55 protein-coding genes are annotated in these 54,755 nt (G+C 71.7%); 32 read left to right on the plus strand and 23 right to left on the minus strand.

Annotated features, from left to right (window positions below; translation table 11 throughout):
- Positions 1 to 159: 159 nt before the first annotated feature.
- The 3 genes from ACFVDP_RS41205 to ACFVDP_RS41215 form a co-directional block, all read right to left on the minus strand.
- The gene (locus ACFVDP_RS41205; RefSeq protein ID WP_383502112.1) at positions 160 to 381 is read right to left on the minus strand and encodes a hypothetical protein; all 222 of its coding nucleotides are present in this window, start codon (positions 379 to 381) and stop codon (positions 160 to 162) included.
- Positions 382 to 396: 15 nt separating this feature from the next.
- On the minus strand, positions 397 to 1,671 hold the full coding sequence (locus ACFVDP_RS41210) for an anion permease (protein ID WP_383502115.1): 1,275 nt from the start codon (positions 1,669 to 1,671) through the stop codon (positions 397 to 399).
- Positions 1,672 to 1,885: 214 nt separating this feature from the next.
- Entirely contained in the window at positions 1,886 to 2,629 is a 744-nt protein-coding gene (locus tag ACFVDP_RS41215) for a lysozyme (RefSeq protein ID WP_383502118.1), read from the minus strand.
- A gap of 179 nt (positions 2,630 to 2,808) precedes the next feature.
- On the opposite strand from ACFVDP_RS41215, the gene ACFVDP_RS41220 reads away from it, so the two are divergent.
- The 3 genes from ACFVDP_RS41220 to ACFVDP_RS41230 all read left to right on the plus strand — a co-directional run bounded on the left by ACFVDP_RS41220 (position 2,809) and on the right by ACFVDP_RS41230 (position 6,313).
- On the plus strand, positions 2,809 to 3,486 hold the full coding sequence (locus ACFVDP_RS41220) for a class II aldolase/adducin family protein (protein ID WP_383502121.1): 678 nt from the start codon (positions 2,809 to 2,811) through the stop codon (positions 3,484 to 3,486).
- 189 nt (positions 3,487 to 3,675) lie between these two features.
- A complete protein-coding gene (locus tag ACFVDP_RS41225; RefSeq protein ID WP_383502124.1) occupies positions 3,676 to 4,803 on the plus strand; it encodes an alpha/beta hydrolase in 1,128 nt (375 codons plus the stop codon).
- 124 nt (positions 4,804 to 4,927) lie between these two features.
- Positions 4,928 to 6,313, plus strand: a complete 1,386-nt coding sequence (locus ACFVDP_RS41230; RefSeq protein WP_383502127.1) for a hypothetical protein — start codon at positions 4,928 to 4,930, stop codon at positions 6,311 to 6,313.
- A gap of 4 nt (positions 6,314 to 6,317) precedes the next feature.
- Here ACFVDP_RS41230 and ACFVDP_RS41235 read toward each other — a convergent pair whose 3' ends face one another.
- Positions 6,318 to 7,205 (minus strand): neutral zinc metallopeptidase, encoded by an 888-nt coding sequence (locus tag ACFVDP_RS41235; protein ID WP_383502130.1) that lies wholly within the window; start codon positions 7,203 to 7,205, stop codon positions 6,318 to 6,320.
- Between the two features lie 202 nt (positions 7,206 to 7,407).
- Here ACFVDP_RS41235 and ACFVDP_RS41240 point away from each other — a divergent pair, with 202 nt between their 5' ends.
- The 4 genes from ACFVDP_RS41240 to ACFVDP_RS41255 all read left to right on the plus strand — a co-directional run bounded on the left by ACFVDP_RS41240 (position 7,408) and on the right by ACFVDP_RS41255 (position 11,441).
- On the plus strand, positions 7,408 to 8,160 hold the full coding sequence (locus ACFVDP_RS41240) for a hypothetical protein (protein WP_383502132.1): 753 nt from the start codon (positions 7,408 to 7,410) through the stop codon (positions 8,158 to 8,160).
- A gap of 142 nt (positions 8,161 to 8,302) precedes the next feature.
- A complete protein-coding gene (locus tag ACFVDP_RS41245; protein WP_383502135.1) occupies positions 8,303 to 9,901 on the plus strand; it encodes an ABC-F family ATP-binding cassette domain-containing protein in 1,599 nt (532 codons plus the stop codon).
- Between the two features lie 374 nt (positions 9,902 to 10,275).
- Positions 10,276 to 10,497, plus strand: coding sequence for a helix-turn-helix domain-containing protein (locus tag ACFVDP_RS41250; protein WP_018533414.1), 222 nt, complete (start codon positions 10,276 to 10,278; stop codon positions 10,495 to 10,497).
- Between the two features lie 152 nt (positions 10,498 to 10,649).
- The gene (locus ACFVDP_RS41255) at positions 10,650 to 11,441 is read left to right on the plus strand and encodes an enoyl-CoA hydratase/isomerase family protein (protein ID WP_383502139.1); all 792 of its coding nucleotides are present in this window, start codon (positions 10,650 to 10,652) and stop codon (positions 11,439 to 11,441) included.
- Positions 11,442 to 11,471: 30 nt separating this feature from the next.
- On the opposite strand, the gene ACFVDP_RS41260 is transcribed toward ACFVDP_RS41255, so the two are convergent.
- Positions 11,472 to 12,200, minus strand: a complete 729-nt coding sequence (locus tag ACFVDP_RS41260; protein WP_383502142.1) for a nucleopolyhedrovirus P10 family protein — start codon at positions 12,198 to 12,200, stop codon at positions 11,472 to 11,474.
- Between the two features lie 111 nt (positions 12,201 to 12,311).
- Between ACFVDP_RS41260 and ACFVDP_RS41265 the strand changes: the two genes are divergently transcribed.
- From ACFVDP_RS41265 to amaP, 5 genes are read left to right on the plus strand one after another with little or no spacing between them, the layout of a single operon-like run.
- On the plus strand, positions 12,312 to 12,788 hold the full coding sequence (locus ACFVDP_RS41265) for an Asp23/Gls24 family envelope stress response protein (protein ID WP_383502145.1): 477 nt from the start codon (positions 12,312 to 12,314) through the stop codon (positions 12,786 to 12,788).
- A gap of 49 nt (positions 12,789 to 12,837) precedes the next feature.
- A complete protein-coding gene (locus tag ACFVDP_RS41270) occupies positions 12,838 to 13,023 on the plus strand; it encodes a hypothetical protein (RefSeq protein ID WP_338695133.1) in 186 nt (61 codons plus the stop codon).
- Positions 13,024 to 13,026: 3 nt separating this feature from the next.
- On the plus strand, positions 13,027 to 13,362 hold the full coding sequence (locus ACFVDP_RS41275; RefSeq protein WP_383502148.1) for a hypothetical protein: 336 nt from the start codon (positions 13,027 to 13,029) through the stop codon (positions 13,360 to 13,362).
- On the plus strand, positions 13,359 to 14,021 hold the full coding sequence (locus tag ACFVDP_RS41280; RefSeq protein WP_383502151.1) for a DUF6286 domain-containing protein: 663 nt from the start codon (positions 13,359 to 13,361) through the stop codon (positions 14,019 to 14,021). The genes ACFVDP_RS41275 and ACFVDP_RS41280 overlap by 4 nt, the downstream gene beginning before the upstream one ends.
- The gene (gene amaP, locus ACFVDP_RS41285) at positions 14,018 to 14,605 is read left to right on the plus strand and encodes an alkaline shock response membrane anchor protein AmaP (RefSeq protein WP_383502154.1); all 588 of its coding nucleotides are present in this window, start codon (positions 14,018 to 14,020) and stop codon (positions 14,603 to 14,605) included. Before ACFVDP_RS41280 ends, amaP begins: the two co-directional genes overlap by 4 nt.
- Before the next feature lie 158 nt (positions 14,606 to 14,763).
- Here amaP and ACFVDP_RS41290 read toward each other — a convergent pair whose 3' ends face one another.
- The 6 genes from ACFVDP_RS41290 to ACFVDP_RS41315 all read right to left on the minus strand — a co-directional run bounded on the left by ACFVDP_RS41290 (position 14,764) and on the right by ACFVDP_RS41315 (position 20,329).
- Positions 14,764 to 15,519, minus strand: a complete 756-nt coding sequence (locus tag ACFVDP_RS41290; protein ID WP_383502157.1) for an SDR family oxidoreductase — start codon at positions 15,517 to 15,519, stop codon at positions 14,764 to 14,766.
- Positions 15,520 to 15,523: 4 nt separating this feature from the next.
- Positions 15,524 to 17,320 carry a glycoside hydrolase family 15 protein gene (locus tag ACFVDP_RS41295; RefSeq protein WP_383502160.1) on the minus strand — a complete coding sequence of 599 codons (1,797 nt, stop codon included), beginning with the start codon at positions 17,318 to 17,320 and terminating at the stop codon, positions 15,524 to 15,526.
- Between the two features lie 116 nt (positions 17,321 to 17,436).
- Positions 17,437 to 18,234, minus strand: a complete 798-nt coding sequence (locus tag ACFVDP_RS41300) for an SURF1 family protein (protein WP_383502163.1) — start codon at positions 18,232 to 18,234, stop codon at positions 17,437 to 17,439.
- Positions 18,235 to 18,322: 88 nt separating this feature from the next.
- Positions 18,323 to 18,556, minus strand: a complete 234-nt coding sequence (locus tag ACFVDP_RS41305) for a hypothetical protein (protein ID WP_111667090.1) — start codon at positions 18,554 to 18,556, stop codon at positions 18,323 to 18,325.
- 63 nt (positions 18,557 to 18,619) lie between these two features.
- Positions 18,620 to 19,606, minus strand: coding sequence for a DEDDh family exonuclease (locus ACFVDP_RS41310; protein ID WP_383502166.1), 987 nt, complete (start codon positions 19,604 to 19,606; stop codon positions 18,620 to 18,622).
- 90 nt (positions 19,607 to 19,696) lie between these two features.
- Complete coding sequence (locus tag ACFVDP_RS41315) at positions 19,697 to 20,329, minus strand: TetR/AcrR family transcriptional regulator (RefSeq protein WP_383502169.1); 633 nt, start codon at positions 20,327 to 20,329, stop codon at positions 19,697 to 19,699.
- A 123-nt stretch (positions 20,330 to 20,452) separates the two neighbouring features.
- Here ACFVDP_RS41315 and ACFVDP_RS41320 point away from each other — a divergent pair, with 123 nt between their 5' ends.
- The 8 genes from ACFVDP_RS41320 to ACFVDP_RS41355 all read left to right on the plus strand — a co-directional run bounded on the left by ACFVDP_RS41320 (position 20,453) and on the right by ACFVDP_RS41355 (position 28,118).
- On the plus strand, positions 20,453 to 21,250 hold the full coding sequence (locus ACFVDP_RS41320) for an acetoacetate decarboxylase family protein (RefSeq protein WP_383502172.1): 798 nt from the start codon (positions 20,453 to 20,455) through the stop codon (positions 21,248 to 21,250).
- Position 21,251: 1 nt separating this feature from the next.
- Positions 21,252 to 22,136 (plus strand): SDR family NAD(P)-dependent oxidoreductase, encoded by an 885-nt coding sequence (locus tag ACFVDP_RS41325; protein WP_383502175.1) that lies wholly within the window; start codon positions 21,252 to 21,254, stop codon positions 22,134 to 22,136.
- Between the two features lie 22 nt (positions 22,137 to 22,158).
- A complete protein-coding gene (locus ACFVDP_RS41330) occupies positions 22,159 to 23,442 on the plus strand; it encodes an amidohydrolase family protein (RefSeq protein WP_383502178.1) in 1,284 nt (427 codons plus the stop codon).
- Positions 23,439 to 24,683: an amidohydrolase family protein gene (locus tag ACFVDP_RS41335; protein WP_383502181.1), complete on the plus strand. Its 1,245-nt coding sequence runs from the start codon at positions 23,439 to 23,441 to the stop codon at positions 24,681 to 24,683. Before ACFVDP_RS41330 ends, ACFVDP_RS41335 begins: the two co-directional genes overlap by 4 nt.
- 25 nt (positions 24,684 to 24,708) lie before the next feature.
- Complete coding sequence (locus tag ACFVDP_RS41340) at positions 24,709 to 25,422, plus strand: VIT family protein (RefSeq protein ID WP_383502184.1); 714 nt, start codon at positions 24,709 to 24,711, stop codon at positions 25,420 to 25,422.
- 73 nt (positions 25,423 to 25,495) lie between these two features.
- Positions 25,496 to 26,380, plus strand: a complete 885-nt coding sequence (locus ACFVDP_RS41345) for a sterol desaturase family protein (protein ID WP_383502187.1) — start codon at positions 25,496 to 25,498, stop codon at positions 26,378 to 26,380.
- Positions 26,377 to 27,051: a lysoplasmalogenase gene (locus ACFVDP_RS41350; RefSeq protein WP_383502190.1), complete on the plus strand. Its 675-nt coding sequence runs from the start codon at positions 26,377 to 26,379 to the stop codon at positions 27,049 to 27,051. Before ACFVDP_RS41345 ends, ACFVDP_RS41350 begins: the two co-directional genes overlap by 4 nt.
- A gap of 23 nt (positions 27,052 to 27,074) precedes the next feature.
- Positions 27,075 to 28,118 carry a zinc-dependent alcohol dehydrogenase family protein gene (locus tag ACFVDP_RS41355; protein ID WP_383502192.1) on the plus strand — a complete coding sequence of 348 codons (1,044 nt, stop codon included), beginning with the start codon at positions 27,075 to 27,077 and terminating at the stop codon, positions 28,116 to 28,118.
- A 17-nt stretch (positions 28,119 to 28,135) separates the two neighbouring features.
- On the opposite strand, the gene ACFVDP_RS41360 is transcribed toward ACFVDP_RS41355, so the two are convergent.
- The 4 genes from ACFVDP_RS41360 to ACFVDP_RS41375 form a co-directional block, all read right to left on the minus strand.
- A complete protein-coding gene (locus ACFVDP_RS41360; protein ID WP_383502195.1) occupies positions 28,136 to 29,143 on the minus strand; it encodes a CopD family protein in 1,008 nt (335 codons plus the stop codon).
- A gap of 130 nt (positions 29,144 to 29,273) precedes the next feature.
- Positions 29,274 to 30,668 (minus strand): CoA transferase, encoded by a 1,395-nt coding sequence (locus ACFVDP_RS41365; protein ID WP_383502198.1) that lies wholly within the window; start codon positions 30,666 to 30,668, stop codon positions 29,274 to 29,276.
- Positions 30,669 to 30,738: 70 nt separating this feature from the next.
- Positions 30,739 to 32,292: a S8 family serine peptidase gene (locus ACFVDP_RS41370; protein ID WP_383502201.1), complete on the minus strand. Its 1,554-nt coding sequence runs from the start codon at positions 32,290 to 32,292 to the stop codon at positions 30,739 to 30,741.
- 72 nt (positions 32,293 to 32,364) lie between these two features.
- Positions 32,365 to 33,891, minus strand: coding sequence for a S8 family serine peptidase (locus ACFVDP_RS41375; protein WP_383502204.1), 1,527 nt, complete (start codon positions 33,889 to 33,891; stop codon positions 32,365 to 32,367).
- Between the two features lie 395 nt (positions 33,892 to 34,286).
- Here ACFVDP_RS41375 and ACFVDP_RS41380 point away from each other — a divergent pair, with 395 nt between their 5' ends.
- The 3 genes from ACFVDP_RS41380 (at position 34,287) to moaA (ending at position 37,438) form a co-directional block, all read left to right on the plus strand.
- Positions 34,287 to 34,655: a DUF485 domain-containing protein gene (locus ACFVDP_RS41380; protein WP_383502207.1), complete on the plus strand. Its 369-nt coding sequence runs from the start codon at positions 34,287 to 34,289 to the stop codon at positions 34,653 to 34,655.
- Positions 34,652 to 36,280 (plus strand): cation acetate symporter, encoded by a 1,629-nt coding sequence (locus ACFVDP_RS41385; protein ID WP_383502210.1) that lies wholly within the window; start codon positions 34,652 to 34,654, stop codon positions 36,278 to 36,280. Before ACFVDP_RS41380 ends, ACFVDP_RS41385 begins: the two co-directional genes overlap by 4 nt.
- A 159-nt stretch (positions 36,281 to 36,439) precedes the next feature.
- On the plus strand, positions 36,440 to 37,438 hold the full coding sequence (gene moaA / locus ACFVDP_RS41390; RefSeq protein WP_383502213.1) for a GTP 3',8-cyclase MoaA: 999 nt from the start codon (positions 36,440 to 36,442) through the stop codon (positions 37,436 to 37,438).
- Positions 37,439 to 37,460: 22 nt separating this feature from the next.
- Here moaA and ACFVDP_RS41395 read toward each other — a convergent pair whose 3' ends face one another.
- On the minus strand, positions 37,461 to 37,715 hold the full coding sequence (locus ACFVDP_RS41395; protein WP_383502216.1) for a hypothetical protein: 255 nt from the start codon (positions 37,713 to 37,715) through the stop codon (positions 37,461 to 37,463).
- A 268-nt stretch (positions 37,716 to 37,983) separates the two neighbouring features.
- Positions 37,984 to 38,334: a DUF3099 domain-containing protein gene (locus ACFVDP_RS41400; protein ID WP_383502219.1), complete on the minus strand. Its 351-nt coding sequence runs from the start codon at positions 38,332 to 38,334 to the stop codon at positions 37,984 to 37,986.
- 229 nt (positions 38,335 to 38,563) lie between these two features.
- On the opposite strand from ACFVDP_RS41400, the gene ACFVDP_RS41405 reads away from it, so the two are divergent.
- Positions 38,564 to 38,839 (plus strand): GlsB/YeaQ/YmgE family stress response membrane protein, encoded by a 276-nt coding sequence (locus ACFVDP_RS41405; protein WP_383502222.1) that lies wholly within the window; start codon positions 38,564 to 38,566, stop codon positions 38,837 to 38,839.
- A 90-nt stretch (positions 38,840 to 38,929) separates the two neighbouring features.
- Here the strand turns inward: ACFVDP_RS41405 and tyrS are convergent, their stop codons facing one another.
- From tyrS to ACFVDP_RS41420, 3 genes are all read right to left on the minus strand, one after another.
- Positions 38,930 to 40,204, minus strand: coding sequence for a tyrosine--tRNA ligase (gene tyrS, locus ACFVDP_RS41410; protein ID WP_383502225.1), 1,275 nt, complete (start codon positions 40,202 to 40,204; stop codon positions 38,930 to 38,932).
- A gap of 67 nt (positions 40,205 to 40,271) precedes the next feature.
- Positions 40,272 to 41,672, minus strand: coding sequence for a metallopeptidase TldD-related protein (locus ACFVDP_RS41415; protein ID WP_383502228.1), 1,401 nt, complete (start codon positions 41,670 to 41,672; stop codon positions 40,272 to 40,274).
- Positions 41,669 to 43,192: a TldD/PmbA family protein gene (locus tag ACFVDP_RS41420; RefSeq protein WP_383502231.1), complete on the minus strand. Its 1,524-nt coding sequence runs from the start codon at positions 43,190 to 43,192 to the stop codon at positions 41,669 to 41,671. Before ACFVDP_RS41420 ends, ACFVDP_RS41415 begins: the two co-directional genes overlap by 4 nt.
- 196 nt (positions 43,193 to 43,388) lie before the next feature.
- Here ACFVDP_RS41420 and fabG point away from each other — a divergent pair, with 196 nt between their 5' ends.
- From fabG to ACFVDP_RS41435, 3 genes are all read left to right on the plus strand, one after another.
- A complete protein-coding gene (gene fabG / locus ACFVDP_RS41425; protein WP_383502234.1) occupies positions 43,389 to 44,108 on the plus strand; it encodes a 3-oxoacyl-[acyl-carrier-protein] reductase in 720 nt (239 codons plus the stop codon).
- Between the two features lie 5 nt (positions 44,109 to 44,113).
- Positions 44,114 to 44,899: an enoyl-ACP reductase FabI gene (gene fabI, locus ACFVDP_RS41430; protein ID WP_383502237.1), complete on the plus strand. Its 786-nt coding sequence runs from the start codon at positions 44,114 to 44,116 to the stop codon at positions 44,897 to 44,899.
- Positions 44,900 to 44,995: 96 nt separating this feature from the next.
- Positions 44,996 to 45,340 (plus strand): hypothetical protein, encoded by a 345-nt coding sequence (locus ACFVDP_RS41435; RefSeq protein ID WP_383502240.1) that lies wholly within the window; start codon positions 44,996 to 44,998, stop codon positions 45,338 to 45,340.
- Here ACFVDP_RS41435 and ACFVDP_RS41440 read toward each other — a convergent pair.
- Complete coding sequence (locus ACFVDP_RS41440; RefSeq protein WP_383502243.1) at positions 45,315 to 46,010, minus strand: FadR/GntR family transcriptional regulator; 696 nt, start codon at positions 46,008 to 46,010, stop codon at positions 45,315 to 45,317. The genes ACFVDP_RS41435 and ACFVDP_RS41440 overlap by 26 nt on opposite strands.
- A 106-nt stretch (positions 46,011 to 46,116) precedes the next feature.
- On the opposite strand from ACFVDP_RS41440, the gene ACFVDP_RS41445 reads away from it, so the two are divergent.
- From ACFVDP_RS41445 to ACFVDP_RS41460, 4 genes are all read left to right on the plus strand, one after another.
- Positions 46,117 to 47,457 carry a CynX/NimT family MFS transporter gene (locus ACFVDP_RS41445; protein ID WP_383502246.1) on the plus strand — a complete coding sequence of 447 codons (1,341 nt, stop codon included), beginning with the start codon at positions 46,117 to 46,119 and terminating at the stop codon, positions 47,455 to 47,457.
- Positions 47,458 to 47,486: 29 nt separating this feature from the next.
- A complete protein-coding gene (locus ACFVDP_RS41450; RefSeq protein ID WP_383502249.1) occupies positions 47,487 to 47,606 on the plus strand; it encodes an SGM_5486 family transporter-associated protein in 120 nt (39 codons plus the stop codon).
- Positions 47,607 to 47,820: 214 nt separating this feature from the next.
- Entirely contained in the window at positions 47,821 to 48,027 is a 207-nt protein-coding gene (locus ACFVDP_RS41455; protein WP_383502252.1) for a hypothetical protein, read from the plus strand.
- An 85-nt stretch (positions 48,028 to 48,112) separates the two neighbouring features.
- A complete protein-coding gene (locus ACFVDP_RS41460) occupies positions 48,113 to 48,631 on the plus strand; it encodes a SixA phosphatase family protein (protein ID WP_383502255.1) in 519 nt (172 codons plus the stop codon).
- A gap of 75 nt (positions 48,632 to 48,706) precedes the next feature.
- On the opposite strand, the gene serB is transcribed toward ACFVDP_RS41460, so the two are convergent.
- Together serB and ACFVDP_RS41470 are read right to left on the minus strand one after the other, a co-directional pair.
- Positions 48,707 to 49,954 (minus strand): phosphoserine phosphatase SerB, encoded by a 1,248-nt coding sequence (serB, locus tag ACFVDP_RS41465; RefSeq protein WP_383502258.1) that lies wholly within the window; start codon positions 49,952 to 49,954, stop codon positions 48,707 to 48,709.
- Between the two features lie 78 nt (positions 49,955 to 50,032).
- A complete protein-coding gene (locus ACFVDP_RS41470; RefSeq protein ID WP_383502261.1) occupies positions 50,033 to 51,745 on the minus strand; it encodes a streptophobe family protein in 1,713 nt (570 codons plus the stop codon).
- A gap of 247 nt (positions 51,746 to 51,992) precedes the next feature.
- Between ACFVDP_RS41470 and ACFVDP_RS41475 the strand changes: the two genes are divergently transcribed.
- The gene (locus ACFVDP_RS41475) at positions 51,993 to 54,602 is read left to right on the plus strand and encodes an FHA domain-containing protein (protein ID WP_383502264.1); all 2,610 of its coding nucleotides are present in this window, start codon (positions 51,993 to 51,995) and stop codon (positions 54,600 to 54,602) included.
- The last annotated feature ends 153 nt before the right edge of the window (positions 54,603 to 54,755 follow it).

Here is a 54,755-nt window from a genome sequence, read left to right on the forward strand (position 1 = left end):
CGCCCCTGGGTGGGCGAGCGGAGCTCGCTTCAGGGGCGCGGGGAACTGCGCGACCAGCCACGAAGAAAGCGGCACCCGACACGCGACAGGCCGCGGCACACACAGAAACGGCGGGCCCGGACCACAGAGGTCCGGGCCCGCCGAAAGGGCTGTCGCGGATCACGCCACGATCAGAAAGATCCCGTACGCCACAGCCGCCGCACACGCCGCGAAGCACGCGTACGCGCCGGACACGACGAGCGTCGCCGAGTCGCCCCGCTGCGCCGCCGACTCCTTCTTGGAGAGTCCGACGATGCCCAGGGTGAACAGGCCCACCAGGGCCACGGTGATCACGAGGCTGACTCCGAACACGGAGCCGAGGGCCGCCCAGTCGATCTTCATAGCTGGTCCTGCTCCTTACAGCGTGGCGCCGGCGGGGCGCGCGGGGTCGGCCGGCGCGGGGGCCGGAATGGTCGCCTTCACGGCCGCGATCTCCTCGGCCTCCCCGGTGACCAGGGTGCCGACGGGCGGCGGGGTGACCGCGGCGATGGCCGTGGTCACGACACCCGCGGGCTCGGCGACGACGTCGACCTCGTCGGCGGTGACGTTCGTGTGGTCGATGGAGTCGCGGCGCGAGAGCTTCCAGATGACGCCCGCGCCGGCCACGAGCAGCGCGGCGGTGAGGCCGACGCCCCACGGGCCCTGCTTGGTCAGGAACTCGGCGCCCGCGCCGACCAGACCGGCGGCCGGCAGGGTCAGACCCCACGCGACGAACATCCGGGTCGCGGTCGACCAGCGGACGACACCGCCCTTGCGGCCGAGGCCGGAGCCCATGACGGCGCCGGAGCAGACCTGGGTCGTGGAGAGCGAGAAGCCGATGTGCGAGGAGGCGAGGATCGCCGTCGCGGCGGACGTCTGCGCGGCGAAGCCCTGCTGCGGGGCGAGGTCGGTGAGGCCCTTGCCCATGGTGCGGATGATCCGCCAGCCGCCCAGGTACGTGCCGAGCGCGATGGCGGTGCCGGCCGAGACGATGACCCACAGCGGCGGGTCGGCGTCGGGCGCGATGACTCCGCCGGTGATCAGGGCCAGGGTGATGATGCCCATCGTCTTCTGCGCGTCGTTCGTGCCGTGCGCGAGGGAGACGAGTCCGGCCGAGGCGATCTGTCCGGTGCGGTAGCCCTTGGCGGTGGCCTTCGCGTCGGTCTTGGCGCTGATCCGGTAGGTCAGGCGCGTGGCCAGCATCGCGGCGAGGCCGGCGACGATCGGCGCGGCGACCGCGGGGAGCAGGATCTTGGTGACGACGGTGCCGCCGTTGACCGAGGACCAGCCCATCGACATGACCGCGGCGCCGATGAGGCCGCCGAACAGGGCGTGCGAGGAGCTGGACGGCAGACCGAGCAGCCAGGTCAGCAGATTCCAGAGGATGGCGCCCACGAGCGCCGCGAAGATGACCTCTGTCTTGAGGCCGTCCTCATTGATGATGCCGCCGGAGATGGTCTTGGCGACCTCGACCGAGAGGAACGCTCCGACGAGGTTCAGCACGGCGGACATGGCCACCGCCGTCTTCGGCTTCAGGGCGCCGGTCGAGATGGTCGTCGCCATCGCGTTGGCGGTGTCGTGGAAACCGTTGGTGAAGTCAAAAACCAGTGCGGTAACGATCACGATCGCAAGGAGCAGCGTGATGTGTTCCATTTACCCAGGCTTCGGTTGGACGTCAGTGGCGCTTCGAACGTAAGCACGTCGGGTGAACGGAAGATGAACTGGGTCGGGCGTCCTGGTGACCCGATCCGGAGCGCTGCCACTCCGCTTGGCGCGTGGCGGTGGCACCGACTCCGGATCGGCCCGGAAGGCGACCCCTCGGAGGCCCGGAATCACGGGTTCCGTGGGACTTTGGTCCCGGTTCCGGCTAGCCCCGGGCGAACCTCTTCAGCTGGGCCATGGACCCGTTGAAGAGATTCTGGTCACCCGGCAGCCCGCCGCTGTTGTCGTACTGCCAGAACGTCCAGTACGACCATCCCCTGGGCAGCGACCCCGCGCTCGCGTCGTAGCGTGCGAGCCACAGGGCGTGGTTGGCGGCGAAGGCCCCGCTGTTGCCCGTGCAGGTCTTCCACCAGTGGTAGTTCGTGTAGATCACCGGGCGCCGGCCGGTCAGCCGCCGCACCTCGGCGCTGAACGAGCCGATCCACGACACCAGGCTGCCCTTGCTCATGCCGTAGCACTTGTGCTTGTCGTACGGGTTGAACTCGATGTCGAGCGCGGGTGGCAGCGTCCAGCCGTCCCCCTGCCACCACCCGCCGTTGCGCACGAAGTACGCGGCCTGGGTCCTGCCCGACGACTGGTCGGGCACCGCGAAGTGGTAGGCGCCCCGGATGATGCCGGCCTTGCGGGCGCCTTCGTACTGCTGTGAGAAGTAGGGATTCTTGTAGGTCGTGGACTCGGTCGCCTTCACGTAGGTGAACCGGGCCCCTTTGTTTTTCGCCTTCGACCAGTTGACATTCTTCTGGTGCGACGAGACGTCGTGTCCCCACGGCCGCGCCGCCGCCTGGGCCGGCAGCGCGGCGAGGGCCGTCGCCCCCATGGTCAGTGCGGTGACGGAAGCCGCCGCGAGCAGGCGCGCACGACGACGGGACGGTTTGCTATCACGAGCCATATTTCCCCCCGGATGGCGACGTGCATGACAAATCTCCCAGAGATTACCGGAAGATCCCGACTTGCCCGTCGAAGCCCAGCCAATTGCCCTCAGTGGGGGGATACCTGCCCATAGGGGAGCATCCGGACTCCTTGCCTCCGTACCCGGTCGGGTGCTTCCGCGGCTGGCAGGATGCCGCCATGACGGATCCGACAGATCACGGGCAGGCCTGGGAAGAACTGGTGGCGACAGCCCGCAGAACGGTCTCCGACGGACTCGTCGTCGGTACCTCCGGCAACGCCTCGGTACGCGTCGGCGACGGCGGTGACGACGACCTGATCCTCGTCACCCCGAGCGGAGTCCCGTACGACCGGCTCGGCCCGGACGATCTCGTCGCCGTCGGCCTCGACGGCACCCGGCGCGCGGGCCTCCTCGCCCCGACCAGTGAGCTGCCCATGCACCTCGCGGTCTACCGCAACACCACCGCGCGGGCCGTCGTCCACACCCACGCCGTGCACGCCACGGCCGTCTCCACGCTCGTCCGTGAACTCCCGGCCATCCACTACATGGCGGCCTCCATGGGCGGCACCGTCCGTGTCGCCCCCTACGCGACGTACGGCACGGAGGAGTTGGCCGAGAACATGCTCGCCGCGCTGGCCGGGCGCACCGCTTGTCTCCTGCGCAACCACGGCACCGTCACATACGGAGACTCCCTCTCCCAGGCCTACGACCGCACCGCCCAGCTGGAATGGATGTGCCGCCTCTGGCTCACGGCCCACTCCGTCCCCGGGCTGCGCCCCGCACTGCTGAGCGACGCACAGATGGCGGAGGCGGCACGCCGGCTCGACGGATACGGGCAGCAGCCCTCGCCGCGCTGACCCGGCCGGGCCCCTCCGCCCCGCGGGAATGCGTACGAAGCGCCCGGCGGAGCACTCGTAGGGGACCCAGCGAAGCGAGGAGGCCCGGTGAGAAGAACCCGTACGCACTTTCCGCCCAGCCCGGCACGCCCGTCACTCGCATCCTCCGTCCCGCTGGCCCGGCCGCGCCCGGGCCCCGACACTGGACGAGTGCGCACCGCCAAAGCGACGGCCGCTGCCGTCACCGCCGTCATCGGGGCCTCGGCCGCCGCCATCGCCGTCGGCCGCCTGGCCAGCGACGCCGCGCTCAAGGCGCCCGCAGGACGCCCCCTGCCCACCGAGCCACGACTCACCGTCCACGCCATCGCCGCGGGACACATCACCCTCACCCGGGACCTGGCCTCCCAGTACCCCGGCACCTACGGACTCGCGGGCGACGGCTTCCACGCCGTCGTCGGCCCGGTCGTCGACTCGGCCCCGCACCCCGCGGACACCGTCGTACGCCGCCTGGAGCGGGTCACCCACGGCACCCTCGAACCCGGCGCCAGGGCCTGGCTCACGCCCCAGGTGCACATCGGCGACCCCAAGTCCGCGCTCGGCCTCGACCACGCCGACATCGACATCCCGGGCGAACTCGGCCCGCTGCCCGCCTGGTTCGTGCCCGGCGCCCGCGACACCTGGATCGTCACGGCGCACGGCCTCGGCACCACCCGAGAACACCCCATGAACCTCATGGACTTCCTGCACCGGCAGCGGTTCCCGATCCTCGACCTCGCCTACCGCGGCGACCTCGGCGCGCCCCGCCCCCCGGACGGCCTGAACCACCTCGGCGAGTCCGAGTGGCGCGACCTGGACGCCGCGCTGCGCTACGCCGTGCGCTACGGCGCCCGCCGCGTCATCGTCATCGGCTTCTCCACCGGCGCCGCGATGGCCCTGCACGCCGCCGCCCACTCCGCGCTGCGCGACCGCATCGCCGGCCTGGTCCTGGACAGCCCGGTGCTGTCCTGGGAGGCGACCCTGCGCGCCCTGGCCGCCGCCCGCCGCACCCCGGGCGCGCTGCTGCCGCTCGCGGTGCGCGCCGCCCAGGGCCGCACCGGTCTGACCGGTGACCGGCTCGCGGACGCCGCGGACCCGCGCCTGCTCAAGGTCCCCACGCTGCTGGTGCACGGCCCCGACGACGAGGTCGCCCCCTGGGCGCTCTCCCGCCAACTGGCCGCCCGCCGCCCGGACCTGGTCTCCCTGCACACGGTCGACGAAGCCCCGCACAACGCCATGTGGAACGCGGACCCGACCACGTACGAGGAGACCCTGCGACGCTTCCTGACGCCGCTGATGTGAACACGGGTGCGGGGCCCCGACAGCGGGCCCCGCACCGCCCCCGGGCCGACCCCGCACCCCGGGGCGAGCGCCGAACACAGGGCCGCGTTTGGGAATTAGCGGGGTCACCCTGGAGACTGCTCCAGTGACGTCCCGTACCCCGCGCGACTCCAGGCTCCGACTAGTCCGCCCTCGCCGCCAGCCGCTGGCCCCCGCTGCCCCGCGCCGAGTGGCCCGTCCCGCCCCGCGCCCCCCGGAGGGCACCCCGCCCCCCGCCGAACTCGCCCGCACCGCGCGCGAGGGCCTGGCCGCCGCCGTCCGCGTGGCGCGCTGGGCGGACGCCACGCTCAGCCCCGGCAACCACACCGCCGCCGGGGACGGCAAGGGCACCCTCTCCGACGCCACCGCGCGCCGCGCCGCCGACGACCTCGGCCTCAGCGTGCGGCAGATCCGCGCCGACTGGGACACCGCACGCCTCGCCGGCCTCGTCGAGGTGCACGGCGACAGCGCCCGCCCCGGCTGGCGGCTGCGCGCCTGGGACCGCGACGACACCGCCGTGCTGCGCGGCTGGGTCGCCCTGTTCGACGCCTGGTCGCTGGTCCACCCGGCACCGGACGCCCTGGAGCCCGCCGCGGTCGCCGAAGTCGTCGAGGCCGTCCCGCAGTTGCTGTCCTTCCTCCAGCTGATGGCGGGCCCCGTCGCGGCGGCCCAGCTCCTGGACCTCCTCGACCAGCGGGTCGCCGAACTGCGCACCGAGCGCTGCGAGATCCCCTTCGGACCGCAGCCGGAGCCGACCCCGCCGGAGAACACCCCGCTGCGGCCGCTGCTCGACTGGACCCTGCACGGCCTCGCCTCCGTCGGCGCGCTCATCTACGCCGACGCGCAGGCCACCCTCACCCCGCTCGGCAGCTGGGCGGTCTGGGTCAAGCTGGAGCAGATCTGCGTCGCCGCCCAGTCCCCGGCGGGCAACATCGAGGTCAGCGCCGAGGACATGCTGCGCGGCTGCGCCCGCCTGCGGCCCAACGCGGCACGCGCCGAGTACCGCGCCTGGCTCGCCGCCCGCGACACCGGCACCGCCGTCATCGAGCTGATCGAGGCCGCCCGCGGCGAGGACGCCCTGCTGCGCGGCCTCGCCTTCGAGGCGCTGCGCGTCGTCGGCGGCCCCGCCGAACCCGAGGTGCGGCGCGCCGCCGACGAGCCGGGCCTGCGCCCCTACGCTCTCCTCTGGCTCGCCGAGGCGGAGGGCGCCGACCCCGAGGACGTGCACACGGTCCTCACCCGCGAGGAGGCCACCTGGCTGTGGGTCGACACCGCGGCGGCCGTCGCCGACCACGGTGAAGCCCCGCTCCTCGTGCGGCACTTGGAGTCCGCGGTGCAGCCGACCGTGCCCGCGCTGATCGCGGAGGTCCGCGCCGTCGGCCACCCCCGCACCGTGCAGGTGCTGGTCGCCCTCGCCGCCGCCCACCCCGACCCGGCCCTCGCCAAGGCGGTCCGCCGTGCGGCCTTCCAGGTCCACACCGGCGGGGCCTGACGGCCTACTTGAAGGTGTTGCACTGAGCCATGTCGCCGGTCCTGTAGCCCTGGTAGAACCACTGCTGGCGCTGCTGGGCCGAACCGTGCGTCCATGACTCTGGTGTCACCCGGCCCTGGTAGCGCTCCTGGATCCGGTCGTCGCCGACCGCGGCGGCCGCGTCCAGACCGTCCCGGATGTCGGCGTCGGTCAGGCTCGTGATCAGCGGCCGCCCGGTCGACTCGTCGGGTGTGCGCGTCGCGTTGCGGGCCCATACGCCCGCGTAGCAGTCGGCCTGGAGTTCCACCTTCACGGCGTTGCTGTTCTGCCCCGTGCGGCCGTCCTGCGAGCGCGAGAGGGTGCCCATCAGGTTCTGCACGTGATGCCCGTACTCGTGCGCCACGACGTACGCCTGCGCGAACGGGCCGCCGCTCGAACCGAACTTCGTGCGCAGCTCGTCGAAGAAGCCGAGGTCGAGATAGACCTTGCGGTCCCCGGGGCAGTAGAACGGGCCCACCGCCGACGTCGCCGCCCCGCACGCCGTGCTCACGCGGTTGGTGAAGAACACCGTGGAGGCGCCGCTGTAGCGGGCGTTGCGGCGCGCGAACTCCTGCTGCCAGAAGTCCTGCACGCTGTTGACGACCGCGACGATCCGGCAGTCGTCCTTGGTGTTCGCGTCCGAGCCCGTACGGCACTGCTGCTGCACCTGCGCCGCGCTCGACACGCTCGTCGCGGGAGTGCCGCCGCCGTCCGAGGACAGCCCGAACTCGTTCGTGCCGAAGAACAGGCCGAGCACCAGCGCCAGCAGACCGGCGAGACCGCCGCCGATCGTCGCCTTCCCGCCGGGCACCCGGCTGCCCCGCTGGTCCTGGACCTCCGACGTGTCCAGGTTGGCGTCGTCGTCGAACTGCATGCCCGTACCGCCCTCTCGCCGGAACCCACCCTGCTCATCCTCTGCCGTGGCGTGCCCCCGGGCCCGGATCCGGCGGCCGAACGGGGGACGCGTGCGCCCGCGCACGCCGTGTCGCCGCCGCCCGCCACCCCGCTCACCCGCCCCACGGCTACGCTCTGCGCCTGATTCGTGGCCCGTGGTGAGGAATGAGGGGGAGCGTGCGATGGCGGTGCTGCCGCTCGACGTGACGGCAGGGCGGGGCCCCGCACAGCCGGTGTCACGCCCCGCACGCCGACCGCCCCGCCGGCCCCGCGCCGGACTCCTCCGGCCGGTGCTCGCCGCCCTCCTCGCGCTGCCGCTGATCGCGGCGGCCCACGGCACGCGCCCGCACCCGTTCGGCGACCACATCGCGCGCGTGCCCGCGCACAGCGGCGCGCCCGCCCCCGCCCTGCGCGTCAGCGACGGGGCCGTCGAGGCGTACGACGCCGGGGGAACCCGCTGGCGCCACGCGCGCGAGGGGCGGCGTGCACGCGCCGTGCTGCCCGCCGCCGGGCACGCCTTCGCGCTGTGGAGCGACGGCCTGGTCACCGACATCGAGCGCCGCACCGCGGCCGCCGTCCGCTGGCACCGCGCGGTCCCGGACGCCGCATCCTGGCTGCGCACCCCGGGAGCGCAAGGCGGCGCCGGTGTCCTCCAGCCGCTGGGCCCGGGGGCCCGGATGCTCGCCGTCGTCACCCCGCAGCGCATCGCCGCCTACCGCACGGCCGACGGCGACCTGCGCTGGGTCCTGCCCGCACGCGCGGGCTGCGCGTTCGCCCCGGCCGCCGCCGCCCGGCGCGGGACGGCGCTGCTCGTCGCCCAGCCCTGCACCGGCCACGACGCTGCCTGGACCGACCAGATCGTCGCCGTCGACGACCTCGGCAGGATCGCCCCCGGCCGGACCCCCCTCGGCAACGAGCTGCCGGGGGAGCGGTAGGGCCCCCTCCGGGACGCGTGGGAAAAGCCCTTGCATCCCACCGGTAAGCTGGGCTGTATGACGTTTCTTCTCTGGGTGCATTAGCGGCACAGACCGGCCCCCGACCCGTCAATCAGCCGTTCACTGCCCTGGAGACCCACCCGTGCTCACCGCATCCGGTATCGAACTGCGCGCAGGCGCCCGCATCCTCATCGAGAACGCCAGCTTCCGTATCGCCAAGGGCGACCGCATCGGTCTCGTCGGGCGCAACGGCGCGGGCAAGACCACCCTCACCAAGTGCCTGGCCGGTGAGGGCGTCCCGGCCGGCGGCACCATCTCCCGCTCCGGCGAGGTCGGCTATCTGCCGCAGGACCCGCGCACCGGCGACCTCGACGTGCTGGCCCGCGACCGCATCCTCTCGGCCCGCGGCCTCGACACCCTGATGCGCAAGATGCGCGAGAACGAGCAGCGCATCGCGACCGGCTCGGGCGCCACCCAGGCCAAGGCCCTCAAGCAGTACGAGCGCCAGGAGACGGAGTTCCTCACCAAGGGCGGGTACGCCGCCGAGGCCGAGGCCGCCACCATCGCCGCCGCGCTCAACCTCCCCGACCGCGTGCTGGGCCAGCCCCTGCACACGCTCTCCGGCGGTCAGCGGCGCCGTGTCGAGCTGGCCCGCATCCTCTTCTCGGACGCGGACACCCTGCTCCTCGACGAGCCCACGAACCACCTGGACGCGGACTCGATCGTCTGGCTGCGCGACTACCTGAAGACGTACAGCGGCGGCTTCATCGTGATCTCCCACGACGTCGACCTGGTCGAGACGGTCGTCAACAAGGTCTTCTACCTGGACGCCAACCGCTCCCAGATCGACGTCTACAACATGGGCTGGAAGCTCTACCAGCAGCAGCGCGAGGCCGACGAGAAGCGCCGCAAGCGCGAGCGTCAGAACGCCGAGAAGAAGGCCGCCACGCTGAACGCGCAGGCGGACAAGATGCGCGCCAAGGCCACCAAGACGGTCGCCGCGCAGAACATGGCGAAGCGCGCCGACAAGCTGCTCGCTGGCCTGGAGGAGGTGCGCCAGAGCGACAAGGTCGCCAAGCTGCGCTTCCCCGACCCCTCGCCGTGCGGCAAGACGCCGCTGATGGCCGAGGGCCTGTCGAAGTCGTACGGCTCGCTGGAGATCTTCACCGACGTCGACCTGGCCATCGACAAGGGGTCAAGGGTCGTCATCCTCGGTCTCAACGGCGCGGGCAAGACGACCCTGCTCAAGCTCCTCGGCGGCGCCGAGAAGCCCGACACCGGGCAGGTCATCGAGGGCCACGGCCTCAAGCTCGGCTACTACGCGCAGGAGCACGAGACCCTCGACCCCGAGCGCACGGTCCTGGAGAACATGCGCTCCGCCGCCCCCGACCTGGACCTGATCCAGGTGCGCAAGACGCTCGGTTCCTTCCTGTTCTCCGGTGACGACGTCGACAAGCCGGCGGGGGTCCTCTCCGGCGGTGAGAAGACCCGGCTCGCCCTGGCGACCCTGGTGGTCTCGTCGGCGAACGTCCTGCTCCTCGACGAGCCCACGAACAACCTGGACCCCGCCAGCCGCGAGGAGATCCTCGGCGCGCTGCGCACCTACAAGGGCGCGGTCGTCCTGGTCACCCACGACGAGGGCGCCGTCGAGGCGCTCCAGCCGGAGCGGATCATCCTGCTCCCGGACGGCGTCGAGGACCTGTGGGGCCAGACCTACGCGGATCTGGTCGCACTCGCCTGACCGGCTCGGGGCCGCTCCGGAGGCGTCAGCACGGCTTGATCGAATAGTTGATCCACTCGGTATGGATCATTCGGCCGATCCGTGATCCTTCATCTGAGTGAGATCGCCTCGTACCGAGGTGTGTCCTACACGGATTTTGCCCCCGCCTCGGGCCTGAAGCCCTTGGGGCGCCTGGGCAGTCGCTGACCTGGCGGTTTTTTCGAGCGGGTGGTTCCGGGTGGTGGGAAAAGCCTCCGGAATCACGAATTCCACTCGTGTGGATCCCCTGCGGAGCGGGAATTCCCGGCCCACGGACCTTGCCGAATGGGTGGCCAGGAACGCCACGAGGGGTGATCATGGGAAATCCAGAGCGCACTTCCCATGAGGAGGCACGGGTGGCCGAGACTCTGAAGAAGGGCAGCCGGGTAACCGGCGCCGCGCGCGACAAGCTCGCGGCAGACCTGAAGAAGAAGTACGACTCCGGTGCGAGCATCCGGGCACTGGCCGAGGAGACCGGCCGCTCGTATGGCTTCGTCCACCGGATGCTCAGTGAGTCCGGGGTCACGCTGCGCGGTCGCGGCGGGGCCACGCGAGGCAAGAAGGCCGCGGCAAGCTGACGCGGCCGGCCCGTCCGCCCCCTGGCGGCGGGCCGTACCGGCTCCCGCGGTGACCACCCGGTCGGTTCTCCGATCGGCCGGGTGGTTACTGTGCAGTCACTTAGGTCGTTCACGTCGTTCGTGGACACGACTGCGCAGACTCGGAGGCCCAGATGGCTACGCTCGTACCCCTGATCGAAAAGGACGGGGTCCGGCTCACCGTCGACGATGCCATCGCCACGGTGACCCTGACCAACCCGGACAAGCGCAACGCTCAGTCTCCCGCTCTGTGGCGGGCGTTGACGGAAGCCGGGCGGTCACTGCCGGGCTCCGTGCGCGTCGTCGTGGTGCGCGGTGAGGGCAAGTCCTTCTCCGCGGGCCTCGACCGTCAGGCGTTCACGCCCGAGGGTTTCGACGGCGAGCCGTCCTTCATCGACCTGGCACGCGGCGGCGACGATCTCCTGGACACCACGATCGCCGAGTACCAGGACGCTTTCACCTGGCTGCGGCGCAGCGACATCCTGTCCGTCGCCGCGGTCCAGGGGCATGCGATCGGAGCGGGCTTCCAGCTCGCCCTCTCCTGTGACCTGCGCGTCGTCGCCGACGACGTGCAGTTCTCCATGCGCGAGACCAGCCTCGGACTCGTACCGGACCTGACCGGCACGCACCCGCTCGTCTCGCTCGTCGGATACGCGCGCGCCCTGGAGATCTGCGTCACCGGGCGCTACGTGCACGCCGACGAGGCCGTGGCCAGTGGCCTGGCCAACGTCGCCGTGCCCGCGGACGCTCTGGACGCGGCCGCCTCCGACCTGGTCGGCGCACTCCTCGCCGCGCCGCGCGACGCCGTCATCGAGACCAAGGCCCTGCTCCAGGGCGCGTCCCGCCGGACCCTCGACGAGCAGCGGACCGCCGAGCGGGAGGCTCAGGGCCGCCGGCTGCGGGATCTGGCGGGCATCGCCGACTGAGCCGACGGACGCACCGGCCCGTCACGCTGCTCAGGGCGTCACTTCGGTGACCAGCACCGCGACGCTCGGGCCGTCGGTGAAGGCCGCGGACACGGCCTCGCGGACGGCCCGCGCCACGTCCAGGGCCCGGTGCGACGACGCCACCGCCAGCTCCACGCGGACGTGCCGGTGCGCCAGCGCGGCCGGGGCCGGGGTCTCCTCGATGTGGACCGCCCGGCCCAGGCCGCCCAGCGCACCCGTCAGCCGCGCCACCCCGGCGACCGTCAGCGCGGCCCGCGCCGCCCGGCCCTCGTCACCGTCCGGGCCGGACTTCTCGTCCGCGGCGTCGGCGGGCTCCTCCTTCTCCGCCCCCTCCGCCGGATCGCTGTCCAGCAGCGCCGTCACCTGGAGATCCACCTCGGCCACCACCAGGCCGAGCCCGTCCCGTGCCGCCTGCGAGAGCGCCTCCCGCAGCCGGGCCGCGGCCTGCGGCAAGGGCTCGTCGGCCGTCGTCGCGCACTCCGCGTCGATCCGCAGCGGCCCCGGCGGCAGCGCGCTCGGCGGGGCCGGCACCACGGACGTGTACGAGCCGTTTTCCTCGGCCAGGGCGAGCCGCAGGGACCCCAGCCGCACCCCGCGCACCGTGGTCACGGCTCGGCGCAGCGCCTTTTCAGCCGCGCTCTCCGTGATCCACGCGCCGTCACCCGGTCCGCCCAGTGGCAGCAGCCTGCCGAATCCGAGCTGTTGCCGCACTGCCTGTGCCCATCGGTCCGCTGTCATCCACCCAGGCTGCCTCATCCCGGGCGCGGGGTCGGGTAACCGCACTTAGTGTGGGCAAAAGAAGGCAGGATCCCGCAGGGAGACCGCACCTCACAAGAGGGGACACCCCCGATGAGCGACACCGCACAGAAGCCGGGCGACACACCCGCCTCCGCGCCCACCGGCCGGACCAACGTCACCAAGAAGGGCGGTGGCGACCCCGCGGGCCGCGGCCGCACCACCATCGCCGACGGCGTCGTCGAGAAGATCGCCGGACTCGCCGCACGCGACGTACTCGGCGTGCACGCGATGGGCAGCGGCCTCTCGCGCACCTTCGGCGCCGTCCGCGACCGGGTGCCCGGCGGGTCCGACAAGTCCGTGTCCCGCGGTGTGAAGGCCGAGGTCGGTGAGGTACAGACGGCGCTCGATCTGGAGATCGTCGTCGAGTACGGAGTGTCGATCGCGGACACCGCACGCGCCGTGCGGGAGAACGTGATCGCGGCCGTCGAGCGGATGACGGGTCTCGAGGTCGTCGAGGTGAACATCGCCGTCAGCGATGTGAAGCTGCCGGACGAGGAAGACGAAGAGCCGGAGTCACGGCTCCAGTGACGGCTACGTGTAGCGGGCTTGGCAGAAGGCCCCGGAGAAGGAGCGCACGATGAATCTGGCCGTGATCGGCATGATCGCCGGCATGGCTCTCGGGTTCGCCGGATACTTCGGTGGCTTCGGGGCCTTCCTACTGGTGGCGGCGCTCGGCGCCATCGGCTTCGTCGCGGGCCGGTTCCTCGAAGGGGACCTGGAACCCGGCGAGTTCTTCCGCTCGCGCGGCGACCGGCGGCGGTGACCGATGGCGGCACAGGTCGCGCCGGCCGAGCGCGGCGCGACCCGGATCGCCGACCGGGTCGTCGCGAAGATCGCCGCACACGCGGCGCGTGAGGCGCTGGACACGATTCCCGAGGACGGCGCGCCACCGCACGCCGCGGTCACCGTGCACCAGGACACCGCCCGCGTCCGCATCAGCCTGGAACTCGGCTTCCCCACCGACATCGGCGCCCAGTGCGGCGCCGTGCGTCGTCAAGTGGCCGAGCGGGTAAGGACATTGGCGGGAATGGAGGTGCCGGAGGTGGCCGTCCTGGTGGAGCGGCTGCACTCGGCGCACACCGAGCGGGGGAGGATCCGATGAGCGAACCCACCCGGCCGATGCCCGTCGTTGAGCGCGGCCCGGACACCGCCGACGGCCTCGACCAGTCGGCGTCCGCGGCCTCCTACGTGCCGCGCCCCACCCTGGAGGGCGAGGAGAAGCCCTCCAGGTTCTGGTCGGCCCGGCGGGTCCCCGCCGCGATCGTGGCCCTGGTGCTGCTCGGCGGCGTGGGCGTGCTGCTCTACGACATCGCCGCCGTGCGGGCCGGACGCGACGCCATGCAGTGGCGCCGCACCCTCGCCGACGACCTCGCGACCCGCCCGCTCCACGACACCGCCGTGCTGATCGGCGCGGGCGTCGCCGTCGCGATCGGCCTGTGGCTGATCGTCCTCGCGCTGACGCCGGGGCTGCGCGCGGTCCTCGCGATGCGCCGGACCCACCCCGACATCCGGGCGGGCCTGCACCGGGACGCCGCCGCGATGGCGCTGCGCGACCGGGCCATGGAGGTCGCGGGCGTGCAGTCCGTACGCGTCCGCATGAAGCGGTCCAAGGTGGAGGTGCGGGCGATCTCGCACTTCCGTGAACTCGACGACGTACGAGCCGACTTGGACACCGCGCTGAGCGACGGCATCACAGGTCTCGGGCTCGGTTCCGCGCCCGGTCTCTCGGTCCGCGTGGCGCGGCCCGGACGGAAGGGATGAACGGCGTGCTCAGGACGGTGAACCGGATCGTGCTCGGCCTGGTCGGCCTGCTCCTCGTCCTCGGCGGCGGCTCGGTGCTCGCCGTGGGGCTCGGGGTGAAGCCGCCGTCCTGGTGGATCCACGACGGCAAGAACGACGTCCTGCTGAGCGCCGCGGACCGGCAGCGCTGGCGCGCCGACGGCTGGTGGTGGCCGGTGGTGATCGCCGTGCTCGCCGTCGTCGTCCTGCTCGCGCTGTGGTGGCTGGTCGCCCAGTTCCGCCGGCGCCGGCTCACCGAGGTGCTGGTCGACACCGGCGACGGCGAGGGCGCGCTGCTGCGCGGCCGCGCCCTGGAGAGCGTCCTGGTCAGCGGCGCCGAGGCGCTGGACGGAGTGGAACGCGCCGGCGCCGTCCTGACCGGCCGCCGCTCCACGCCGCAGGCGAGGGTGGCCCTCACCCTCGCCCCGCACGCCGCCCCCGGCGAAACCCTGGACCGCCTCAGCGAGGAGGCCCTGACCCAGGCGAAGGACTCGGCGGGCCTGGCCTCCCTCCCCGCGGAGGTCCGCCTCAAGGCGGTCAAGCACCGCGCGGAACGGGTGAGCTGAGGGCCCTTCCCCTCAAAGAAGCCCGAGCCTGGCCATCTCAAGCCCGTCCGGCGTTTGAGGACGAGCCCGGTACTTCAAGCCGGTCCGGCGTTTGAGGACGAGCCCGAAGGGCGACAGACGGGGCGCAGCCCCGTGCCCCCACCCCCCGGGCGGACCCCCTAAAACCCGTGCCGAAACCCACCGTCGACCGGCAACATGACCCCGGTCAAATAAGACGCGGCCGGCGACAAGAAGAACGCCGCGGCCCGCCCGAACTCCTCCGGCGCCCCGTACCGCCGCAACGGAATCCGCGACTCATTGGCGGCCCGGGTGGCCACCGGGTCCGCCGAATACCCGTCCAGCTCGCGCACGCGATCGGTGTCGATCCGGGCCGGCAGCAGCCCCACGACCCGGATGCCGCGCGGCCCCAGCTCGTCCGCGAGGGACTTGGCGAACCCGGCGAGCCCGGGCCGCAGCCCGTTGGAGATGGTCAGCCCCGGGATCGGCTCGTGCACGGAGCCGGAGAGCACGAACCCGATGACGCCGCCCTCACCGAGCTCGGCCGCCGCCGTCCTGGCGATCCGCACCGCGCCCATGAACACCGACTCGAACGCCGACGCCCACTGCTCGTCCGTGTTGTCCGCGACGAACCCGGGCGCGGGCCCGCCCACGCTGACGAGAATCCCGTCGAACCGGCCGAACTGCTCGCGCGCGACGCCGATCACCCGCTCGGCGACGGCCGGATCGGCGTTGTCGGCGGCGAACCCGAAGGCGTTCGGGCCCAGCTCGGCCGCGGCGTCCTTGACCTTCTGCTCGTCGCGCCCGGTGATGACCACCTTCGCGCCGTCGCCGACGAGCTGGCGCGCGGCGGCGTTGCCGAGGCCGCGGGTGGCGCCGGTGACTACGTAGACACGGTCCTTCAGTCCAAGATCCATGGCTCTATCCTGCCTCTCCGTCCCCGTCCTCGGCGAACAGGGTCATCGCGGTGGTCACGAGGCCGATGTGGCTGAACGCCTGCGGGAAGTTGCCCAGCTGGCAGCCGGCCACGGGGTCGTACTCCTCGGCGAGCAGCCCCACGTCGTTGCGCAGCGCCACGAGCCGTTCGAACAGCTCCCGCGCCTCCTTCGTCCGTCCTGTCATGTGCAGCGCGTCGGCCAGCCAGAACGAGCAGACGAGGAAGGCGCCCTCACCGCCCGGCAGGCCGTCGACCTCCGACCCGGTCGTGCTGTACCGGCGCAACAGGCCGTTGTGCGACAGCTCGTCGCGTACCGCGTCGACCGTACCGACGATCCGCGGGTCGTCCGCCGGCAGGAACCCCACGCGGGGCAGGAGCAGCAGCGCCGCGTCGAGTTCCCGCGATCCGTAGGACTGCGTGAACGTGCCGCGCTCGGCGTCGTACCCGTGCTCGCACACGTCGCGGTGGATGGTGTCGCGCAGTTTGCGCAGCCGTTCGAGGTCGCCCGGCAGCTGCGGGTCCTCCTCCATCGCCCGCACGGTGCGGTCCACCGCGACCCACGTCATCACCTTGGAGTGGACGAAGTGGCGGCGTGATCCGCGCACCTCCCACAGCCCTTCGTCCGGTTCGGACCACGCGTCCTGGAGGAAGTCGAGCAGCGCCAGTTGCAGCCGCCAGGCGTGCGGCCCGGCCTCCAGACCCGAACGCCGGGCGAGCGCCAGGGAGTCGACCACCTCGCCGTACACATCGAGCTGCAACTGCCGTACCGCTTCGTTCCCGGTCCGTACGGGACGGGAGGCGCGGAAGCCGTCCAGCCAGTGCAGCTCCTGCTCGGGCAGCCGCCGCTCGCCCGCGAGCCCGTACATGATCTGCAGGTCGGCGGGGTTGCCCGCGGCGGCCCGCAGCAGCCAGTCGCGCCAGGCCTTGGCCTCGTCCAGATAGCCCGCCGACAGGAGCGCGCCGAGGGTGAGGGTGGAGTCGCGCAGCCAGCAGTAGCGGTAGTCCCAGTTGCGTACGCCGCCGATCTCCTCCGGCAGCGAGGTGGTGGGCGCGGCCACGATGCCGCCGGTCGGCGCGAACGTCAGCGCCTTGAGCGTCAGCAGGGAGCGCAGCACGGCGTCCCGGTGCGGCCCGTCGTAGCGGCAGTGGTCGGCCCACGCCCGCCAGTCCTCCAGGCTGTGCTCCAGGGATTCGTACGGGTCGACCAGGGCGGGACGTTCCTCGTGCGAGGGGTGCCAGGTCAGCACGAAGGCGACGCGCTCGCCCTCCTCCACCGTGAACTCCGCGTGCGTGGCGAAGTCCTCGCCCCAGCTGTGCACCTCGGGCTCGCTGCGCAGCCACGTCGAGTCGGGTCCGGCGACGGCCACCCGGTGTCCGTCGACGCGGCGCACCCACGGCACGACGGAGCCGTAGTCGAAGCGCAGCCGCAGGGCGCTGTGGACGGTGACCCGGCCGCTCAGCCCCTCGACGATGCGGACGAGGTCGGGCGCCTGGTCGCGCTGCGGCATGAAGTCGGTGACCCGGATGCTGCCGTCGTCGGTGTCCCACTCGGTGTCGAGCACGAGGGAGCCGGGCCGGTAGGCGCGCCGGGCGCAGTCCCCGTCGGCGCCCTTCGGGGCGATCCGCCAGTGCCCGTTCTCCTCGTCGCCGAGCAGCGCGGAGAAGCAGGCGGGCGAGTCGAAGCGCGGCAGACACAGCCAGTCGACGGAGCCGCCCCGGGAGATCAGCGCGGCGGTCTGTTCGTCGCCGACGAGCGCGTAGTCCTCGATGGGTCGATGCATAGAGTTGCGGTTGCCCCGTCAAGGGCCCGAGGAACTGCTTCAGCGGTCACACACAACCGGTACGCGCGACGAGCGTCAACCAGGCAGCCGAGCGCGGGCCTGTCCGGCAGCCCGGTCTAGACGGCGGCCGGGGCCACCTCGTCCACGGGCTCGTCGTCCTCCTTGCGGCGCCGGTCGCGCAGCTCGCGCCGGAGCAGGACCACCCAGCCGATGGGCACCGCGGCGGCGAACAGCCACCACTGGTAGGCGTACGCGAGGTTCAGCGCGGCGTCCTCCTTGCCGGGCTGGCCGAGCTGCTCCGGGGTGTCGCCCTTGGGGGCGGGCCCGGTCTGCGCGATGTACCCGCCGAGCACCTGGGCGTCGCCGCCGAGGCGCTTCGCCTCCTGCTTGCTGTTGACCAGCATGACCTGGCGGTCGGGCAGGCCCTTGAGGTTCTTGATGCCGCTGGCCGCGGTCGTCTCGTCGGGCATCAGCCGGCCCTGGAGGGTGACCTGGCCGCCCGGCGGCGCGGGGACCTTGGGGAAGGCGGTCTGGCTGCCGCTGTCGGGGATCCAGCCCCGGTTCACCAGCAGGGTCTTGCCGTCCTTCAGGACGAACGGGGTCAGGACGTGATAGCCGACCTCGTCGTTGGAGTTGACGCGGCGGCGCACGACGACCTCGTCCTCGGTGTCGAAGCGGCCGGTGGCCGTGACGGTGCGGTAGCGCTCCTTGCTGGTGACGGTGTGCCCGACGGACGCCAGGTCCTCGACGGGGACCGGCTCCGCCTTCAGCGCGTCGGTGACCAGCTGATTGCGGGCGGCGCGCTCGTCGTGGCGGTGCATCTGCCAGATGCCCAGCCGGATCATCGTGGGGATGAGGACGAGGGCGACCAGCGTGAGGATCACCCACTGCCGAGTCAACAGGAAGCGGTACACCCCATGACGGTACCGCTCGGCCATGGGGTGTTTTCAGGGGGGTGCGCCCGGCTTGGGCGGTGGGGTGCTGTAGGGGTGTCGTGCGGGCTCAGACCTTGTCGACGATGCCCACCCGCCCCTCGGAGCGGGCGCAGTGCGCCCCGCAGTACCAGTGGCCCTCCACCTCGACGCCCTGCCCGATGATCCGCGAGCGGCAGTGCTCACAGATGGGCGCCATGCGGTGGATGGCGCAGGAGAAGCAGTCGAAGACGTGCACCGCGCCCTGCGCGTGCACCTCGAACGACATGCCGTAGTCGTTTCCGCATACCTCGCAACGTGCCATGCGCCACAGGGTGCGGGTGCGGGCCCCGGCGGGCGAGCGGGCGCGGGGCGAGTCGCCCCGCAATCACCCGTCCGCAGGGGTCACATGGGCCAGCAGTTGGCCGAACGCCGCCTCGTCCACGACCGGCGTGCCGAACTGCTTCGCCTTCACGGCCTTCGACGTGTACGAGTCCGGGTCATTGGTCACCAGCAGGCTGGTCAGCCGCGACAGGCTCGTCGCCACGTGCAGGCCCGCCTCGACCGCCCGGTCCTCCAGGAGCTCCCGGTCGACGGAGGTGTCCCCGGAGAACGCGATCCGCATGCCCTGTTTGAGTGGCTTGTCCGGTTCGTAGCGGCCCGGGTTCGGGTACGGGCACGCCGGCCGCTTGCGCGAGGGACGCCAGCCGGCCGTGGCGCCACCGCCGCCGCGGTACGAGGACTGCTGCTGACGCGGCACGGACTGCTCGGCCCACTCGGTGAGCGGGCGGCACTCCAGGAGCGGCAGCCGCATGTTCCTCGTGGCCGCCGCCGTCAGGCTCGGGCGGAACGCCTCCGCGAGCACGCGCGCGTCGTCCAGCGCGTGGTGCGCGTGCTCCTGGACGACACCGAAGTGCGCGGCCAGCGACTCCAGCTTGTGGTTGGGCAGCGGCAGTCCGAGCTCCTTCGACAGGGCGATGGTGCACAGCCGCTGCCGCACCGGCGCGGTGCGCTGCGCCCGCGCGTACTCGCGGGAGATCATCGACCAGTCGAACACCGCGTTGTGCGCGACCAGGACGCGGCCGTCGAGGCGCGCGGCGAACTCCTCGGCGATCTCCGGGAAGAGCGGCGCCCCCGCCAGCACGTCGTTCGTGAGGCCGTGGATCCAGACCGGGCCCGGGTCCCGCTCCGGGTTGACCAGCGTGTACCAGTGGTCCTCGACCTCGCCGCGGGCGTCCAGGCGGTAGACGGCAGCGGAGATTATCCGGTCGTCCCTGGAGAGACCGGTGGTCTCCACGTCGACGACCGCGTATCCCTGCGGATACGCGGCCGGCCAGGGGGCTGCGGACGCTGCGGTCGGGTGGTCTTCGAGCATGGTCCCTGAGGATACGGGCCCGCACTGACACTCCGGTCGCCGCCGTCCCCCCTCGCGTGCCTTCCGGACACCGGCCGGGCCGGCCCCGGGTCAAGTGGCCGGACCGAGCAGCGACTTCACCAGGGCGCGTACCGACGTCTCGAAGAGCCGCTCCGCGTCCACGGGGGCGGCGAGGGCGCGGGCGAGCGCCCGGTCGTCCTCGGCGGCGGCCGCCTTCTCCCCGGCCCACAGCTCGTCCTCGCCGGGCCGCTGCACCGGAGCGCGCTCCCTGTTGCGCTCCACCAGGACGTGCCCGACGACCTGGAAGAGCACCGCCCGCACGGCTTCGGCGGCGTCCGCCCCGCGCAGCCCCGCCGCGTGCACCTCGTGCACGAGGGCCCGCTGCACGGGGAGGAACATGTGCTCGGTCAGGCCGCGCTCGTGCACCATCGCCACCAGGTGGGGACGGTCCCGCAGCTGTCGGCGCAGGGTGCGGGCGATCGAGACGACCCGGGCCTGCGGGCTGCTCCCGCGCGGCCGGATCGTGCCGAGGTCGGCGACGGTGCGCCGCACGAGGGCGTCGAGCAGCGACTCGCGATTGCCGACGTGCCAGTAGATCGAGGTGACGGCCGTGCCGAGCTCGGCGGCGAGCTTGCGCATGGACAGTGCCTCGGGGCCGTGCTGCTTGACCAGGTCGCCCGCGACGGACAGCACCTCGTCCCGGGTGAGCGGCGTGCGTGCCATGGCCCCGGCCCCCTCAACTCCCGTCCGTGCACATGTCTTTACCCTTCATCGCCGCCGGTGTAACTGTGTTACAGGCGCCGAGCGAACGACCCCCGACACGTCACGGACGAAGGGCGGTACGACATGGCACGCGTACGGTACGGAGCGCGCACCGAGGCGGAGATCGCCGCAGCACGCACCGCGAGCAGCAAGCTCCCCGACATCTGGTCCACCGGCGTGGTCGCCGTGTGGGAGTCCGATCCGGACGCGGTGGCCGCGGTCCTGCCGCCGCCGCTCAAGCCCGCCGCGCGGCCCCTGGTGCGGGCCAACATCAGCAAGGTCGACCTGCCGGGCTACCCGCTGGGCGCGGGCTCGGTCGCCGTCTCCGCCGAGCACGGGGGAGTGGCGGGCTGGTATCCGCTCGTCATGCCGATGACCCACGAGCGGGCCCTCATCGGGGGCCGCGAGGTCTTCGGCGAACCCAAGAAGCTCGGCGAGGTCACCGTGGAGCGCGACGGGCTCGTGGTGCGCGCCGCGCTCGCCCGGCACGGCATCGCGTTCGTGGAGGTGCGCGGCGCAGTCAGCGGCAGCCTGCCGGTGCCGGAGCCGTCGCAGAAGACGGACTTCTACTTCAAGTTCCTGCCCGCGGTGGACGGTTCGGGCTTCGACGCGGACCCGGTGCTCGTGCACTGCCTGCGCAACGAGAAGGTCAGGAAGCTGGAGCGGATCACCGGCGACGTCGTCCTGCGCGAGTCCATGTACGACCCCATCGCCGACCTTCCCGTGCGCACCCTGGTCGAGATCACCATCGGCGAGAAGACCACCGACCAGAGGGGAAAGGTCGTCGAGCGGGTCAGCGCCCAGGCCCTGCTCCCGTACATCCACCAGCGCTACGACGACCCCCAGCAGATCCTCGACGGCCCGCCCGAGGGGAGCGTCTGACATGGAGCTGCGGGAGGGACAGGTCGCCGTCGTCACGGGCGCGGCGAGCGGCATCGGGCTCGCGATGGCACGGCGGTTCGCGGCGGACGGCCTGAAGGTGGTGCTCGCCGACGTCGAGAAGGGCGCCCTGGAAGCGGCGGCCGACGCACTGCGGGCGGACGGGACGAGCGTGCACGCGCGCGTGGTCGACGTAGGGGAGCGCGAGCAGGTCGTGGCCCTGGCCGAGGACACGTACGCCACGTTCGGCGGCTGCCATGTGCTGTGCAACAACGCGGGCGTCGGCTCGGGCGCCGAGGGCCGCATGTGGGAGCACGAACCCAACGACTGGAAGTGGGCGTTCAACGTCAACGTGTGGGGTGTCTTCCACGGCATCCAGGCGTTCCTGCCCCGCATGATCGCGGGCGGCGAGCCGGGCCACGTCGTCAACACGTCCTCCGGCGACGGCGGCATCGCGCCGCTGCCCACGGCCTCGGTCTACGCGGTCACGAAGGCCGCCGTCGTGACGATGACCGAGTCGCTGTACGCGCATCTGAAGGCGGAGCACGCGCGCGTGGGTGCCTCGGTGCTCTTCCCCGGCCCCCACATGCTGCGCACCGGGCTGTGGGAGTCGCACCGCAACCGGCCCGACCGGTTCGCCAAGGAGCGCCCCCGCAAGTCGCCGTACCGCAGCCTCGACCAGTGGGAGGCGGCGATGAAGGCGGCCGGCAAGGAGGTCGCGTTCACGCCCGTCGAGGAGGTGGCCGACCTCGTCGCCGAGGGCATCGCGGCGGACCGTTTCTGGCTGCTGCCCGAGAGCGAGCACAGCGACCGGCAGATCCGGGCGCGCTCGCAGTCGATGCTGGACCGGGCGAACCCGGCGTATCTGGAGAGCTTCATTCTCGACTGACACCTCCGAGGAGGCACGCACGATGAGCAACCAGGACCCGTACCTGATCATCTCCTCCGACTGCCACGCCGGACTGCCCACCGAGGAGTACCGGCCCTACCTGGACAGCCGGTTCCACCGCGCCTTCGACGACTTCCTCGGTGAGCGGGACAAGCGCCGCGAGGAGGCGACGCGGCTGGGCATCCGCAACGACGCGTTCGCCGCGAAGTGGTTCCAGGACAACGAGGAGGGCCTGCGCGGCGGCTGGGACGCCGCGCAGCGCCTGAAAGAGCTCGACGGAGACGGGGTGGCCGCCGAGGTCGTCTTCCCCGACGCGGACGCAGTGGACAGCCAGACAGCGGCCCCCTTCGGGGTCGGGCTCGGCCTCTCCGGCGACCAGGACCCCGAACTCGGCATGGCGGGCGCCCAGGCGCACAACCGGTGGCTCGCCGAGTTCGTCGGACAGAATCCCGAACGGCACTGCGGTGTCGCGCTGTTGCCCATCACGGCCGATCCCGACAAGGTCGTCGCCGAGGTGCACCGGGCCAAGGAGTCGGGGCTCGGCGCCCTGATGATCCCCTCCATGTGGGTCGACAAGGACCCCTACCACGCCCGCCGTTACGACCCCGTGTGGGCGGCGGCTGCCGAGTGCGGGATGCCCGTCGTGACGCACTCGGGGGCCGCGCCGCGCCACGAGTACGGCGATCACCTCGGCATCTACGTGAGCGAAGTGACCTGGTGGCCCGCGCGACCGCTCTGGTTCCTGCTCTGGTCCGGCGTCTTCGAGCGGCACCCCGGCCTCAAGTTCGGCGTCGCCGAGTCGGGCTGCTGGTGGCTGCCCAATCTGCTCTGGTTCATGGACCGCCTCTACCTGGGCGCCCACGGCGGCAAGAAACTCTCCCCGTTCGCCGAACTGAAGCGCCCGCCGCACGAGTACCTCGACCGGCAGGTCTTCATCTGCGCCACCAACACCAAGCGCCGCGAACTCGCCCAGCGCTACGAGATCGGCGTCGACAACATCCTGTGGGGCAGCGACTTCCCGCACCCCGAAGGGACCTGGCCGGACACGCGCGCGTGGCTGCGCAGAACCTTCCACGACATCCCCGTCGACGAGACCCGGCGCATGCTGGGCCTGGCCGCCGCCGAGGTCTTCGGCTTCGACACGGACGCCCTCGCCCCGCTCGCGCGGCGCATCGGCCCGACCCCGGCCGACCTCGGACAGGACGCCGACCAGGCGGCCGTCGAGGCGTCCTGGGCGCGCTCGCGCGACGTGGGCCGGCACTGGCTGACCGACCACGACTTCCCGACGACAGGGGTGACCCCATGAGCCCTATGAGCCCTTCCCCGGACCGCTACACGGTGATCTCCGCGGACTGCCACGCGGGCGCCGATCTCCTGGACTACAGGCCCTACCTGGAGTCACGGCACCACGACGCGTTCGACGCGTGGGCCGCCACCTACGTGAACCCCTACGCCGACCTGCTCGCCGACACCGCCGACCGCAACTGGAACTCCGAGCGCCGTATCGAGGAGCTGGAGCGGGACGGCGTCGTCGGCGAGGTCGTCTTCCCGAACACCATCCCGCCGTTCTTCCCGTCCGCCTCGCTCATGGCACCCGCGCCCACGCGCGAGGAGTTCGAGCGGCGCTGGGCGGGCCTGCGCGCCCACAACCGCTGGCTCGTGGACTTCTGCGCCGCCGCCCCGGGCCGCAGGGCGGGCGTCTTCCAGATCCTCCTCAACGACGTGGAGGAGGCCGTGAAGGAGATCCGCTGGGCGGCGGACGCGGGCCTGAAAGGCGGCCTGCTGCTGCCCGGCACCCCGCCGGGCTCCGGTCTCCCGGAGCTGTACTCGTCGACGTACGACCCGATCTGGCGGGTCTGTGCCGAACTGGGCGTGCCGGTCAACCACCACGCGGGCTCGGCCTCCCCGCCGCTCGGCGACGAACCCGCCGCCCGTGCGGTGTTCATGGTCGAGACGACCTGGTTCTCGCACCGCGCCCTGTGGCACCTCGTCTTCGGCGGCGCCTTCCGCAAGCACCCCGACCTGAAGCTCATCCTCACCGAGCAGGGCTCCGGCTGGATCCCCGGCGTCCTCGACATGCTGGACTACTACCACGCGCGTCTCGTGCGGGCCGCCACGAAGGCGAACACCGCGGAGTCCAAGTTCGGCGCGGGGCTCGGCGATTCGATGGGCAAGGGCCCCTCCACCGTGTGGCGGGAGAACTGCTACGTAGGAGCGAGTTTCATGCGCCCCCACGAGGTGCCGCTGCGCGACCGCATCGGCCTCGACAAGATCATGTGGGGCAGCGACTACCCGCACGACGAGGGCACCTACCCGTACACGCGCGAAGGGCTGCGCATCGCCTACGCGGGACTGCCGCGCGACGAAATCGCCGCCATGGTCGGCGGCAACACCGCCCGCGTCTACGGCTTCGACCTCGGCCTCCTGGACCCGATCGCGGCCCGCGTGGGCCCCACCGTCGCCGAGATCGACGAACCGCTCAAGGAGCCCCCGGCGGACGCCACGAGCCCGGTGTTCGCGCCCGGAGCGTCGGTCCGGGTCTGGTGAGACCCAGGGCTGCCATGCTCACCCCGTGACCGAAACACCCACGCACGACGAAGCACACGGCGGCGCGCTCGGCTCGCGGCTCAACTGGCTGCGCGCCGCCGTCCTCGGCGCCAACGACGGCGTGGTCTCCACCGCGGGCCTCGTCGTCGGCGTCGCGGGCGCCACCGACGACCGCTCCACGCTGCTCACGGCCGGCCTCGCGGGGCTGCTCGCCGGATCGATGTCCATGGCGGCCGGCGAGTACGTCTCCGTCTCCACCCAGCGCGACTCCGAGAAGGCCGCGCTCGCCATGGAGAAGCGGGAGCTGAAGGAACAGCCGGAGGCCGAACTCCAGGAGCTGACGGACCTGCTGGCGGAGCGCGGCCTCAGCCGCGAGGTGGCCCGCGAGGCCGCCGAGCAGCTCACCGAACGGGACGCGCTGCGCGCCCACGCGCGCGTGGAGCTCGGTATCGACCCCGACGACCTCACCAACCCGTGGCACGCGGCCTGGGCCAGCTTCCTCGCGTTCACCGTGGGCGCCCTGCTCCCCCTCCTCGCGATCGTCCTCCCGCCCACCGCCTGGCGCCTGCCCGTCACGGTCCTCTCGGTCCTCGCCGCCCTCGCCCTCACCGGTTACAGCAGCGCCCGCACGGGCAATGCGGCCGTCGGGCGGGCGATCGCGCGGAACATGGGCGGGGGCGCGCTGGCGATGGCGGTGACGTACGCGGCGGGATCTTTGTTGGGAGCCGCCGGAGTCTGACGCCCTACCCCCGGTAATACTTGTCGGTAACAACATCTAGCGGGGGCCCCGTTCACGCCCGTACGGTGCACGCATGTCGACGCCCAACCTGCCCGATGTCGTGCTGTGGTCGATCCCCGCCTTCGTGCTGCTCACGATCGTGGAGATCGTGAGCGTACGGATCCATCCCGACGATGATGAGGCCGGATACGACTCCAAGGACGCGACCACCAGCGTCACCATGGGGCTCGGCAGCCTCGTCTTCGACTTCCTGTGGAAGATCCCGATCGTCGCGATCTACACGGCGGTGTACGAACTGACGCCGCTGCGCGTGCCCGTGCTCTGGTGGACGATCCCGCTGATGCTGCTCGCACAGGACTTCTTCTACTACTGGTCGCACCGGGGCCACCACGTCATCCGCGTCCTGTGGGCGTGCCACGTCGTGCACCACTCCAGCCGCAAGTTCAACCTCACGACCGCGCTGCGCCAGCCGTGGACGAGCGTGACCTCGTGGCCGTTCTACCTGCCGCTCATCGTCTGCGGAGTGCATCCGGCGGCGCTCGCGTTCTGCTCGTCGGTCAACCTCGTCTACCAGTTCTGGATCCACACCGAGCGCATCGACAAGATGTGGCGACCCTTCGAGTTCGTCTTCAACACGCCCTCCCACCACCGGGTCCACCACGCCTCCCAGGGCGGCTACCTGGACCGCAACTTCGGCGGCATCCTCATCGTCTGGGACCGGCTCTTCGGCTCGTGGGTGGCGGAGGTCGAGCGGCCCGTCTTCGGGCTCACCAAGAACATCAGCACGCACAACCCGCTGCGCGTGGCCACCCACGAGTACGCCGCGATCGCCAGGGACCTGAAGGCGGCCACCGGCTGGCGCGAGCGCGCCGGGCGGGTGTTCCGCGGACCCGGCTGGCAGCCCGAGCCGCAGCCCCGGCCGGAGCCCGCCGCCCCGGCCGTCGAGGGCGCCGCGTGACCCTGCCCCGGGCCCTGCGCACCGGCTTCCTCGCGGTGTGCGCCGCCGATCTCCTCGCGCTCCTCGCCGGAGCGCACACCGCGCACCTCGTCCTCAAACCGCTGCTGATACCCGCCCTCCTGGCGTACGTCGTCGCGTGCGGCGGGCCCCGGCTGCTGTGCGGCGCGCTGCTGCTGGGGTGGGGCGGCGACGTCCTGCTGCTGTTCGACGCCGACGCCGCGTTCCTCGCGGGGATGGGCTGCTTCGCCGCCGGGCACGTCTGCTACCTGGTGCTCTTCAAACGGCACGGGTCACCACGCGCGCGTGGCGGACTGCTCGCCGCCGGATACGGCATCGTCCTGGCCGTCACGGTCGTCGCGCTCTGGCCCGGTCTGCCGGCCGGCCTGCGCGGACCCGTCACCGGGTACAGCCTGCTGCTGACCGCGATGGCCTACGGCGCCTCGCGGCTCGCACCGACGGCCGGCGTCGGCGGCGCCCTGTTCCTGCTGTCGGACTCGCTCATCGCCATGGGCCTCGCCGACTGGCCGACGCTGCCGCGCCCCGACTTCTGGATCATGCTCACCTACGTGGCCGCCCAGTTCCTGCTGGCCCAAGGGGTGCTCGATGCGCGGCCCACGCCCGGAGCGGCGTACCGTGAAGGGAGCGTCGAAACCCGGCGCACCCCTCACTGACCTGCACAAAGGAACACCCCCCTATGCGCGCCACCACCATTCACGCCCCGTACGACATGCGTGTGGAGGACGTCCCCGAGCCCGTCGTCGCGCTGCCCACGGACGCCGTCGTACGCGTCCTGCGCGCCTGCATCTGCGGCAGCGACCTGTGGGCCTACCGCGGCGAGGCCGCGCGGCAGCCGGGGCAGCGCATCGGGCACGAGTTCCTCGGCATCGTCGAGGAGACCGGCAGCGAGGTGTCGGGCGTCCGGCGCGGCGACCTGGTGGTCGCGCCCTTCATGTGGTCCGACGGCGTGTGCGACTACTGCCGCGAGGGTCTGACCACCTCGTGCGAGCACGGCGGCTTCTGGGGCGCGGTCGGCTACGACGGCGGACAGGGCGAGGCCGTCCGCGTCCCCTTCGCCGACGGCACCCTCGTCCAGCTGCCCGCCGAGGCAGCTTCCGACGACCACCTGCTCTCCGCCCTCCTGACGCTCTCCGACGTCATGGGCACCGGCCACCACGCGGCCCTCGGCGCGGGTGTGCGCAAGGGCTCCACGGTCGCCGTCGTCGGCGACGGCGCGGTGGGCCTGTGCGGCGTCCTCGCGGCCAAGCGGCTCGGCGCCGAGCGGATCATCGCGCTCGGCCGCCACCAGGTCCGCACCGACATCGCCCGCACCTTCGGCGCCACCGACGTCGTCGCCGAGCGCGGGGACGCGGCCGTCGAGGCGATCCGCGAGCTGACCGGCGGCCAGGGCGCGCACGCCGTGATCGAGGCCGTCGGCACCGAGCAGTCCATGAACACCGCGGTGAACATCACCCGCGACGGCGGCGCCATCGGCTTCGTCGGCGTCCCGCACGGCAGCGGCACCGGCCTCGACCTGAGCGTCATGTTCAACCGGAACATCGCGCTGCGCGGCGGCGTCGCCCCCGTCCGCAGCTACATCCCCGAGCTGCTGCCCGACGTCCTGGACGGCACGATCGACCCGTCGCCCGTGTTCGACATGACGGTCGACATCGAGGGCGTGCCGGGCGGCTACAAGGCGATGGACGAGCGCACCGCCCTGAAGGTGCTCGTCACCAACTGACGGCCGTGCTCAGGGGGTCAGCCCCAGCGGATCGGCAGCGGCAGCGCCGTCAGGACCGCCGACACCGCGACCACGACCCCCAGCACCACGACCTCCGCGCGCGCGGGGACGTACGCCCGCGTACGGTCCCGCGCGCGGGACAGCCGCAGCCGCGCCACCAGGGCGAGCACGGCGACGACGACCACGAGGAGCACCTTCGCGAGCAGCGTGCGCCCGTACGCCGTCGAGGTCAGCTGGTCGAGGACCGTGCTCGACGGCATCCGGCGCAGCGTGCTGCACACCCCGGTCGCGGTGATCGCGGCGAGCAGCACCGCGGCCACGCGCGCGTAGAGGCCCATGAGCGCGGCGCCCGCCTCGGGAGCGCCGGCCCGCCACGCGTGTGTGGTGCGCAGTACGTACAGCAGGCCGCCCACCCAGAGAGCCGCGCTCGTGACGTGGACCAGGGTGAGCCCGGAGCCGATCAGCGGGGAGTCCTCGGACGGCGGGTGGGCGCGCAGCGCCTCCGCGACCGCCACGGCGGCCAGCGGCAGCAGCGCGGTGCCGGGGCGGCGGGTGCGCGCACACAGGGCCGCCACCAGGAAGGCGTTCACCTCGACGAGGGCCAGCGTGCCGTCCCGCGTCCCGTACAGGCCGCCGATGTCCAGCGCCGCGAGGCTGTCCGGGACCAGATTCCCGGAGGCCACCACGGAGGCCAGCCCCAGGGCGGCCACGAACCCCGCCCACGGCGCGTACGGCGACCAGCGGCGCGGCTGCCGCACGGCGGGCTCCACCCTGCGGGCGAGGAAGGCGGCGAAGATCTCCCCGGCCTGGACGCACAGCGCGGCGAACAGTACGGTCCGCAACAGCGCGATCCCGCCGGTGCCGGGCGCGGCGGCCTCGCCCGTGCCGTCGAGCGCGGCCCGCGGCCCGAACATCGGGATCAGGGCCGCCGCGGCGACGAGCACGACGACGGCGACGGCGCGCCCGGCGCCGGGTCTGCGGACGGGCGCGTCCGCGGGGGCGGACAGTTCGGTGGTCGGCGGCATGGAACTCACCAAAGGATCTTGACCAGCAGTTCCGCGTGCGGGCAAGTCCGGGTTCGGCCGGTGGACACGGTCACCCATGGCCAGGAAGACGCGTGGGCGGCGGCTGTGGTTCGCCGGGACCGCCGGGGCGTCACGGCGTCGGCCACACCGGCGCGTCGGCGCCCCAGCACCCGGGTGGCCGCCGCCAGTCGGTGGGGCCGCCGTCGAACGACACCGGCGGCAGCGCGTACCGCAGCCGGCCCAGCGGGCTGTCCGTCTCCGCGAGCAACACGGCCGGCTCCGGTGCCCCGCCGTCGCCGACGGGCTCCGGCCGCACTCCGTCCGTCAGCCAGTGCGCCGTCTGCGCGAGCGCGAGCCGGACCACCCGCGAACCGCCTCCGGTGGCCTGCTCGGTGAGTGCGCGCAGTACGGCCGCCGCCAGCAGATACCCCGTGCCGTGGTCGAGCGCCTGCGCGGGCAGCGCCCCGGGACCGCCTTCGCCGTCCATGTCGTCGCCCTCGACCGCCGCGATGCCCGTGGCGACCTGGACGAGGCTGTCGAAGCCGCGCCGCCCGCCCCACGGCCCGTACGCGCCCCAGGCCGACAGCGACGCGACCACCACACCGGGCCGCCGCTCCGCGAGCGATTCGGGAGCGAGTCCGAACCGGTCGAGCGCACCCGGCCGGTACCCCGTGACCACCACGTCCGCACCGGACAGCAGTTCCTCGAAGACGCGCCGGTCCGCACCGGATCCCAGGTCGAGCCGTGTCGAGCGCTTGCCGAAGCCCGTGTCGGCGTGCGCGTCCGGATCCTCCGGCAGCTGCGGCGCGTCCACCCGCAGCACGTCCGCGCCGAGCAGCGCCAGGGTGCGGGTGGCGACCGGGCCCGCGATGACCCGGGTCAGATCCAGGACCCTGAGGGGCTGCCGGAGTGCGCGGGGCGGCGCCGCGTCGAGCCGCTCCCGGGTCAGCAGCGGTCGGGCGGCCACCTGGGCGCCCTGCGGATGCGCCGCCCACTCCTGCGGTGTGCGCAGGGCGACGGCCAGACCGCCGGCCGCGTACACGGTCTCCTCGACCTCGTACGCCGACCGCTCGGCGAGCAGCGCCGCCACGTCCGCCACGGTCGCGTCCTCGCCGGCTCCGACCCCGACTCCGAGCGCCGCGCGCAGCCGGGCCCGGTGGTGCGGGTAGTTCGCGTGGGTGCGCAGCCAGCCGTCCCGCGTGCGCCAGAAGCGCGACAGCGGGGCGAAGCTGACGGGCGCGCGCCCGTCGACGAGCAGATGCCGCTCACTGGTGAAGGCCGTCGCCACCGCGCCGTCGTCGACCTGTACGGCGCCCACGTCGCGCCCCGCGCGCGTGGCGGCCAGTTCCGCGGCCGCGAGGGAGCACACGCCGACGCAGGCCGCGGCCAGTTCGCGCACGGGAAGGCGGGCGGGCAGCGCGCCCGCGCGCGTGAGGTGCGAGACGCGGGACAGCAGCGCGGGGTCTCCGCCGAGCGCGTCCCAGGCGGCGGCGGTGGCCGGGGAGGGGCCGGTTGCGTGGGTCATGTCGGCAGTGTGCCGCAGCAGTGAGGGGCGGGACCCGACCGGGCCCCGCCCCTCACCTCTCGACACGGCCCTACTTGGTCACGGCGTCCAGCGCGTCCGCCGTACCGGCACCGTAGAAACTGTTCTTGTTCTTGCCGCCCACGCACACCGCGTCGACCGTGCCGTCACCGTCGATGTCGTACGGGTCGGTGCACGCCGTCGCGTCGGCCTCCTTGTACAGAAGCGCCTTCACCTGCGCCGCCGAGGCATGCGGATGCGTCGACTTGATGAGCGCGGCGACGCCCGCGACATGCGGGGACGCCATCGACGTACCGGCCATGTACTGCCACGAGCCGCCCGGCACCGTGGACAGGATCAGTCCGCTGGTCGCCGGGGGAGCGGGCGTCTGGTAAGCGGTGCTGTCGCCGCCGGGCGCCGCGATGTCGATGACGCCCTTGCCGTAGTTCGAGAACGAGGCCTTGATGCCCTTGGCGCCGGTCGCCGAGACGGTGACCACGCCGGGCAGCTGCGACGGGATGTCGAAGCAGTCCTTCGTCTTGATGGTCCGGCTCGTCGGAGTCGAGTCGTCCGGCGAGGAGTCGTCGACGATCTCGTCCTGGGCGAGGTCGGTGGCCGCGTTGCCGGCCGCCGCGACGTTCACCGCGCCCTTGCGCTCCGCGTACTGCGAGGCCCGGGTGACGGCCGTGACGAGCGCCTTCTGGTCGGCGTCCGTCGTGCAGTTGAACAGCCAGGGGTCGGTGTAGTAGCTGGAGTTGGTGACGTCCACCCCGTGGTCGGCCGCCCACACGAAGCCGCAGACCACGGCCTCCGTGTAGTACATGCCGGTGGCGGGCTCCGCCACCTTCAGGCTCGCGACCTTCACGCCGGGCGCGACCCCGGTGACGCCGATGCCGTTCTTGGCGGCGGCTATCTCACCGGCCACGTGCGTGCCGTGCCCGGACTCGCCCGCCACCGGCCGCCACGCGTCGTCCTTCTGCACGGGCACCCCGCCCAGGCAGTTGGCCGACGCCTTCTTGTCGAAGTTGGGGGCCAGGTCCGGGTGGGTGTCGTCGATGCCGGAGTCGAGCACCCCGACCGTCACCTTCGGACTGCCCAGGGACACCTTGTGGGCCTTGTCCGCCTTGATCGCGGGCAGGTCCCACTGCAACGGCTCCAGCGGGTCCTGGTCCGCCGTGGCCGAGGCGGCCGCCTTCTTCGCCTCCGCCGCCGTCAGCACCTGCCGGGTGGCGAGGTCGTCGCTGGACTGCGCGGCCAGCGGCGCGGTGCGCGTGGCACCGGCCGACTCGACGCCGCGCACGGAGCGGATCGTTCTCGCGAAGTCCGGGTTCTTGGAGTGGGCGACGATGACACCGATCTTGTCGTACGCGATGACGACGGTGCCGCCGGCCTTGCCGATGGCCTTCTCCGCCGCCGAACCACCCTTGCCCGGGCGGACGTTGACGACATAGCTGAGGTCGGGTCCGTCGGCGGCGGGCGCGCTCGCCGGAGCGTGGCCCGCCGTGTCGGCCGCCGTCGCGGTCGCGTTCGGCAGGAAGGCCAGCGCCATGACCGCCGCGATGCCGAGCGGCAGGGCCAGGGGACGGCGGCCGCCGCGCGGACGCGGGCGGGAGTGGGGCGACGTCATGAAGTCTCCGTTCGGTCGGTGGTCGAGCCGAGTACGTACGTCATGGATGCGACAACTGAGCTGGAGAAACGGCTACTTGACGGCGTCGAGCGCGTCGACGATGCCGCGGCCGTAGAAGCCGTTGTCGCGCGTGCTGCCCTTGCAGGTCGCCTTGTACGTGCCGGTGCCGTCGGGGTCGTACGAGGCCGGGCAGGCCTGCGGGTCCGCCTGCGCCTTGAGCAGTGCCTGCAACTGCGCCGGAGTCGCCTTCGGGTGGCTCGACTTCAGCAGCGCGGCGACGGCGGCGGCGTGCGGGGACGCCATCGAGGTGCCCTGGAGGTAGCCGTACGCGTTGCCCGGAAGCGTCGACAGGATGCGGCCGTTGGCGTCCGGGGTGTCGGGGATCTGGAGCTTGTCGCCGCCCGGCGCCGCGATGTCGATGACGCCCCTGCCATAGGTCGAGTAGTACGACTTGGCCTTGTTCACGCCGGTCGCGCTGACCGTGACGACACCCGGCAGCTGGGTCGGCACGTCGAAGCACTTGTGCGGGTCGATGGTGCGGGTGACCGGCGTCGAGTCGTCGGGGCTGGAGTCGTCGACGATCGCGTCCGAGTCGAGGTCGTGCGACGAGTTGCCCGCCGAGGCCAGGTTCAGGGTGCCCTTGTGAGTGGCGTACAGCTGGGCCCGGTTCACCGCGTCGACGATGGCCTTCTGGTCGGGGTCGTCCAGGCAGTTGTACAGCCACGGGTCCACGTAATAGCTGTTGTTGGTGACCTCGATGCCGTGATCGGCGGCGAAGACGAAGGCGCAGACGACGCTCTCCGGATAGAACAGCTCCGTCTCCGGGTCGGCCACCCTGATGCCCGCTACCTTCACGCCCGGCGCGACGCCCGCGACGCCGACCCCGTTGCGGGCGGCGGCTATCTCACCGGCGACATGCGTGCCGTGGTAGTGGTCCGGGGTCGCGGGCCGCCAGGCGCCGTACGAGGTGTCCGCCTTGCCGCCGACGCAACTGGCCGACTGGGAGGGCGAGAAGTTCGCGCTGAGGTCGGGGTGGGTGTCGTCGACGCCGGTGTCGATGACGCCGACCGTGACCTTCCGGCTGCCCGGGTTGATCTTCGCCGCCTTGTCGGCGCCGATCGCCCGGAGGTCCCACTGGTTGGCCTCCAGCGGCTCCTGGCCCGAAGCCGCCTTCGCCGAAGCGGACTTGACCTCGGCGGCCGTCAGCTTCTGGACCTTGCCCTCGTCGGTGGTTCCGGCGACGCTGAGCGGCGCGGTGCGGGTGGCACCCGCCGAGGCGACGCCCTTCGCGGCGCGGACCCGCTTGCCGAAGTCCGGGTTCGCGGAGTGGACGACGAAGACGCCGATCTTCGCGTACGTCTCGACGACGGAACCGCCGGCCGCGGATATCGCCTTGCGCACCGAGGCGATCGTGCGCGCGTCCGTGCTCCGTGTGTTGACGACGTAGGCGAGCGAGGTGTCGGAGGCCGAACCGGCGTTCACCGAGGGTGAGTCGGCCGGTGCTGCGGCCGCGGACGGCAGGAAGCCGAAGGACGCCGTGAGCGCGATGCCGATCGGCAGCGCGAGGGCCATGCGTCGTCTGGCACGAAGATGAGCCATGGGATCTCCACATCATCCGTCGTTCAAGGGCGAATGGCGCATATGCGGAGGCATATGCGTAAAGCCCGAACACATGTGGTGCCCGGGCAGGTACATGACGCGTGGTGCGGTGCGAACGTATCTCTAGTCGCCGCAGGTCATCAACGAGTTCCGAAAGAAATCAAGGGAGTTGAACCGCTCCGTACGCGCCGCCGTGCCGTTGTGCAGGGGGCAAGGAGCACGATCCACCCCCCTGTCGGATCACGTCGGCTCGCTCTACCATCGCGACCCGGCCCACGTGATCCACGTCACCATGAGGTCCGAGAACACGTATGCCCGCACAGCCAGAGTCGCCCGCGACTCCCGCAACTCCCCTTGTCCAGTCCCCGAAAGTACCCGCACCACGAGGAGACTCCGTGGCCACCGACGCACCACCACCGCAGAAGGGCAGTCCGGACGAGCCCCGCGCGCTGCCCTCCACCGAGGAGTTCACCGAGGTGCAGCAGAGCGCGGAGTTCGGCGAACTGCGCCGCGCACACCGCTCGTTCGCCTTCCCGCTCGCCATCGCGTTCATCGCCTGGTACCTCGTGTACGTCCTGCTCTCCAACTACGCGGGCGACTTCATGGGCACCAAGGTCGTCGGCAACATCAATGTCGCCCTCGTCCTCGGCCTCGCCCAGTTCCTCACCACGTTCCTCATCGCCTGGTGGTACTCGCGGCACGCCGCCACTCAGCTCGACCCCAAGGCCGAGGCCATCAAGTCCCGTATGGAGGGCGGCGCATGAGCCCCGTCGCGTCACAGTTCACCCTGGCCGCCGCCGAGGCGAGCGACCACCGCCCGCTGATCATCACCCTGTTCTCGGTGTTCGTCGCGGCGACCCTCGTCATCACCGTATGGGCCGGGCGCCAGACCAAGAGCGCGTCCGACTTCTACGCGGGCGGACGGCAGTTCACCGCCTTCCAGAACGGCCTCGCGGTCTCCGGCGACTACATGTCCGCCGCGTCGTTCCTCGGCATCGCGGGCGCCATCGCCCTCTTCGGGTACGACGGCTTCCTCTACTCCATCGGCTTCCTGGTCGCCTGGCTCGTCGCCCTGCTCCTGGTCGCCGAACCGCTGCGCAACTCCGGCCGCTACACGATGGGCGACGTGCTCGCCTACCGGATGCGCCAGCGCCCGGTCCGCACCGCCGCCGGCACCTCCACCATCGTCGTCTCCATCTTCTATCTGCTCGCGCAGATGGCGGGCGCGGGCGTCCTGGTCTCGCTGCTGCTCGGCATCCAGTCGGACGCGGGCAAGGTCGGCATCGTCGCGCTCGTCGGCGTCCTGATGATCGTGTACGTGACCATCGGCGGCATGAAGGGCACCACCTGGGTGCAGATGGTCAAGGCCGTGCTGCTCATCGCCGGCGCCATCCTGCTGACGTTCCTGGTCCTGCTGAAGTTCGACTTCAACATCTCGGACCTGCTCGGCACGGCCGCCGAGAACAGCGGCAAGGGCTCGCCGTTCCTGGAACCGGGCCTCAAGTACGGCGCCACGGCCACCTCGAAGATCGACTTCATCTCGCTGGGCATCGCGCTCGTCCTCGGCACCGCCGGACTGCCGCACATCCTGATCCGCTTCTACACGGTGCCGACCGCCAAGGCCGCCCGTAAGTCGGTCAACTGGGCCATCGGCATCATCGGCGTCTTCTACCTGATGACGCTCGCGCTCGGCTTCGGCGCCGCCGCCCTCATCAAGCCGGACGAGATCATCGCCTCGAACAAGGCGGGCAACACCGCGGCACCACTGCTCGCCCTGCATCTGGGCGGCGTCGACTCCACCTGGGGCGCGATCCTGCTGGCGTCGATCTCGGCCGTCGCCTTCGCCACGATCCTCGCGGTCGTCGCGGGCCTGACCCTGGCCTCGTCGTCGTCCTTCGCGCACGACATCTACGCCAACGTCATCAAGAAGGGACAGGCGACCGAGAAGCAGGAGATGCGGGCCGCCCGCTGGGCCACGGTCTTCATCGGCATCGTCTCGATCGCCCTCGGCGCGCTCTCCCGCGACCTGAACGTGGCGGGCCTGGTCGCCCTGGCCTTCGCCGTCGCCGCGTCCGCGAACCTGCCGACGATCCTCTACAGCCTCTTCTGGAAGCGCTTCAACACCAGCGGCGCGCTGTGGTCGATCTACGGCGGCCTGTTCACCGCCGTCTTCCTGGTGCTCTTCTCGCCGGTCGTCTCCGGCAAGGAGACGTCCATGTTCAAGAACGCCGACTTCGACTGGTTCCCGCTGGAGAACCCGGGACTCATCTCGATCCCCGTCGGCTTCCTGCTCGGCGTCATCGGCACCTACCTGGCCAAGGACAAGGCCGACGCGGGCAAGTACGCGGAGCTGGAGGTTCGCTCCCTCACGGGCACCGGCGCCCACTGATCCCGGGTTCGTCCCGTGCCCCCGTCGAGCTGAGCTGGTAGCTCTCTACGACGGGGGCACGGCACGCTCGTGGGATCACCGGACTGTCGGTGTCGGACCCGTCACGTAGGCTCGGTGATTGTCAGGCCGCATACGCACGACAAGAGGGAGGGGGCCCACGTGCTCATCGACACCTATGGCCGGGTGGCCACCGACCTGCGGGTCTCGCTGACCGACCGCTGCAATCTCCGGTGCACGTACTGCATGCCCGAAGAGGGACTTCAGTGGCTGGGCAAGTCCGATCTGCTGACCGACGACGAGATCGTCCGTCTCATCAGAATCGCCGTCACGCACCTGGGCATCACCGAGGTCCGCTTCACCGGGGGCGAGCCCCTGCTGCGGCCCGGCCTGGTCGGCATCGTCGAGCGGGTCGCCGCCCTGGAGCCCCGCCCCCAGATGTCCCTGACGACCAACGGGATCGGGCTGAAGCGCACCGCCGCCGCCCTGAAGCAGGCGGGCCTGGACCGGGTGAACGTGTCGCTGGACACGCTGCGCCCCGACGTCTTCAAGACGCTGACCCGCCGCGACCGCCTCAAGGACGTCGTCGACGGCCTCGCCGCGGCCCACGACGCGGGCCTGACCCCGGTGAAGATCAACTCGGTCCTGATGCCGGGGCTGAACGAGGAGGAGGCGCCCGACCTCCTCGCCTGGGCCGTCGAGCACGACTACGAGCTGCGCTTCATCGAGCAGATGCCGCTGGACGCCCAGCACGGCTGGAAGCGCGAGGGCATGGTCACCGCGGGCGACATCCTGGCGTCGCTGCGCACCCGGTTCGAGCTGACCGCCGAAGGGTCGGGGGAGCGCGGCTCCGCCCCGGCCGAGCGCTGGATCGTCGACGGCGGACCGCACCGCGTCGGCGTCATCGCCTCGGTGACCCGCCCGTTCTGCGCGGCCTGCGACCGCACCCGCCTCACCGCCGACGGCCAGGTCCGCACCTGCCTGTTCGCCCGGGAGGAGACGGATCTGCGCGCGGCCCTCAGGTCCGAGGGCCCGGAGAGCGACGACGAGAACATCGCCCGCATATGGAAGCTCGCGATGTGGGGCAAGAAGGCGGGCTCCGGCCTGGACGACCCGTCGTTCCTGCAGCCCGACCGCCCGATGTCGGCGATCGGCGGCTGAGCGCCGACTCCTGACCCCCGAGTCAGTTCTGCTGCTCGGGGGACTCCCACTCGGCCAGCGGCACGACGTCCTTCAGGAACCCGCGCACGCCGAGGAACTGGGAGAGGTGCTCGCGGTGCTCGTCGCACGCGAGCCAGGTCTTGCGCCGCTCGGGCGTGTGCAGCTTCGGGTTGTTCCACGCCAGGACCCACACCGCGTCGGCACGGCAGCCCTTGGCCGAGCACTGCGGGATCGAGGGGGACGGCGGGGTCGGCCCGGACAGGTTCGCGAGATTCACGCCTCAACCTTAAACGGCCTGGAAAATCCGCAGGAAAACCGCCGGAAAGCTCTGGAAAAACCCCCGGGAAAAGGCGACGCCGAGCAGCCACGGGGGGAGCTGCCCGGCGTCGGTCCGTCGCTCCGACGGGGGATGCGGAGCGCGTACGCAGTATGTCACGCGCGACCCCGTACCCGGCACCGGAACCACATGATTGATCTGAGCTTTTCTTGAGCTTTATGGACCAGTCGTATCGTCCGCCGAAGCGGGCCCCGGACGGCCCCGACGGCTACGCGCGGTCCTCCGGACCGGATTCCGCTGAGCCCGCCGCAGGCGTCGGCGCGATCATCGGACGCGAGGGGGCGGGCACGAAAGTCGACGGCAGGTTCGGCGCGTTCTCCCGGCCGGCGTTGGCGATGACCACGGCCACGTAGGGCAGGAAGGCGCCCAGCACCAGGGTCACGATGGCGACGGGCCGCTCGACGTCCCAGAGCACGGCCGTGGCGATCACCGCGAGCGTGCGGATCCCCATCGAGATGACGTACCGGCGCTGCCGCCCGCGCACGTCCTCGGCAAGCCCCTGCCGGGCTCCCGTGATCCGGAAAACCTGTGCTCCGCCGCTGTCACTGCGCTTCCGCATCACATTCCACCACCCGCCGGCTCGCCGGACGCTCCCCGGTCCGGACCGCATCCACGTTACGCCGGGGCTGCGTCGGCTACGAGACCGGGGGAGCCCTGACCTGGGCGCGCCCACTGCGCCGTACCACGTATGGGGTGCCCCGACATGCGCCGTACGGAGTACGGCCGGAGACTGATCACACGTGAGTGGCGCAGGCCGCGCACTCCGCGCCGCTTGAGGAGGCGATGTCATGAGTTGGTTGTGGGCGATCATCGTGGGTCTGATCCTTGGCCTGATCGCGAAGGCGATCCTGCCGGGCAAGCAGCAGATCCCGCTGTGGCTGACGACGGTCTTCGGCATCATCGGCAGTGTTCTCGGCAACTGGGCGGCCACCGGCCTCGGCGTCAACGACACCAAGGGCATCGACTGGATCCGCCATCTGCTCCAGCTGATCGGCGCCGTCGTGGTCGTCGCGGTGGGCGACATGGCATGGACGGCACTACGAGGCAACAAGAGCCGTACCTAGCGCCGACGCCGAACCGAACGACCGAGGGCGCTGTCCCTTCCGCCCGGCGGAAGCGACAGCGCCCTCGATGTACGGACGTGATGCGGGACGCTAGGCGCCCTTCACCTCGACCGCGGCAAGGTTCTTCTTGCCGCGGCGCAAGACCAGCCAGCGCCCGTGCAGCAGATCATCGGTGCCCGGTACGTGGTCCTCGGCGGCGACCTTCACGTTGTTCACGTAGGCCCCACCCTCCTTCACGGTGCGCCGCGCGGCGGACTTGCTGGCCACGAGACCGACCTCGGCGAACAGGTCGACGACCGGACCCAGCTCGGTGACCTCGGCCTTCGGCAGCTCCGACAGGGCGGCGGCCAGCGTCGCCTCGTCCAGGTCCGCCAGATTGCCGTCGCCCTGACCGAACAGCGCCTTCGACGCGGAGATCACGGCGGCCGTCTGGTCGGCGCCGTGCACCAGCGTCGTCAGCTCCTCGGCCAGCGCGCGCTGGGCGGCGCGGGCCTGCGGACGCTCCTCGGTCTGCCGCTCCAGCTCCTCCAGCTCCTCGCGGGACTTGAAGGACAGGATCCGCATGTAGGTGGAGACGTCCCGGTCGTCCACGTTCAGCCAGAACTGGTAGAACGCGTACGGCGTCGTCATCTCCGCGTCCAGCCAGACGGCGCCGCCCTCGGTCTTGCCGAACTTGGTGCCGTCGGCCTTGACCATCAGCGGCGTCGCGATGCAGTGCGCCGTCGCCTCCGGCTCCAGGCGGTGGATCAGGTCGAGCCCGGCCGTGAGGTTGCCCCACTGGTCGGAACCGCCCTGCTGGAGCGTGCAGCCGTAGCGCCGGTACAGCTCCAGGAAGTCCATGCCCTGGAGCAGCTGGTAGCTGAACTCCGTGTAGCTGATGCCCTCCTGCGACTCCAGGCGGCGGGCCACGGAGTCCTTGGTCAGCATCTTGTTGACCCGGAAGTGCTTGCCGATGTCGCGCAGGAACTCGATCGCGGACATCCCGGCGGTCCAGTCCAGGTTGTTCACCATGACCGCCGCGTTCTCGCCCTCGAAGTCGAGGAAGGGCTCGATCTGCGAGCGCAGCCGGGTCACCCAGTTCGCGATCGTCTCCGGGTCGTTCAGCGTGCGCTCCGCCGTCGGGCGCGGGTCACCGATCTGGCCCGTGGCGCCGCCGACCAGCGCCAGCGGGCGCAGGCCCGCCTGCTGGAGGCGGCGCATGGTCAGCACCTGCACCAGGTGGCCGACGTGCAGGGAGGCCGCGGTCGGGTCGAAACCGCAATAGAACGTGACCGGACCGTCCGCGAGCGCCTTGCGCAGTGCGTCCTCGTCAGTGGACTGGGCCCACAGGCCGCGCCACTTCAGCTCGTCGACGATGTCCGTCACGGTTCTGAGTCTCCTCATACGTTTCTGAAAACTGATCCCTGCCAGTCTATGGGCGAAACCCGCGGGGTCAGACGCCCTGGCTGACCGAGCTCATGTTGAAGTCCGGCACCCGCAGCGCCGGCATCGCGGCCCTGGTGAACCAGTCGCCCCACTCGCGCGGCAGCGTCTTCTCCGTGCGCCCGGCCTCGGTGGCCCGGCCCAGCAGATCGACCGGCGACTCGTTGAACCGGAAGTTGTTCACCTCGCCCACGACCTCGCCGTTCTCCACCAGGTACACACCGTCGCGGGTCAGCCCGGTCAGCAGCAGCGTCGCCGGATCGACCTCGCGGATGTACCACAGGCAGGTGAGCAGCAGCCCGCGCTCGGTGGCGGCGACCATCTCCTCCAGCGACCTGCCCGAACCGCCGTCGAGGATCAGGTTGTCGCCCGCGGGCGCGACCGGCAGCCCGGTCAGCGCGGCGCTGTGCCGCGTCGTCGTCAGAGCCTTCAGCTCACCGTCGGAGATCCAGTCCGTCGCGGCGGCCGGCAGCCCGTTGTCGAAGACGGACGCGTCGTCCCCGGAGGCGTGCGCCAGCACGAACGGCGCGCACTCCAGGCCCGGCGCCTGCGGGTCGCTGCGCAGCGTCAGCGGCAGTTCGCTGAGCCGCTCGCCGACGCGGGTGCCGCCACCGGGCCTGCTGAACACGGTCCGGCCCTCGGCGGCGTCCCGCGCCCCCGCCGACCACAGCAGGTAGATCAGCAGATCGGCGACGGCGGTGGGCGGCAGCAGCGTCTCGTACCGGCCCGCGGGCAGGTCGATCCGCCGCTCGGCCCAGCCGAGCCGGGTGGCAAGCTCGGCGTCCATCGCGGCCGGGTCGACGTCCTTGAAGTCCCGCGTGGAGCGCCCCGCCCACGCCGAGCGCTTGCGGTCCGGCGACTTGGCGTTCAGCTCCAGCGTCCCGTTCGGCTGGTCGTGGCGCAGTCGCAGGCCCGTCGACGTACCGAGATAGCTGGAGGTCAGCTCGTGGTGGGCGAAGCCGTACAGCTCACGCCCGCCCGCCCTGGCCCGCGCGAACGCCTCCCCGAGCGCGGGCGCGAACTCCGCGAACACGTCCGACGAGGTCTCGGCCGGTGCCTCCGTGAAGCCGGACGCCTGCGGTACGCCGCTGACCAGCGGCTGCGCGTCCTCGGCTGGCCCGGCCTTGGCGGCGGCCTCCTCGGCGGCGCGGACCAGCGGTTCGAGGTCGTCGGCGGTCACCGCGGACCGGGACACGACACCGGTCGCCGTGCCCTCCTTGCCGTCGACGGTCGCGATGACGGTGAGGGTGCGGCCGCGCGTGACCCCGTTCGTCGTCAGCGCGTTGCCCGCCCAGCGCAGATTGGCGCTCGACGTCTCGTCGGCGATGACGACGCAGCCGTCGGCCCGCGACAGCTCCAGGGCGCGCTCGACGGTCTCGTACGGCTTGCTGCCGGACGTACGGGGGCTCATCGACCCGCCTCCTGAGTGGTGTTCAGAATGTTGACGCCCTTGAAGAGTGCGCTGGGGCAGCCGTGCGAGACGGCCGCGACCTGGCCGGGCTGGGCCTTGCCGCAGTTGAAGGCGCCGCCCAGGACGTACGTCTGCGGGCCGCCGACCGCCGCCATGGAACCCCAGAAGTCGGTGGTCGTCGCCTGGTAGGCGAAGTCCCGCACCTGACCGGCGAGCCGGCCGCCCCGGATCGCGTACGCGCGCTGCGCCGTGAACTGGAAGTTGTAGCGCTGCATGTCGATGGACCAGGACCGGTCGCCCACCAGGTACAGACCGTTGTCCACACCCGAGATGAGGTCCTCGGTCGACAGGCCGCCGGGATCCGGCTGCAACGACACGTTCGCCATCCGCTGTACGGGCACGTGCCCGGGGGAGTCGGCGTACGCGCACCCGTTGGACCGCTCGAACCCGGTGAGCCGCGCGATCCTGCGGTCGAGCTGGTAGCCGACCAGCGTCCCGTCCTTCACCAGGTCCCAGGACTGCCCCGCCACGCCCTCGTCGTCGTAGCCGATGGTGGAGAGCCCGTGCTCGGCGGTCCTGTCGCCCGTCACGTTCATGATCTCGGAGCCGTACTTGAGCTTGCCGAGCTGGTCGAAGGTGGCGAAGGAGGTGCCCGCGTACGCCGCCTCGTAGCCCAGCGCGCGGTCCAGCTCGGTGGCGTGCCCGATGGACTCGTGGATGGTCAGCCACAGATTGGACGGATCCACGACCAGGTCGTAACTGCCCGCCCGCACACTCGGCGCCCGCATCTTCTCGGCGAGCAGACCGGGCAGCTCGGCCAGCTCCCGCTCCCAGTCCCAGCCCGTCCCCGTCAGGTACTCCCAGCCCCGGCCGACCGGCGGCGCGATCGTGCGCATCGAGTCGAACTCGCCGCTGGAGTCGTCCACGGCGACCGCGGTGAGCTGCGGATGCAGCCGGACCCGCTGCTGGGTCGTCACGGTCCCGGCCGTGTCCGCGTAGAACTTGTTCTCGTGGACGGCCAGCAGGGAGGCGTCGACATGGCTGACCCCGTCGGCCGCGAGCAGCCCCGCGCTCCAGTCGGCGAGCAGCCCGGCCCGCTCCTCCTCGGGCACCGAGAAGGGATCGATCTCGTACGAGGAGATCCACGTCCGGTCCGCGTGCACCGGCTCGGCCGCCAGCTCCACCCGCTCGTCGGACCCGGCGGCCCTGAGCACCTGCGCGCTCAGCTTGGCCATCGCCACGGCCTGCGAGGCGACCTTCGCCGCGGCGTCCATCGTCAGGTCGACCCCGGAGGCGAAGCCCCAGCTGCCGCCGTGCACCACCCGCACCGCGTACCCGAGGTCGGTGGTGTCGGACGACCCGGCCGGCCGGGCGTCCCTCAGGCGGACGGCGGCGCCGCGCACCCGCTCGCAGCGGAAGTCCGCGTGCTCGGCGCCCAGGGCACGGGCGCGGGCGAGCGCCGCGTCGGCCAGGGCCCGCAGCGGCAGCGCCGTGAAGGCTTCATCGATCGTATGGGGCACAAAGGTCTCCCTGTTCGTCGCGGTTCCTCGCCACAGGTGGGCTCTGATCATGTCGCGGGACAGGGGTGTGCGGCCAGACCTTTCTGTAGGGACCCGACAGCGAGTCGCGTACGCCACTGTCGGTGGTCGATTCTCCGTACCAAGGGTCGTACCGATAGGTTTCGAGGACCACCACCGCTATCGAAAGGGTGATCCGTTGAGCCGCTCGGTTCTCGTCACCGGAGGAAACCGGGGCATCGGCCTCGCCATCGCCCGTGCCTTCGTCGAGGCAGGCGACAAGGTCGCGTTCACCTACCGCTCGGGCGAGCCGCCCAAGGAGCTCATCGACGCCGGGGCGCTCGCCGTCAAGTGCGACATCACCGACACCGAGCAGGTGGAGCAGGCCTACAAGGAGATCGAGGAGAAGCACGGCAACGTCGAGGTGCTCGTCGCCAACGCCGGCGTCACCAAGGACCAGCTCCTCATGCGCATGTCCGAGGAGGACTTCACGTCCGTCCTCGACACCAACCTCACCGGCACCTTCCGGGTCGTGAAGCGTGCCAACCGCGGCATGCTGCGCGCCAAGAAGGGCCGTGTCGTGCTGATCTCCTCCGTCGTCGGCCTGCTGGGCTCCGCGGGGCAGGCGAACTACGCCGCCTCGAAGGCGGGTCTGGTCGGTTTCGCGCGTTCCCTCGCCCGTGAGCTGGGGTCGCGCAACATCACCTTCAACGTCGTCGCCCCGGGTTTCGTCGACACCGACATGACCCAGGCCCTGACCGACGAGCAGCGCGCCGGCATCGTGGCGCAGGTGCCGCTCGGCCGGTACGCGAAGGTCGAGGAGATCGCCGGAGTGGTGAAGTTCCTGACCTCCGACGACGCCTCGTACATCACTGGAGCCGTCATCCCGGTTGACGGCGGATTGGGCATGGGTCACTGAGAACGATGACTAGTACTGGCGGAATCCTCGAGGGCAAGCGCATCCTCATCACCGGTGTGCTGATGGAGTCCTCCATCGCCTTCCACGCCGCGAAGCTGGCGCAGGAGCAGGGCGCGGAGATCATCCTCACCGCCTGGCCGCGGCCGACGCTGACCGAGCGCATCGCCAAGAAGCTGCCCCAGCCCGAGAAGGTCAAGGTCCTGGAGCTCGACGTCTCGAACGACGAGCACCTCGCCCGCCTCGAGGGCCAGGTCCGTGAGCACCTGGGCGACCGCCTCGACGGCGTCGTGCACTCCATCGGCTTCGCGCCGCAGGACGCGCTCGGCGGCAACTTCCTGAACACGCCGTTCGAGTCCGTGGCCACCGCCATGCACGTCTCCGCCTTCTCCCTGAAGTCGCTGACGATGGCGCTGCTGCCGCTGATGAGCGAGGGCGGGTCCGTCGTCGGCCTCACCTTCGACGCCCAGTTCGCCTGGCCGCAGTACGACTGGATGGGCCCGGCCAAGGCCGCCCTGGAGGCCACCAGCCGCTACATGGCGCGCGACCTCGGCAAGCACGACATCCGCAGCAACCTGGTCTCGGCCGGCCCGCTCGGCTCCATGGCCGCCAAGTCCATCCCGGGCTTCAGCGACCTCGCCGCCGTGTGGGACTCCCGCTCCCCGCTGGAGTGGAAGCTGGACGACCCGGAGCCGGCCGGCAAGGCCATCGTCGCCCTGCTGTCGGACTGGTTCCCGAAGACGACCGGCGAGATCGTCCACGTGGACGGCGGGCTGCACGCCATCGGCGCCTGAGCCTGATCCTGAACCGAGTGTGAGTCGCCCGTTCGGCTCACAGATCGGGCAGACACAAGAGACCTCCCCGCACCCTGGGTGCGAGGAGGTCTCTTTGTGCGCCTGCCCCGACGCATAGCCCCGGCCCTCGCCGTCGTACTCCTGCTCGCCGTACTCCCGTACGACGCCGCGTCCGACGAAAAGCCCGACAAGCCCAAGCGTGAACTCTTCGGTGCCCAGTGCCGCACCGAGGTCGACGGATCACGGGTGAGCGCCGTCTGCCACAACCCGTATCCGGGCGTCGACGCCGTCGCCCTGCACATCGAGTGCGATCAGTGGTGGGACATCGACACCGACTCCGCGCAGCGGGAGGTGGGCCCCGCCGAGACCGTGCGGCTCGACGGGCGGTGCTGGAAAGCGGTGCGGGACGTGTGGGTCAGTCACCGAAAGGTGGCGGAGTGAGACGGCCCGGGCGGCACAGGAACGGGTAACCCGCCGCCTCCGTGGCCGCGGCCTCCGCGTCGCCGTCCCGGATCGCGTCGACCAGCCCGGCGTGGTCCATGTGGTTCTCGGCGGTGAGCCGCTCGCCCACGTCCTCGCGCAGCCAGTCCCGCAGCACCTCGCCGAGGTCCGCGTACATCGCCGTCATCACGTCGTTGTGGGACGCCGCCACCACGGCCATGTGGAACGTCGCGTCCGCCGTCACGAACGCCTCCGTGTCGCCCGACTCCCACGCCTCCTCACGGCGTACGAGCAGCGCGTCCAGCTGCTTCAGATCACGCTCCGTGCGCCGCACAGCGGCCAGCTTCGCCGCACTGGACTCCAGCGTGGAGCGCAGCTCGGCGATGTGCCGCGGATCGGCCTCGGCGAACCGGCGCTGCATCACCCCGGCCAGCTCGCTCGTCGCCACGACGTACGTGCCCGAGCCCTGCCGGATGTCGAGCAGCCCGTTGTGCGCGAGGGCGCGCACCGCTTCGCGCACCGTGTTCCGCGCCACACCCAGCTGCTCCACCAGCTCCGGCTCCGTCGGGATCCGGGAGCCCACAGGCCACTCGCCCGAGGAGATCTGGGCGCGCAGGGCGGTGATGACCTGCTCGGAGAGGGCCGAGCGCCGGGGGGAGGTCAACGGCATGTGACGTTTCCTTCGTGCGGACGGACTGCGAACAGTAGCGAACCGACGGAACAACCGACGGCACCGATTGGACAGTCAATCATCCCATGATTCTAAGATGGGTCTCATGGCTAGTGAGGACACCCCGACGATGGCGCCGCCGAGCGCCGATTCCCCGATACCCCGCGACGCGCGTACGGAGAAATCGGAGAAAGCAGAGCAAGGCGGAGGTGCCTCCCCGCGCGCGTGGGTGATGCGCCTCGTCCCCGTCGGCATCGTCCTCGCGGCCCTGAACCTGCGGCCCGCCATCACCAGCCTCGGCGCCCTCCTCGAAGAGGTCCGCGACGGGCTCGGCATGAGCGGCAGCGTCGCCGGACTGCTCACCTCCGTACCGCCGCTCTGCTTCGCCGTCTTCGGCGTGATGGCGCCGCGCTTCGCCAAGCGGTTCGGGGCGAGCGCCGTCGTCTGCTTCGGCATGGCGGCGATCACCGCGGGCCTGATCATCCGCCCGTACACCGGCAACACCGTCGGCTTCCTGGTCGCCAGCGCCCTGGCGCTGATGGGTATCGCGGTCAGCAACGTCCTGATGCCGGTCATCGTCAAGCGCTGGTTCCCCGACCGCGTCGGCTCCATGACCGGCCTCTACTCGATGGCACTCGCCGCCGGCACCTCGCTGGCCGCCGCCGCGACCGTGCCCATGACCGACGGCCTGGGCGGCAGCTGGCAGACCGGGCTCGCCGTGTGGGCCGTGCTCGGCGCCCTGGCCCTGCTGCCCTGGATCCCGCTGGTGCGCCACAACGGCCCCGCGGAGCCGGCCGGAACGCAGCGGACGCAGCAGACGAAGGGGACACAGACCGGCGGCGCGGCCGAGGACGGCCTGCGCATCACCCGCAGCCGCACCGCCTGGGCGCTCGCCGTCTTCTTCGGACTCCAGGCCACGGCCGCGTACATCACGATGGGCTGGATGGCGCAGATCTTCCGCGACGCAGGGGTCTCCGCCTCGACCGCCGGCATCCTGCTCGCCGTCACGATGGTGATGGGCGTGCCGCTCGGCTTCGTCATCCCGCGCGTCGCCGCCCGGCTGCCCAGCCAGGGCCCGATGGTGATCGCCCTCGGCGTGTGCGGTCTGGCCGGATACGCGGGCCTCTACCTCGCCCCCGCCTCCGGCGCGTGGGTCTGGGCGGTCCTGCTCGGCATCTCCAACTGCGCCTTCCCGCTGGCCCTCACCATGGTCGGCATGCGCGCCCGCACGGGCGCCGGCGTCGCCAAGCTCTCCGCGTTCGCCCAGTCCACCGGCTACCTGATCTCGATCCCGGGACCGCTGCTCGTCGGCGTCCTCTACCAGCACAGCGGCGGCTGGGGCGTGCCGATCGCGCTGATGGCCGCGCTGATGGTGCCGCAGATCGTGATCGGCGTCTTCGCGGGCCGCAACCGGACGATCGAGGACGAACTCGCCCCCGCGTCCTGACGTTCGGGGACGGGTGCGACACTTGCCGCATGTCGCCTGTGCTCGAGCCGAACCCGCAGAACAGCCAGAAGAAGCTCCTCGCCGTCCTCGGCGTGATGCTGGCCGTCACCGTGATCGTCGCCGTCGTCGCGACCCTCGCCTCACCGTGATCCCACCCTCGGAACGCTGAGCTCCGCGACCGGGGGTGGGGTTAACTCCACCGTCCCCTAGGGGGCCAGGCTCAGGGTCAACTGGGTGGATCACCGGATGGGCCCCGGGCCGTCCGATCCGTACCGTCGAACTGTCGCCGAGAACCGGCGGCGCGACAGGCGAAGAAGACGCACGCGACCAGGTCGCACGGCGTCACGGATCACGGAGGCGTTCATGTCGGCCCCCTCGCACACCCGGTCCCACCCGGCAGCCACGGGCGGCGTCGACATCCGGCTGCCCTGGTGGGCGGTCGTCCTGCCGGCCATCGCCTTCGTGGCGCTGCTCCTGCTGATCCTCAACCCGGCCGACGGACAGGCCGCGGCGGCCGATCCGACCGTCGCCCACGTCCTCGCCCGCGCCAAGGACCTGCTGCTCCCGTAGGCCGTTTCCGGCCCTGTTCACCCATGGCGGGCGAGCCCGTCAACTCCCTGCGCCCCGTGCCCGGTTTCGTGCGAAGCTGGGACGCATGAGCGTCGCAGAACCCCGCAGGATTGTCCTTTTCCGGCATGCCAAGGCGGACTGGCCCCAGGTCTCCGACCACGAGCGGCCGCTGGCCGAGCGGGGCCGCAGGGACGCCCCCGTCGCCGGCCGCAAGCTGGCCGACTCGGGAGTCCCCTTCGACCTGGCCCTCTGCTCGACCGCCGCCCGCACCCGCGAGACCTGGAAGCTCGCCGTCGCCGAACTGGCCGAGCGGCCCAGGACCGTGTACGAGGAGCGGATCTACGAGGCGTCGCCGGGCGAGCTGATCGCCGTGCTGAACGAGACGCCGGACGACGTGAACAACATCGTCCTGATCGGCCACAACCCCGGTATGCAGGCCCTCACCGAGATCCTCACCGCGGACGCCGAGGGTGACACGCGTGAGCGGCTCGACCGGCGCGGCTTCCCGACCGCCGCCTTCTGTGTGCTCACGTACTCCGGCCCCTGGAAGAGCCTGGAGCCCGGCACGGCCACGCTCGCCGACTACTGGGCGCCGAGCGAGTAGATCCCCGTAACCCTCGTACGTACGACGGAAGGGGCCCGGCATGCCGCCGGGCCCCTTCCGCGTTACGTACGAGGACTACGCGCCCTGCTCGTCCGCCGCCTCGACCTCTTCGCGCGAGATGCCGAGCAGGTAGAGGACCGTGTCGAGGAACGGCACGTTCACCGCGGTGTGCGCCGCCTCGCGCACCACCGGCTTGGCGTTGAAGGCGACACCGAGACCCGCCGCGTTCAGCATGTCCAGGTCGTTGGCGCCGTCGCCGATCGCCACGGTCTGCGCGAGCGGCACCCCGGCCGCCTCGGCGAACCGGCGCAGCAGCCGTGCCTTGCCCGCCCGGTCCACGATCTCGCCGGTGACCCGGCCGGTCAGCTTCCCGTCGGCGATCTCCAGGGTGTTGGCGTGCGCGAAGTCGAGGCCGAGCCGCTCCTGCAGATCGTCCGTGACCTGCGTGAACCCGCCGGACACCACACCCACCTGGTAGCCGAGGCGCTTGAGCGTACGGATCAGGGTGCGGGCGCCGGGCGTGAGCCGCACCTCGCTCCTGACCTTGTCGACGACCGACGCGTCGAGCCCTTCGAGCAGCGCCACGCGCGCGTGCAGCGACTGTTCGAAGTCCAGCTCGCCGCGCATCGCCGCCGCGGTCACCTCGGCGACCTTGTCCTCGCAGCCCGCGTGCGCCGCGAACAGCTCGATGACCTCGTCCTGGATCAGCGTCGAGTCGACGTCCATCACGACGAGCCGCTGCGCGCGCCGGTGCAGCCCGGCCGCGACGACCGCCACGTCCACACCCTGCTTCGCGGCCTCTATGGCGAGCGCGGTGCGCAGCTCCTCCGTCTCCGTGCCGGAGACGGCGAACTCGACGGCGGTGACGGGGTACTTGGCGAGCCGGAAGATGCGGTCGATGTTGCCGCCGGTGTCGGTGATCGACGCGGCGATCGCGGCGGCCGACTCGGCGGTGAGCGGATGCCCGAGCACGGTGACCAGGGAGCGGCCGAGGCCGCGCGGCCGGTTGTCACCGATGCCCGAGATGATCTCGGCCTGCATCTTCATGGACTCCGCCCAGCTGTGGACGGTGGCCCGCAGGTCTCCTGCGAGACCGGCCGGCGGTTCGGTCACCAGGGCGCACAGAACGATGCGCCCCCGGGTGACGACCTGCTCGATGTCGACGACGTCCACGGAGTAGGCGGCGAGGGTGTCGAAGAGGCCGGCGGTGAGGCCGGGCCGGTCCTTGCCGAAGATCTTGACGAGGAGAGTCGGGACGTCGGCCGGCACGGTCGGGGTGTCGGTCGGGGCATCAGCGAGGTGCTGGGGCTGCGAGGCGCTCATGATGCCCTTACGGTATCGGGCCTCTGTACGGGGGCGCGGGGGTGGTCCGAGTGACGGACACGCCCCGCGCCCCGGCGCTCAGTCGCCGGGGTCCGACGGCGGGCGCCGGCGGTGCTTGGTCGGCCCCGGTACATGGGGCGGGGGAGGAGCGGGCGGCGGCGGAGGCGGGGCCGGCCACTCGCGCCCGCTCCCGGGCGGACGCGGCTCGGGCCGCACCGGGTTCGCCATCGTCGGCGCGGCGTCCACGGCTTTCTGGTCGGGGTCCGGGTCGGGGTCGGTGGCCCGATTCCGGCTCCGGGTGTCGTACGGGTTCTTCAGATACGGGTTCGTGTCCGGGTTGGCCGGGCGGTACGGGCTGCTCGGCCGGTACGGGCCCGTCGCCTCGCCCGGCTGCTCCTTCGCCGCCACCGGCCCGGCGAGGGGCGACACCCGGCTGCCCGCGGCCCCGGCCGCGCACGCGAGCAGCGCCCCGATCGCCCCCGCACCCGCGCCCCACGCCGCTCCCAGGAGCAGCGCCATGCCGAGGTGGCCGTGCAGGGTGAGGCCCGCGCCGAACGCGTCGAAGCCGAGTACGGACAGCGAGGCGTTCGCCGAGACGTCCGTCAGCCACACCAGGAGCGGCAGCGTGAGCGCCGTGACGACCCCGAGCCGCAGCGCGCAGCGCCCGGCGAAGCCCCAGGGGGCCCGGACCACCGGCGACCGGACGGCCGTCAGCACCCCGGCGAACAGCATCATCAGCGCCATGGCGACGGCCAGCAGCCAGACCCTGCCGTCGAGTTCGGCGAGGCGGCCCAGCGTCACGGGTCGGTCCGACGACGCCCGCAACAGATCGTCCAGCGGGTGCGGCAGCACCTTGGTCAGCGCGCCGGTCGCCCTGCCGTCCCACGGCACGAACAGGCCGAGGGGGACACCGATCCACGCCCCGTTGGGCGCCCCCAGCAGGGCGGCGCCCGCGATCCGCTTCGGGTGGTCGTCGCCGATCATCGCGTACGCCGCCGCGGCCAGGCCCGCGAGAACCGTCACGAGGAGCACGGTCACGAGCGCCGAGGCGGCGGGCCGCACCACCCGGTGGACCGCCCCGAGAGCGCGCGGCAACGGCGTACGCCGCGAAGCGAGCAGCGCGATCAGCAGCACCCCGACGACGAACGCGGCGCCGCCGAGCAGCGTCGCCCCTGTCTGCACCGTGAAGCCGACCTTCGCCTCGGCCTTCACCAGATCGCCGAGCCGGTCCGGGAGCGCGTCCCCGATGCCGCCGGGGAGCTTGTCCGCGATACCGCCCGGAAGGCTCCCCGCGCCCGGAATGTCGTTCAGCCCCAGCTTCGAACCGTCAATCGTGATGATGTCGTGACCCGCCCAGGCGAGTCCCCCCAGCATCGCCACGAACAGCACCACCACCGCGCCCACGCGCGCGAGGAGTTCACCCGCCGAGATCTCAACTCCCGCCCCCCGCAGGGACCGCAGGAAGAACCAGCTCAGCAACAGCGCCCCCACGAGCCCCACACCCAGCGGCGCGATGTCGATCGAGGTGTGCGCCTGAGCGCCGCCCAGGCCGAACGCCGAGACGTCCCCGGACGGCGTCACCCGCCCGCCGACACCGATCGCCACCACCGCGGCCGTCATGGGGCCGAGGGAGCCCGCCGCGTCCGCGTCGAGCAGGTGGAGCCCGAGCGCCGCGACCCCCGCCATCCCGATGAAAGCCCAGCTCACCGCGGCGATGGCGGACATCAGCACATCGCCCCACCGAACGGCGGACGTGCCGCCGCGCCGTGTCCCCTGCCGGCCGCTCTCCATCAGGACCCCCCGATCCTTACGGCATCGCCCTGTGGGCACCCACCACTCTCCGGGTGTCGGCCGCACCCCGTCAACGGGGCGGCCACCGGCGCTCCGTCGGAGGCGCGGGGGAGACTTCACCACCCCTCACGCGAGGCCCAGCTTTCGGCCGCGGGGGCGTTCCTGAAATAGTTCCTCACGATGTTCGACATCCCTAGACTTCCCATGTCGGGGGAAAAACTCGGGGGACAACTCAGTGGGGCATGGAGTGCCTGAACTCGTACTGGAACTGAATGGCAGGACCTGGACGCTCGATCCGTCCCGGTCGTACACCCTCGGGCGTGATCCGGGGGGTGACATCGTGCTGGACGACGCACGGGTGTCCTGGCGGCACGCCACGATCAGCTGGGGCGGCCGCAGTTGGGTCATCGAAGACCACGGCTCGACCAACGGCACGTTCGTGCAGGCGCAGCGGATCCATCAGATGGAGATCGGGCCCGGCTCGTCGGTGCACCTGGGCAACTCCACGGACGGACCTCGCCTGAGCGTGCAGGGCAGTGCCCAGGCAGCCGCCGTCCCGGCGCAGGCCGGACAGGCCGCACCGCAGCAGCAGGCGGCACCGGCCAGGCAGGCCGCACCGCACCAGGCGCAGCAGCAGGCCGCGGGCCTCGCCCAGCAGCCGTCGCCCCAGCAGTACCAGCAGCCCGCCTGGCAACAGCAGGCGCAGCAGCAGGCACCGCAACAGCAACAGCAGCCTCCTCAGCAGCGACCGCAGCCCCAGCAACAGCAGTGGCAGCAGCCGCCGGCGCAGCACATGCCGCAGCAGCAGGGCCCCGGCGGAGTCGCGGGGGCGCCGCCGGTCTACGGCGACCGCAGCCCGACCACCTTCCACCAGCTGTCCCTCGGCCGCGTGATGCGCATCGGCCGTGCGCTGGAGAACGAGCTGGTCGTCTCCGACCTCCAGGTCTCGCGCCACCACGCCGAGTTCCACGCGATGCCCGACGGCCGCTTCGAGATCCACGACCTCGGCTCGCACAACGGCACGTACGTCAACGGCCAGCCGATACCCAAGAGCGGCACCGCCCTGCTGGGGCCGAACGACATCGTCGGCGTCGGCCACTCCACGTTCCGCCTCGTCGGCGACCGCCTGGAGGAGTTCGTCGACACCGGTGACGTCTCCTTCTCGGCGCGCCACCTGACCGTCACCGTCGACGGCGGCAAGCAGATCCTCAAGGACGTCTCGTTCGGCGTCCCCGAGAAGTCGCTGATCGCCGTCATCGGCCCGTCGGGCTCCGGCAAGTCGACGCTCCTGAAGGCGCTCACCGGCTACCGCCCGGCCAACCAGGGCGACGTCCTCTACGACAACCGCAACCTGTACAAGCAGTTCGCCGAGCTGCGTCAGCGCATCGGTCTGGTCCCGCAGGACGACATCCTGCACAAGGAACTGACCGTCAAGAAGGCGCTCAAGTACGCCGCCAAGCTCCGCTTCCCCGCGGACACCAGCGAGCAGGAGCGCCAGCAGCGCATCGACGAGGTGCTGCGCGAGCTGAAGCTGGACATCCACAAGGAGAAGAAGGTCACCTCCCTCTCCGGTGGCCAGCGCAAGCGCGTCTCCGTGGCCCTGGAGCTGCTCACCAAGCCGTCGCTGATCTTCCTGGACGAGCCGACCTCCGGCCTCGACCCGGGCATGGACCGCGACGTCATGCAGCTGCTGCGCGGTCTGTCCGACGACGGCCGCACGGTCCTGGTCGTCACGCACTCGGTCGCCGAACTGGCGATCTGCGACAAGCTGCTGGTGATGGCGCCGGGCGGCTCGGTCGCGTACTTCGGTCCGCCGGAGGAAGCGCTCAACTTCTTCGGCTACGACACCTGGGCCGACGTGTTCTCCGCGTTCGAGAACTACCGCGACTACGACTGGGCGGGCCGCTGGAAGGGCTCGCAGCACTACCAGATGTACGCCGCCGACATCGACGCCGTCGCCCCGCAGTCCGTGCAGATGCCGCCGCCCGCCGCCGTCAGGCCGCCCAAGCCGCAGCCCTGGGGCGCCCAGCTGCTCACGCTGATGCGCCGCTACGTGTCGGTGATCGCGTCCGACAAGGGCTTCATGGGTCTGATGGTGATCCTGCCCGCGGTCCTCGGCATCGTCTCCGTGGTCATCCCGGCCGACTTCGGCCTGGGCCCGCCCGAGCCGCCGAAGAAGTTCAACAGCGACGCGGGCACCATCATGCTCATCGTCGCGGTCGGCATGTGCTTCTCGGCCGCCGCCAACTCGGTCCGTGAACTGATCAAGGAACGCGTCATCTACGAACGGGAACGGGCGACCGGCCTGTCCCGCTCCGCGTACCTGATGTCCAAGGTGATCGTCCTCGGCTTCATCACGGCCATCCAGGGCGTCATCATCTGCGCCATCGCCTTCACGCCGCGCAAGCTGCCCAAGGAGGGGCTGCTGATGCCGCCGGCGATCGAGCTGACCGTCTCGATCATCGCCCTCGGCTTCACCTCGATGATGTTCGGCCTGGTCATCTCCTCGCTGGTGAAGACCTCCGAGAAGACGATGCCGCTGCTCGTCATGTTCGCCATCGTGCAGGTCGTCTTCACCGGCGTGCTGTTCCAGATCTACGGCTCCATCGGCCTGGAGCAGTTCGCCTGGCTGATGCCGTCCCGCTGGGCGGTCGGCGCCGCCGGCGCCACGCTCGACCTGTCGCACGTGATGCCGCCCTGGGACGAGAAGAACCCGAACAACCTCGACCCGCTGTGGGAGCACTCGGTCACCCAGTGGAGCATCGACCTCACGGTCCTGATCGTGCTCGGCATCATCTGCGGCTTCGCGGTGGCCCGGCTGCTGCGCCGCCACGAGCCCGAGGTCATGCGCAAGTGACCGGTCGGTGAGCCACCGGAAACGACAGAGAAGGGGGGGGAGCGCGTGGGGGGGGGGGGCTTCTCTTTCGTGGGGGGTGGGGGGTTGCTGCGAGAGAGGGGCAGGGAAAAGGGGGTCGTTGACCATGTTTGCGTCGTTGGCCAAGACAGACGT

Origin of the sequence: Streptomyces sp. NPDC057694 (genome assembly GCF_042799415.1) — a bacterium.
In the GTDB taxonomy this organism is placed as follows: Bacteria; Actinomycetota; Actinomycetes; order Streptomycetales; family Streptomycetaceae; genus Streptomyces.

Excerpts from the sequence above, each read along its gene's own strand:
- ACFVDP_RS41325 (WP_383502175.1), top strand. The coding sequence starts at position 21,252 with ATGGAGCTGCGGGAGGGACAGGTCGCCGTCGTCACGGGCGCGGCGAGC.
- ACFVDP_RS41315 (WP_383502169.1), bottom strand. The coding sequence starts at position 20,329 with ATGGCACGCACGCCGCTCACCCGGGACGAGGTGCTGTCCGTCGCGGGC.
- ACFVDP_RS41440 (WP_383502243.1), bottom strand. The coding sequence starts at position 46,010 with ATGCCGTTGACCTCCCCCCGGCGCTCGGCCCTCTCCGAGCAGGTCATC.
- ACFVDP_RS41220 (WP_383502121.1), top strand. The coding sequence starts at position 2,809 with ATGACGGATCCGACAGATCACGGGCAGGCCTGGGAAGAACTGGTGGCG.
- ACFVDP_RS41370 (WP_383502201.1), bottom strand. The coding sequence starts at position 32,292 with ATGACGTCGCCCCACTCCCGCCCGCGTCCGCGCGGCGGCCGCCGTCCC.
- ACFVDP_RS41210 (WP_383502115.1), bottom strand. The coding sequence starts at position 1,671 with ATGGAACACATCACGCTGCTCCTTGCGATCGTGATCGTTACCGCACTG.
- ACFVDP_RS41360 (WP_383502195.1), bottom strand. The coding sequence starts at position 29,143 with ATGCCGCCGACCACCGAACTGTCCGCCCCCGCGGACGCGCCCGTCCGC.
- ACFVDP_RS41400 (WP_383502219.1), bottom strand. The coding sequence starts at position 38,334 with ATGCGGAAGCGCAGTGACAGCGGCGGAGCACAGGTTTTCCGGATCACG.
- ACFVDP_RS41260 (WP_383502142.1), bottom strand. The coding sequence starts at position 12,200 with ATGACAGCGGACCGATGGGCACAGGCAGTGCGGCAACAGCTCGGATTC.
- ACFVDP_RS41445 (WP_383502246.1), top strand. The coding sequence starts at position 46,117 with ATGGCTAGTGAGGACACCCCGACGATGGCGCCGCCGAGCGCCGATTCC.
- ACFVDP_RS41470 (WP_383502261.1), bottom strand. The coding sequence starts at position 51,745 with ATGGAGAGCGGCCGGCAGGGGACACGGCGCGGCGGCACGTCCGCCGTT.
- ACFVDP_RS41295 (WP_383502160.1), bottom strand. The coding sequence starts at position 17,320 with ATGCATCGACCCATCGAGGACTACGCGCTCGTCGGCGACGAACAGACC.
- ACFVDP_RS41280 (WP_383502151.1), top strand. The coding sequence starts at position 13,359 with ATGAGCGAACCCACCCGGCCGATGCCCGTCGTTGAGCGCGGCCCGGAC.
- ACFVDP_RS41460 (WP_383502255.1), top strand. The coding sequence starts at position 48,113 with ATGAGCGTCGCAGAACCCCGCAGGATTGTCCTTTTCCGGCATGCCAAG.
- ACFVDP_RS41320 (WP_383502172.1), top strand. The coding sequence starts at position 20,453 with ATGGCACGCGTACGGTACGGAGCGCGCACCGAGGCGGAGATCGCCGCA.
- ACFVDP_RS41365 (WP_383502198.1), bottom strand. The coding sequence starts at position 30,668 with ATGACCCACGCAACCGGCCCCTCCCCGGCCACCGCCGCCGCCTGGGAC.
- serB (WP_383502258.1), bottom strand. The coding sequence starts at position 49,954 with ATGAGCGCCTCGCAGCCCCAGCACCTCGCTGATGCCCCGACCGACACC.
- amaP (WP_383502154.1), top strand. The coding sequence starts at position 14,018 with ATGAACGGCGTGCTCAGGACGGTGAACCGGATCGTGCTCGGCCTGGTC.
- ACFVDP_RS41415 (WP_383502228.1), bottom strand. The coding sequence starts at position 41,672 with ATGAGCCCCCGTACGTCCGGCAGCAAGCCGTACGAGACCGTCGAGCGC.
- fabI (WP_383502237.1), top strand. The coding sequence starts at position 44,114 with ATGACTAGTACTGGCGGAATCCTCGAGGGCAAGCGCATCCTCATCACC.
- ACFVDP_RS41330 (WP_383502178.1), top strand. The coding sequence starts at position 22,159 with ATGAGCAACCAGGACCCGTACCTGATCATCTCCTCCGACTGCCACGCC.
- ACFVDP_RS41305 (WP_111667090.1), bottom strand. The coding sequence starts at position 18,556 with ATGGCACGTTGCGAGGTATGCGGAAACGACTACGGCATGTCGTTCGAG.
- ACFVDP_RS41290 (WP_383502157.1), bottom strand. The coding sequence starts at position 15,519 with ATGGATCTTGGACTGAAGGACCGTGTCTACGTAGTCACCGGCGCCACC.
- ACFVDP_RS41455 (WP_383502252.1), top strand. The coding sequence starts at position 47,821 with ATGTCGGCCCCCTCGCACACCCGGTCCCACCCGGCAGCCACGGGCGGC.
- ACFVDP_RS41310 (WP_383502166.1), bottom strand. The coding sequence starts at position 19,606 with ATGCTCGAAGACCACCCGACCGCAGCGTCCGCAGCCCCCTGGCCGGCC.
- ACFVDP_RS41270 (WP_338695133.1), top strand. The coding sequence starts at position 12,838 with ATGAATCTGGCCGTGATCGGCATGATCGCCGGCATGGCTCTCGGGTTC.
- ACFVDP_RS41335 (WP_383502181.1), top strand. The coding sequence starts at position 23,439 with ATGAGCCCTATGAGCCCTTCCCCGGACCGCTACACGGTGATCTCCGCG.
- ACFVDP_RS41205 (WP_383502112.1), bottom strand. The coding sequence starts at position 381 with ATGAAGATCGACTGGGCGGCCCTCGGCTCCGTGTTCGGAGTCAGCCTC.
- ACFVDP_RS41255 (WP_383502139.1), top strand. The coding sequence starts at position 10,650 with ATGGCTACGCTCGTACCCCTGATCGAAAAGGACGGGGTCCGGCTCACC.
- ACFVDP_RS41385 (WP_383502210.1), top strand. The coding sequence starts at position 34,652 with ATGAGCCCCGTCGCGTCACAGTTCACCCTGGCCGCCGCCGAGGCGAGC.
- ACFVDP_RS41265 (WP_383502145.1), top strand. The coding sequence starts at position 12,312 with ATGAGCGACACCGCACAGAAGCCGGGCGACACACCCGCCTCCGCGCCC.
- ACFVDP_RS41240 (WP_383502132.1), top strand. The coding sequence starts at position 7,408 with ATGGCGGTGCTGCCGCTCGACGTGACGGCAGGGCGGGGCCCCGCACAG.
- ACFVDP_RS41375 (WP_383502204.1), bottom strand. The coding sequence starts at position 33,891 with ATGGCTCATCTTCGTGCCAGACGACGCATGGCCCTCGCGCTGCCGATC.
- ACFVDP_RS41450 (WP_383502249.1), top strand. The coding sequence starts at position 47,487 with ATGTCGCCTGTGCTCGAGCCGAACCCGCAGAACAGCCAGAAGAAGCTC.
- ACFVDP_RS41405 (WP_383502222.1), top strand. The coding sequence starts at position 38,564 with ATGAGTTGGTTGTGGGCGATCATCGTGGGTCTGATCCTTGGCCTGATC.
- ACFVDP_RS41275 (WP_383502148.1), top strand. The coding sequence starts at position 13,027 with ATGGCGGCACAGGTCGCGCCGGCCGAGCGCGGCGCGACCCGGATCGCC.
- ACFVDP_RS41345 (WP_383502187.1), top strand. The coding sequence starts at position 25,496 with ATGTCGACGCCCAACCTGCCCGATGTCGTGCTGTGGTCGATCCCCGCC.
- ACFVDP_RS41355 (WP_383502192.1), top strand. The coding sequence starts at position 27,075 with ATGCGCGCCACCACCATTCACGCCCCGTACGACATGCGTGTGGAGGAC.
- ACFVDP_RS41235 (WP_383502130.1), bottom strand. The coding sequence starts at position 7,205 with ATGCAGTTCGACGACGACGCCAACCTGGACACGTCGGAGGTCCAGGAC.
- ACFVDP_RS41215 (WP_383502118.1), bottom strand. The coding sequence starts at position 2,629 with ATGGCTCGTGATAGCAAACCGTCCCGTCGTCGTGCGCGCCTGCTCGCG.